Here is a 56,734-nt window from a genome sequence, read left to right as displayed (position 1 = left end):
GCATTGGATCGCCGCAATCCCGATGATCTGGATCAACCTCGCCGTTACCGCCAAGCGACTTCACGATCGCAACCGGAACGGCTGGTGGGCAGTCGCGGTTTTTGCCGTCAATCGACTTTCCTATATCTATTACGGTGTTTTTTTCGACCTCTCCTTCGGCGTCGATATTTCAATCGCCGTGGAATTGCTTTTTGCGCTGCTCGCGGTCGCCATATCGCTTCTGCAAACCTGGGTCATCATCGAACTGTTTTTCATCGCAGGCACCGATGGACCCAACCGGTTCGGGCCGGACCCGACCCGCGCCGCGCTCCAATACCCCGTCGATTCGCCCTCCGAGCCGGCCGGCATTCCCGATTTTCTGGTGAGCCGCGCCGGGCCTCTCCCGCGCAGTTGATCGCTTGCCGTCCATCCCGGCATCGGTGAATCCCCCCAAGACAGGATCGAACCCGAGGCCGCCGTTTCGCGACTAATCTCCGACCCGCGGCCCCCTCCCCGCGGCGCGGTTGCAATGGATTGGGTCTGGTTTCTGTTCGGATTTGACGGCCGCATCAACCGCGCCAAGATGTGGCTGGCGATACTCGTCATCGTTTGTTGGATGCTCTTCATCGCTTTGCTCGTGGTGATCATCGAGCAGTTCTTCGGTAACCCCGTCAAATCCGTTCATTTCAACATCAACGATATTTTCGGCATCGTCGATCCCGCGGTGCTGCGCGCCACGCTCGCGCGCCTGCGCGAGGGCAAGGAGGCATCTCCGGCCCATTTCGTTCTGCTTTTTTTCACGCCGTCGGCACGCTGATAGTCGTCTGGGTCTATCTTGCGACCTCGATCAAACGGCTGCACGACCGTGACAAGGCCGGCTGGTGGATGGTCCCCTATTTCGTGATTCCCGATCTCTATGCCCAGTTTCAGAACCGGCTGCCCGATTCCTACCTGATATTCCCCCTCGCCCTGGCCGTGTGCTTCATGATGATCTGGGGTTTCATCGACATGTATTGCCTGCGAGGAACGCGATGGACCAACCAGTTCGGACCTAACCCGCTTCCGAAAACCCAGAACAGGCCGCGCACCTCGGCTTCGCGTTGGGAGCAGACCAGCGCGTATGAATTTGTCCCGCGCAGCGCTAGCCCTTCGGGCGGAGCGCATGTTATGCGGAAGCATGACTGATGCCCTCTCGATCGCCCGCGATCTCGTCCGCTGCCCGTCGATAACTCCGGCCGATGCCGGAGCGCTCGGCGTTCTGGAAAAGCTGCTTAAAGCGGCCGGTTTTGAAACCCACCGGATCACCTTCAGCGAACCCGGCACCGCCGATATCGACAACCTCTATGCGCGCATCGGCAACGCCGCGCCGCACATTGCCTTCGCCGGCCATACCGATGTGGTGCCGCCCGGCGATGAGACGGCGTGGACGGTGGGCGCTTTTTCCGGCGAGGTGAAGGACGGCTTTCTCTACGGCCGCGGCACCGTCGACATGAAAGGCGGCATTGCCTGTAGCGTTGCCGCGGTGCTGCAATATCTTGGCGAACACGCCGGCAAGCCGCAAGGAGACGGCAAGGGCTCGATCTCGTTTCTGATCACGGGCGATGAAGAAGACGTTGCCGTCAACGGTACGGTCAAGCTGTTGCAATGGGCGGCCGCGCGCGGCGAAAAATTCGACCATTGTGTGCTGGGCGAACCCTCGAACGTCGAGACGCTCGGCGACTGCATCAAGATCGGCCGCCGCGGCTCGCAGTCCGGCACACTCTACGTCGAAGGCATCCAGGGCCACGTCGCCTACCCGCACCGTGCATTGAATCCGGTACCGGATATTTCGCGCCTGATCGTGGCGTTGAGCGACGAACCGCTCGATCAGGGCAGCCCGCAGTTCCAGGCCTCGAACCTCGAATTCACCTCCGTCGACGTCGGCAATGCCGCGAGCAATGTGATTGCCGGACAGGCCCGCGCCAGGTTCAACATCCGCTTCAACGACCTGCACACGCAAGCGACGTTGCGCGAACTCGTTGAGGCGCGGCTGGCCAAAGCAGCCGGCAATCGTATCAAGGCCCACATCGTCTGGGAGCCGTCGAACTCGAACGTGTTCGTGACCAAGCCCGGCGCCTTCACCGATCTTGCTGTTGCGGCAATCGAGGAAGTCACCGGCCGGAAGCCGGAATTAAGCACGAGCGGCGGCACCTCGGATGCCCGCTTCATCTCGAGCTACTGCCCGGTGATCGAATTCGGCCTGGTCGGCCAAACCATGCATCAGATCGACGAGCGGACGCCGGTGACTGATCTTGCAAAGCTCACCGAAATCTATCGCGGGATACTGGATCGTTATTTCGCCTAGTAGTCGACCCTTACCAGATAAAGCCCTTCCGGCGGCGCGACCGGGCCGCAAGCCGGCCGGCTGCGCGCCTCAAGCGCGGCGGCAAGATCGTCGGCAGACCAGCGGCCCTCGCCGACCCACACCAGAGAGCCAACCATCGAGCGCACCTGGCTGTGCAGGAACGAACGCGCCGAAGTCAGGATATCGACCTCCTCACCATCCCTGACCACATCGAGTTGGTCCAGCGTTCGCACCGGCGATTTCGCCTGGCACTCGGTATCGCGAAAGGTGGTGAAATCGTGCTTGCCGAGCAACCGTTGCGCCGCCGCATGCATCGCATCGCCGTCGAGCGGCCGCGGCAGCCGCCAGGCTTTGCCGATATCAATCGCCAGATTGGCACGGGTGTTCTTGATCCGGTAGCGGTAGTGGCGTTTTTTCGCCGAGAAGCGCGCCTCGAAATCGTCAGGCACGATGTCCGCCGATATAACGCCGATCGGATGCGGCCGCAGATGCGCGTTCAACCCGTCGCGAAACCGGCCCGGCACGAAATGCTTGGCGATATCGCAATGCGCGACTTGCCCCAGCGCATGCACTCCGGCGTCCGTTCGTCCGGCGCCGTGGACACGCACGTTTTCGCCGCAGATCGCCTTGACCGCAGCTTCCATCGCGCCCTGCACCGAGGAGCCGTTGTCCTGGATCTGCCAACCCGAGAACGGCGCGCCGTCATATTCGATGGTCAGCTTGTAGCGGGGCATCTTTCACTTATCTCGATTGTCATGGCCGGGCCTGACCCGGCGATCCATCACGCTTGAAGAAAGTTGTTTTCCTAGATCGATGCGCGGGTCAAGCCCGCGCATGACGGCTCGAGCGTGTGGCGATAAGGTTAGCCAAGACGCATCGGCGGCTTGACCGGCGTGCCGCGCAAGAATTCTTCCGCCTTCATCGGTTGCTTGCCGGCACGCTGCAATTCGAGGACCCGCAACGCGCCTTGCCTGCAGGCAATCGTCAGGCGGTCGTCCAGCACAGCGCCGGGTTCGCCGGATCCGGAAGCCATTTCACAAAGCAAAATCTTCATGCGTTGGGGCACGCCTTCGAGAGGTATCTCGCACCAGGCGCCGGGGAACGGCGACAATCCGTGAATATGGCGCAGCACCTCGTGGGCTGGTCTGTTCCAGTCAATGCGCGCTTCGGCCTTGGTGATCTTGGCGGCATAGGTGACGCCTTCGCTCGGCTGCGGCGTGTATTTCAGCGTACCGCGTTCCAGGGCACGCATCGCTTGCCGCATGAGCCTCGCCCCGGCCCCCCCCAGATAGCTACGCAACCTTACTTCAGTCGTCTCGTCTGTGATTTCGACAGACTCACCCAAGGCAATGTCGCCGGTGTCGAGGCCGGCATCCATCTTCATCACCATCACGCCGCTCTCGGCATCGCCCTCCATGATGGCGCGGTTGATAGGAGCTGCGCCTCGCCAGCGCGGCAGCAGCGAGGCGTGAAGGTTGAAGCAGCCTAGTCTAGGCGCATCGAGGATCGCCTGCGGCAGGATCATGCCATAGGCGACGACGACCGCAGCATCCGCATTGTGCGCACGAAATTGGTCAAGCACCTCCGGCGTTTTTAAGGTGCTGGGTGTCAGTACCGGGATGCCAAGGTGATGCGCTTCCTGCCCAACCTCTGTTGGCTGCAATTCCAGGCCCCGACGGCCCCCAGGCTTCGGCGCGCGGGTGTAGACGGCCACGATTTCATGCTCGCGATGGAGCACGCGCAGCGTCGGCACCGCAAACATCGGCGTCCCCATGAAGATCAGGCGGAGCGGCATCGGCCCTATTCCTCGGCGCGCTTGGCGGCCTTGGTAAACTTCTTCAGCACGCGGTCGCGCTTGAGCTTCGATAGATAATCCACAAACAGCACGCCGTTGAGATGGTCGATCTCATGCTGGATGCAGGTGGCATAAAGTCCTTCGGCGTCTTCCTCATGAACCTTGCCGTCGAGATCGGTAAAGCGCACGCGCACCTTCGCCGGCCGCTCGACCTCCTCGTAATATTCGGGGATCGAGAGGCAGCCTTCCTCGTAGACCGAAGTCTCCTCCGAAGACGAAATGATCTCCGGGTTGATGAAGACCCGAGGCTGCGGCGTCGCCTCGCCGCCCTCTTCGCTCTTCTTGGCGAGGTCCATCGTGATCAGCCGCAAGGGTTGCGCGACCTGGATCGCCGCCAAGCCGATGCCCGGCGCGTCGTACATGGTCTCGAACATGTCGTCGGCCAGTTGACGTATCTCGGCCGTGACTTTCTGAATCGGCTTGGAGACAAGCCGCAACTGCTTGTCGGGCAGGATGATGATTTCTCGGATTGCCATGATGTCTCTTAAAGGGCTGGCGCGCGATTTAAGCTGCCAACCCGCCACGGTCAATGCGAACCGGGCACTCGATTACCCCCTGCTTAACCAGGATTGTTAGGCAACCGTTAACCAAGAAAATTCACCCGGTATTAACCATAAATGTTCCTCTTTCGTTCGTGTTCAAGGCCGAATCGGCTACAAGTGCGGCATGAACGAGATCCTTTTCATGATCGGCACCATGCCGGTCCACACCGGCGAGGCGATGATCGGCTTCGGCGCGCTCGCACTCATCCTGCTCGTGGTCATCGCCGTCGTGATCGCGCGCTCCGGCCGCCGCGGGGCGGAGTTGGCGATGGCGCAGGCCTTGCGCGCCGACGAGCTTGAAGAGCGCCTGAGCGAAATGCTGCGCGCGCAAAGCGAGGCCACCGGCCGCGTTGACGCGATGGGACAGGCGTTGGCGGGGCGGCAGGCCGAAATGGCCCGCGCGGTCACCGAACGCCTCGATTCGGTTACCCATCGCGTCGGCCAATCCATGGAACAGACCACGCGCAACACCATGGATTCGCTCCGCGTGCTGCATGAGCGGCTCGGCATCATCGACAATGCACACAAAAATCTCACCGACTTGACGTCACAAGTCACGACGCTGCGCGATGTGCTCGCCAACAAGCAATCGCGCGGCGCGTTCGGCCAGGCGCGGATGGAGGCCATCGTCCAGGACGGCATGCCGAAAGGCGCTTATGAGTTTCAGCACACGCTTTCGAGCGGCAAGCGGCCGGATTGCGTGGTGTTCCTGCCCGACCAGCGGCCGCTTTGCATCGATGCCAAATTCCCGCTGGAGGCGATCACCGCGCTGCACGACGCGCGCAGCGACGAGGAAAAGAAAATCGCCACGCAGCGGCTGCGCGCCGACGTGATGAAGCATGTCAGCGACATCGCCGAGAAATACCTGATCGCCGGCGAGACCCAGGATACAGCGCTGATGTTCGTGCCGTCGGAATCGGTTTATGCCGAAATTCACGACGGCTTCGACGATGTGATCCAGAAGGCTTACCGCGCCCGCGTCGTGCTGGTGTCGCCGTCGCTGCTGATGCTTGCGATCCAGGTGATGCAGCAGATCCTCAAGGACGCGCGGATGCGCGATGCTGCCGACCAGATTCGCACCGAGGTGCTCAATCTCGGCGATGATCTCGGCCGGCTGCGCGAGCGCGTGCTTAAATTGCAAAAGCATTTCTCCGATGCGAACGAGGACGTCCGGCAAATCCTGATTTCCGCCGACAAGATCGAAAAGCGCGCGGGGCGCATCGAGGAACTTGACTTCAGCAAGGAGCCGCCGGCCGAGCCGCCGCGGCTTGTCAAGACGGCCACGCCGGAGCTGCTTCCGCTGCCGCGCAAGCTCCAGGCCGGGGAGTAGCGGTCAGCGCGCACAGCAAAGACAGAATCTGCTAACAGGGCGAGATGACCGCCCCGGAAGCCGCCTCACAAGCTCCCACACCATCTGCCGAAACACCCCGCACCTCCTGGCGCGAGGGCCTCGCCGTCTATCTCAAGCCGCGCGTGCTGATCGTGCTGTTGCTCGGCTTTTCGTCCGGCCTGCCGCTGGCGCTGTCGGGATCGACGCTTCTGATCTGGATGCGCGAATCCGGCGTCGACCTCGGCACCATCGGGCTTTTCGCACTGGTGGGCACGCCCTACACGCTGAAGTTCCTCTGGGCGCCGCTGGTCGATGCCCTGCACGTGCCGTTCTTCACGCAGGCTTTCGGCCGCCGCCGCGGCTGGCTGTTGTGCTCGCAATTGCTGCTGATCGCCTCGATCCTGGTGCTCGCGCTCGCCGACCCCGCACGATCGCCCGCCTTCGTCGCGTTTGGCGCGCTGCTGGTGGCAACGATGTCGTCGACGCAGGACATCGTGGTCGACGCGTTTCGCGTCGAAAGCCTGCCCGAAAGCGAGCAGGCCGCCGGCATGGCGGCCTATGTCGCGGCCTATCGCATCGGCATGCTGGTCTCGACCGCCGGCGCGCTGTTTCTCGTCAGCGGCTATGAAGGCACCGGCATCGCCCGCTCGTCCGCCTGGATGTGGGGCTATGTAACCATGGCAGCGCTGGTGCTGATCGGCACCGCGACCGCGCTCGCCGCCACAGAGCCAGAGCAATCGGTTCGCGCCGCAGCCGAGAGTGGCACCGAAACCGCTTTTGCGCGCGTTGTTCAGGCCGCGACCGGCGCGTTCTCCGAATTTCTCCTGCGCCCGGATGCGCTGGCGGCGCTCGCGTTCGTGGTTCTGTTCAAGTTCACCGACGCCTTTTCCGGCAGTATGACCGCGCCGTTCGTGATCGATCTCGGCTTCTCCCGCAACGACTATGCCGCTATCGTCAAGGGCGTTGGGCTGGCGGCAACCCTGATCGGCGGCTTCGCCGGCGGCTTCGTGGCGCGGCGCTATTCGCTCGCGTCGAGCTTGTGGATCGGCGGCGTACTTCAGGCGGTCGCCAATCTCTCGTTCGCCTGGCTCGCGTCGGTCGGCGTCAATCACTGGGCGCTGGTAGTGGCGATCACGGCGGAAAACTTCACCAGCGCCATCGGCACCGTGATCTTTGTCGCTTATCTGTCGGCGCTGTGCCGAAACCCGCTGCACACCGCGACACAATACGCCTTGCTCACCGCGCTTGCCGCGGTCGGCCGCACCTATCTTTCATCCGGCGCGGGCTATGTGGCGAAGGCTACGGGGTGGCCGTTATTTTTTGTGATCTGTGTAGCGGTCGCGCTGCCGAGCCTCTTGTTACTCGCGTGGTTGCAGCGGCGCGGACATTTTGCGGCGCTTGGGCCCGTCAAGGTCTAATGTTTGGTCACCACGCTCCATTTGGAGATCACGGCCTCGCTCATTTGCCCGGCAGTTTCAGCGCAGGCGACCTCATCCACCCGAAGCGAGATTTCCTTGCCGACAAAGCCCTTCAGCTGCGCGGCCTGGGCGTCGCTATTCGTCACGATCTGAAAGGTCTCAGGCCCGGTTTCGAGCCCGCAAAGGCCACCGGGCGGCGGCAGCCGGTGCGGCTGGCTGGTGAGCTGGTAGGTCGCCGAGCGCTTGCCCTTCTTGTCCCCATTGCCGCGCAGCGAGTTGAGCTCTCCGGACAGAACATCGCCGGCCTTGATCAGGGTGCCCGGCTTGTTGTCGGCTGCGGGCGCCGGCTCGTCCTGTTGCGCCCACGCCACCGGCACCGCCATGGCCGCCGCAATGATCGCACCCAAGGCAAATTGTCTGCCGAATCCCCGTTTCGTCATTTCAATCGGTTCCGTTTGTTTGGCTAAAACAGGGTCCGCTGCCGCATTGCCGCGGACAACGTGCCCTCGTCAAGATAATCGAGTTCGCCGCCGACCGGCACGCCATGGGCGAGCCGCGTGACCCTGACATTGGCGTCTTGCAGCAGGTCAGTGATGTAGTGCGCGGTGGTCTGTCCATCGACCGTCGCGTTCAGCGCCAGGATGATTTCATTCACTTGTGGCTCGTGAGCGCGTTTGACCAACGCATCGATCGTCAGATCCTGCGGGCCGACGCCATCGAGCGGCGACAGTGTCGCTCCGAGAACATGATAGAGGCCGTTGCTGGCATTTGCCCGCTCCAGCGCCCAGAGATCGGCGACGTCAGCCACCACCACGATGATCGACTGATCGCGCCTGGGATCGGTGCATACCGTGCAGGGATTCTGGGTATCGATATTGCCGCAGGTCTTGCAAACCTGGATCTTGTCGATCGCGACCTGAAGCGCTGATGTCAACGGCGTCATCAGCGCTTCGCGTTTCTTGATCAGATGCAGCGCCGCGCGCCGCGCCGAGCGCGGTCCCAACCCGGGTAACCGCGCCAACAACTGGATCAGACGTTCAATTTCAGGTCCGGCGACCGCAGTGGCCATAGCTCAGCCGATACTCACTAGCCGAGACCCAATCCCGGCGGCAAACCGAGACCGCCGGTCAGCGCCTGCATCTTTTCCTGCATCGCAATTTCCGCTTTGCGCCGCGCGTCGCCAAGTGCCGTCACCAGCAGGTCTTCGAGGATTTCGCGCTCCTCCGCCTTTATCAGCGACGGATCGATCTTGACGGCCTTGACCTCCATCTTCGCGGTCATCCGCACGCTGACCATACCGCCGCCGGAAATGCCCTCGACCTCGACGTTGCCGAGTTCCTCCTGCATCGCCTGCATCTTCGATTGCAGCTGCGCCGCCTGCTTCATCATGCCGAGAAAGTCAGCCATCGACGTTCCTTTTGAAATCGTTACGCGTCGTCGCCATCGCCGTTGTCGGCGAGGTCATCACCATCAGCATGGGATTCCGGCGGCTCGGCGGCAAGCCGGCGCACCTCGACCAGTTTCGCACCGGGAAATCGCGCCAACACTTCTTGCACCCTGGGATCGGATTCGGCAGCGCGTTCACGCTGATTTTTCGCCGCCGCGTTCTGCTCCCGGAGCGTCGGCTGGCCGGCTTCGTTTGACACGATCACGGTCCAGCGCCGTGCCGTCCACTGCTCCAGTTTGCGCGACAGATCGTTGATCAACGTCCGCGCGGCGCTGCGCTCCAGTGCCAATTCCAGCCGTCCGTCCTCGATGCGAACCAGCCGCACATCGGCTTCCAGCGCCGCTTTGGTCAGCAAATCGCGCTTTTCGCCGGCCAACACCACCAATTCGGGAAAGCTTGCGATCCGCAGCACGGGTGCTGCTTGAACGTCGGGCGAGGGCGCCACGATTTGCGACCGCATCGACGGCTCGGCGCTGGCGCGCGGGCTCGCGGCCGGTCGTGACGGCGATGACGGCATCGATGCGACGGGTGACGCCGTCGTTGGCCGCGGTGAAGCGTTTGTCGCAACCGTCACCGAGGCGCCGCCGTTCTGTTCGATCATCCGGATCGCCTCGTCCGGCGTCGGCATATCGGCGACATAGGCGATGCGCACCAGCACCATTTCGGCGGCCGCCGCAGGGCGTGTGGCGCCCTGTACTTCGCTTGTGCCCTTGAGCAGCATCTGCCACATCCGCGACAGCACTCGCATCGAAATTTTCGCCGCAAAGTCTCGCGCCCGCTTCCGTTCGGTTTCGCCGAAGGCGACGTTGTCGGCGGTCGCCGGTACGATCTTGACGCGGGTAACGAAGTTGACGAATTCGGCGAGGTCCGACAGCACCACGACCGGATCGGCGCCGGTGTCGTATTGCTCGCGAAATTCCTTGAAGGCACTCGCAATATCGCCGCGGACGAGATGTTCGAACAGGTCGATCACCCGGGTGCGATCGGCAAGCCCGAGCATCTGTCGCACGGCGTCGGCGCGGACCGGACCCGCGGCGTGCGCGATCGCCTGATCGAGCAGCGACAGCGAATCCCGCACCGAGCCCTCGGCGGCACGCGCGATGATGCCGAGCGCCTCGGCTTCCGCCTCGACGCCTTCTTTGGCCGCGATATTGGCCAGATGCGCCATCAGCACGTCCGCCTCAACCCGGCGCAAATCGAAGCGCTGGCAGCGCGACAGCACCGTGACCGGGACTTTTCGGATCTCGGTGGTGGCGAAAACGAATTTCGCGTGTTCCGGCGGCTCTTCCAGCGTTTTCAGAAACGCATTGAACGCCGCCGTCGAGAGCATATGGACTTCGTCGATGATGTAGACCTTGTAACGCGCGCTCGCCGGCGCATAGCGCACACTGTCGTTGATCTGGCGCACATCGTCGACGCCGGTGTGGGAAGCGGCGTCCATTTCCAGCACATCCATGTGCCGGCTTTCCATGATCGCCTGACAATGCACGCCGAGCTTCGGCATATGGATCGTCGGCCCCTTCACCGATCCATCCGGCAATTCGTAGTTCAGGGCGCGAGCTAAAATCCGCGCCGTGGTGGTCTTGCCGACCCCGCGGACCCCGGTCAGGATCCAGGCTTGCGGAATGCGTCCGGTTTCGAATGCGTTCGAGACGGTGCGCACCACCGCCTCCTGGCCGATCAAATCCTCGAAACCTGCGGGACGGTATTTCCGCGCCAGGACACGATAGGGTTTGCCGGCTTCCACCTGCCCGCCGAGGTCAAAGCCATCTTGGCCGGCAGTTTCTGAATCGTGAGAGGTCGGGGGCACGCCAGCATCGTTCATCTGTCGGTCCGCAATAGGTGATCTCGCGAAGCTGGCTTTGCGGAACAGGCACCAAGGCGAACAGGTTAGCGCACCTTGCGCCATTCGCCGGCAAAAGCAGGTAGGAGACTGACGAGCGACCCGATCCGGACCTCGTTAGGGCTGCTTCCTTCCGGACCTGACCCGGTTGGCGAGTGGCTCGTCCACCGCCAATCTCCCGGCCCATATTTGGGGCCAAACGGCCCGGAAAGCAAGCCGGTGCAGGGCTGTTTGCGGGACTTGTACAGAATCGGGGATAAGGCATTAGTTGCAGGGTGATAGTGGGGTGGACCACCAGCCGGACCAGACAAGGAAAACCCAAAGGAAAACCTATGGCGCCTGAGCAATCCGCCTGGTCGCTGCATGCGCGGCTCAAGGAAGATACCATCGACATCGGCGACCTGCCGCTGAGCCGCGTGCTGGTCATCAAGGATGCACATTACCCGTGGCTGTTGCTGGTGCCGCGTAGACCCGACGTTGTCGAAATCATCGATCTCAACGAGGTCGAACAGGCGCAGTTGATGACGGAGATATCCCGCGTTGCAGGTGCATTGAAAGAAATTACCAAATGCGAGAAACTTAATATCGCAGCGCTCGGCAATATGGTTCCGCAATTGCACGTGCACATCATCGCGCGACGTTCGAGCGACGCCGCCTGGCCGCGGCCGGTCTGGGGCGTGATGCCGCCGCTCGCGCACGATGCCGAGGAGGTCCAGCAATTTATCAGCGCGCTTCGACGAAAGATTTGGCTTGGTTGAACACATGAACGCATTCGATTCATTTCCATTGGGGCAGCCGGGTTTCGTCTCGGATATCCTCGATCGTGCCGCCCATTTGCGTGGCGACGAGGCGAAATTGCTGGCGCTGGAAAACCACCCGGACGCACGCGCCTATGTGGTCTACCGGGATTCGCTGGTGGTGAGGCGCGAAGCGACCGGACCCCGCGCGCTGTTGAGCATCGCGGAGGCTTTGAAGTTCGGCGCCAATCCTGGCACGATTTTTTTAGGGCTTCGCGATCAGGCGCCGATCTTCGGCATGGGCATCTCGCCGGCGGCGGTCGAGCAACTCTTGACGCGCGACGACGCCGCGGTGAACGAATTGCGCGGCATGGCGATGCACGGCGAGGTCCCCGCCAACGAGTTGTCGGCGATCGCCATGGCGAAGTCGATGGTGAACTGGCATCAGCGGCACGGCTACTGCGCCAATTGCGGTACCCGCACCGCGATGAAAGAGGGAGGCTGGAAGCGCGATTGCCCCAACTGCAAGGTCGAGCATTTTCCGCGCACCGACCCGGTCGTCATCATGCTGGTGGCTTTTGGCGACAAGGTTTTGCTCGGCCGTCAGAAGCACTTCCTGCCGGGCATGTATTCCTGCCTTGCCGGTTTCGTCGAAGCGGCCGAGACGATTGAGGATGCGGTTCGCCGCGAGATCTTCGAAGAATCCGGCATCCGCTGCACCGACGTCCAATATTATATGACGCAGCCCTGGCCTTACCCTTCGTCCTTGATGATCGGATGCACCGCGCGCGCCTTGAACGAGGATATTGTCGTCGATCACGCGGAACTCGAAGATGCGCGCTGGTTCGATCGCGCGGAGGCGACCTTGATGATCAGGCGGGAACATCCCGACGGGCTCGCCGGTCCGCACCCGTTTGCCATCGCGCACCATTTGCTCGGGCGCTGGGTCCGGGATGGGGCAGATCATCCGGTATAGTGGAGCGGATTTGACATTCGCCCCACCCAGCCGCTTGCTCGTCAGGCGAATGTCAAATCCTAAACTCCACTAAAAATCATATTTGCTAGTGGTCCTATGATTCTAATATTCGCAAAAGTGCCTCGCCGCTAGAGGTATGCGAATGTTAGAATCGGGCCACTTGCGGAACCCTCAATGGCTACTTTCGTTAGGCCTCCAATCGCCAATACCCCGGAATCAGCATGACCGACGCCACTTCAACCCCGCTTGTCGCGGGGAAGCACTCTCCGCGGATTCTCTGCATCGGCATGCCGGTGCGCGATCTGACGTTTCGCGTGCACGGACTGCCGGCGCGCGGCTCCAAGGAAAACGCCACCCATTTTGACGAAATTTGCGGCGGCAACGCGCTCAACGGCGCGATCGGGATCGCGCGGCTCGGCGGTCGCGCCTCGATCTGCGGGCCGATGGGGGACGAGAAGGAAACGACGTCCCGGTACATCTACGAGAAGATGGCGGAAGAAGGCATCGAGACCAAGCACCTCGTCCACATGCCGGGCCTGGTGACGCCGATCTCCAACATCATGATCGACCCGAGCGGCGAGCGCACTATCGTCACCTTCCGCGACCCGGAATTGTGGAATGTCCATTTGCCCGATCACGATCTGTTGCTGGAAGACTGCGATGCCATCCTGACCGAGAGCCGGTGCGCCACCTTCTGCACTGATCTCTGCGCCGAAGCGACACGGCGCGGCATTCCCGTGATCGTCGATGTCGATCGCGCCATGTCGCTGCGTGAAGGCCTGCTCACGGCATCATCGCATCTGATTTTCTCCAGCGAGCCGTTGCAGGAGACGGCAGACGTCACCGACGACGGCGAGGCGCTGAAGAAGATCGCCAAGCTGACCCCTTCCTTCCTCGCAGGCACCCGCGGGGCACAGGGGACGATCTGGCTCGACGAGCAACATAACTTGCAACAGACGCCGGCCTTCCCGGTGCACACTGTGGATACGCTGGGCGCGGGCGACGTTTTCCATGGCGCTTTTGCGCTGGCGATCACCGAAAACCAGGATTTGCGCGCCGCGCTCCGGTTCGCCTCCGCCGCCGCCGCGCTGAAATGCACCCGCTTCGGTGGGGCCTTCGCGGCGCCGCAACGTGCTGAAGTTGAAGCGCTTTTGAGCCAGAAGCGGTCGCCCTCCCGATGACCCTGCTGGAAAAACGGGCTTGAACTAGAAGATTTTTCTCTATATGAGGGCGTCAGCCCTTATAATTGGAAGAAAGTTCTTCTGACATGACCGACCTAGCCGTTCACGCCCCCACCGAAGCCAACCGCAGGCTCGATGCCATCGACCGCAAGATCCTCACCGTGCTGCAACAGGACGCTTCGCTCTCGGTTGCCGAGATCGGCGACCGCGTCGGACTTTCCTCGACGCCTTGCTGGAAGCGAATCCAGCGGCTGGAGGCCGATGGCGTAATTCTGCGCCGGGTGGCGCTGGTCGATCAGAACAAGATCGGGCTCGGCATCAGCGTGTTCGTGTCGGTCGAAAGCGCCGACCACTCCGAGGCCTGGTTGCAGAAATTCGCCGAAGCGGTTTCTGCAATGCCGGAGGTGATGGAATTTTACCGGATGGCAGGGGACGTCGATTACATGTTGCGGGTCGTCGCCGCCGACATGCAGAGCTACGACGTGTTTTACAAAAAGCTGATCAGCGCGGTGCCGCTGAAGAACGTGACGTCGCGCTTTGCCATGGAAAAAATCAAGTCGGTGACGGCACTTCCGGTACCGGCGAACTAGCCGGCGAGGCTCCCCGGCCGCGCCGCCAGGCCGATATTTAGCTTGCTTCCCCGGGCGGTCGACAACTTTCACGTTTCCTACGACGATAATACAACCCATTGTCTTATTTGAAGAATTTCTGGCGCCGATAAAATAAGTTTACCGGTAATTAGCTTTGCTCCGATAGTTTTTCGGAAATGGGGCACGAAAGCAGAAATAGCACCTGCCGGTGGCCTGCGTGGTTGAACGCTGCCATCCTGTTGCTTTCGAGCTGGATTTTTATCGCCGCGCTTTCCTTTCAAGCCCGTCCGGGTACCGAAGTGGTTGCGGTGGTGTTTCCGCCCTGGTGGAGCGCGCAACAGGCGCTCCAGGCCGCGGCCTCCGCCAACGCCGCATTTGTGAGAACCACCGCGATCCCGGCCGTTCTGGTCGTGCGGCCTGATGAGCAGGCCGGACTGACCCGGCTGCATGACGCCGGTGCCTGGATTGCCATCGACCCACAGGCCGTTGCGGCCTGCCTGGCCCTGAAGGGGTGAAGGATTTTAAAAATGAACATTGAAAGCCATGATTTGAAGACATTGCGCGAAACGACCAGCCGGGCCTTGCTCACGCTGCTCTGGCTGCATGTTCCGATTTGCCTCGCCATCGGCATGATGCGTGGCGGGGACTGGTTGTTTCCCGTTATCTTCACGACGGCCATGGCGGGTGCCGCAACGCTGTCGTGGCACACCACGGGCAATGAGCTCTCGACACGGCTAATATTTGCCGTGGCGCTGATGGCCGATGTTTCGGTCTTCACCTATCAGCTTGCCGGCCATGCCTGGCAAATCGACATGCACATGTATTTCTTCGCCGCCTTGGCTTGCCTTGTCGCCTATTGCGACTACCGGCCCATCGTTGCCGGCACGGTTGCGGTCGCATTGCATCACCTGACGCTGAATTTTCTGCTGCCGGCGGCAATCTATCCCGGCGGGGCCGATTTCGGGCGCGTGGTGCTTCACGCGGTTATTCTCATCATTGAGGCCGGCGTCTTGATCGCGCTCGCCCATAAACTCGCGAACCTGTTCGATACCGCGGCGAAGAAAACCGCGGAAGCCGAAGCGGCAAGTGCCGCCGAGGTCCACGCCAATGCCGAGCGCGTCGAGATCGAGACGCGCGCCAAGCAGGATCGGGACGGCGCCAGGCGCGAACTCGCGTCCGGCTTCGAGCGCACCATCGGGCACATTGTCGAGTCCGTCGCCGTGGCGGCACAGGACATCCAGCAGCTTTCAACCACCATCAGCGGCAACAGCCGTGCCACGGCCGAGCAAGCAACCGCTGCTGCTGCCGCATCGACGCGCGCCTCGACCAATGTCGAGACGGTCGCCGCGGCCACCGAAGAACTGACGGCGTCAATCGGCGAGATCGCCAAGCAAGTCACGCGTTCGGCCGAGATCGCCGGCAAGGCGGCCGAAGAGGCAAAACGCACCAACGCCGTGGTCGAGGGATTGGCAAGCGGCACCCAGAAGATCGGCGAGGTCGTGACGCTTATCCAAAACATCGCAAGCCAGACCAACCTGCTGGCCTTGAACGCCACCATCGAAGCGGCGCGCGCCGGCGAACACGGCAGGGGATTTGCCGTGGTCGCGAGCGAGGTGAAGGCATTGGCGAACCAGACCGCGAAGGCGACCGAAGAGATTTCCGCGCAGATCCAAAGCATCCAGAGCGCGACTGGCGATGCGGTCGACGCGATCCAGACCATCGTGGGCACCATTGCGCAGATCGATGAGATATCCAGCCAGATCGCGATTTCGGTCGATCAGCAAGGCGCGGCAACGCGCGAAATCGCCGGCAACGTGCTTCAGGCGGCCGACGGCACCAGGGAAGTCAGCGGCAACATCCACAGCGTCACCCATGCTTCCAATGAAGCTGGCGTCGCGACCGGCCGCCTTCTCAACGCCGCCAATGGCCTGTCGTCGCAGTCCGAACAGCTGAAGTCCGAGGTCGATCATTTCCTCGGCTCGCTAAGGGTTGCAAGGTAAAGCGACACGCTCTCGTTCCGCTCCGGCTGAGCGAGAGGCAAGACCTCAAATCTTCTGGTTATATTCGCCGACTTCCGGATGGATGCGCAGCACGGAATCCATCGCCTCGAACATATCTCGCATCCGCTGTTCCGAGACCGGGCTTTCGACGACCACCACAAGCTCCGGTTTGTTGGAGGAAGCCCGCACCAGGCCCCAGCTGCCGTCCTCGACGGTGACGCGCACACCATTGACGGTGACAAGGTCGCGAACCTTCTGGCCCGCGACTTTCCCGCCCCGCTGTTGCAGCCTTTCGAAATGCTTCACCACCTGATCGACGACGCCATACTTGGTCTCGTCAGCACAATGCGGCGACATGGTCGGCGATGACCAGGTCTTCGGCAGATCGTTCTTCAGATCGGCCATCGACTTGCCCGGCGCGCGATCAAGCATATCGCAGACCGCAATCGCCGAAACCAGCCCATCATCGTAACCGCGGCCGTACGGCTTGTTGAAGAAGAAGTGGCCTGACTTCTCGAAGCCCGCCAGTGCACCCAATTCATGGGTGCGGCGCTTCATGTAGGAATGGCCGGTCTTCCAATAGGTGGTTTTCGCGCCCTGTTTCTGCAGCACAGGATCCGTGACAAAAAGTCCGGTCGATTTCACATCGACGACGAACTGCGCGTCCTTGTGGATCGCCGACATGTCGCGCGCCAGCATGACGCCGACCTTGTCGGCAAAAATCTCTTCTCCCGTGTTGTCAACGACGCCACAACGATCGCCGTCGCCGTCAAAACCCAGACCGACGTCGGCCTTGTGCTCGAAAACCGCGTCGCGGATCGCGTGCAGCATCTCCATGTCTTCGGGATTGGGATTGTATTTCGGAAAGGTGTAGTCGAGTTCGGTATCGAGCGGAATCACTTCGCAACCGATCGCCGCCATCACCTGCGGCGCGAATGCGCCCGCGGTGCCGTTGCCGCAGGCGACCACGGCCTTCAGCTTGCGCTTGAGTTTGGGGCGCTTGGTCAGGTCGGCGATGTAGCGCGCCGGAAAGTTTTCGTGGAACTCGTAGGAGCCGCCGACTTTATTCTTGAACTCGGCGTTGAGCACGATCTGTTTGAGACGGCTCATCTCGTCGGGCCCGAAGGTGAGCGGACGGTTGGCGCCCATCTTGACGCCGGTCCAGCCATTGTCGTTATGCGAGGCCGTGACCATCGCCACACAAGGCACGTCGAGTTCGAATTGCGCAAAATAAGCCATCGGCGTCATTGCAAGCCCGATGTCATGAACCCGGCAGCCCGCGGCCTGCAACCCCGAGATCAGCGCGTATTTGATCGAAGCCGAATAGCCGCGGAAATCGTGACCGGTCACGACCTCCTGCTTGACACCGAGTTCGGCGATCAGCGCACCCAGCCCCATGCCGAGCGCCTGAATGCCCATCAGGTTGATTTCCTTGCCGAACAGCCAGCGGGCGTCGTACTCGCGAAAGCCGGTCGCCTTCACCATCGGCTCTGACTCGAAAGCGTAGGTGTTGGGAACCAATACGGGCTTGGGTTTTGGAAACATTGACCGACCTTGCAAACATTTAACGATATGGCCGAAGCCATAGCGAATGCGCGGGCCCAACGGAAGGCGGAAACCGCCGCCGCATTGGGTTAATTGCGGCAAATTCGAAAAAAGCTTAAGAGCCGAGGCCCACGAAAATGACGGTTACTGCTCAAGCACCATCTTGCCGTTGGCGTATTCGAACCGTCTTAACTTCGACAGGAACGACAGGCCGAGCAGGTTTTCCGACAGCGCCTCGTCCGGCAACACCATGGCATCGACGTCGCGTACGACGAGACCGCCGAGTTCGACCATGGCCAATCTCGCCGGCGCCGCCTTCACGGTACCGTTAGCCGTCGTCACCGTCGCCCGATAGTCGTTGCGCGACGGACGCAAGCCGAACCGTGCCGCCGAACTTTCATTCAGCGCAATGACGGAAGCGCCGGTGTCGACCATGAAGGCAATGCGCTGGCCGTCGATCCGCCCCTCTGTCGCGAAATGACCGCGGCCGTCACGGGGAATGATGATGATGCGAAGGCCGGCGTCGGACGTCGTGTCGGGCGTCACCGCCAAACGTACCGACGGGGTTGCGGAAGCAGGCGTGGGCGCCATCTTGTCGGCTATCTGCGCCATGAAGGTGCCAAGCCCGATCATGATCGCCGCAAAGATCATAATGTTACGCATCACGCCACTCTCGATCGCATGGTCGCCGCACCAGCCCACTCCATCACGGTCACGACGAAACTTCGACTGGCGGCCCGCCACGCGGACGGGAATTTTTACGAAAAGGATGAGCGAAGGGTTAACGAATCCGCGGCCGGCCGTTATGTCCGCTTCTTGAGTTCCCTTGTCACGTCCCTTTGGGTTTGACGCGGCGCGTTGGCGTCGCGCTCGCCGGATCTTCCGGCCAGGGATGGCGCGGATAGCGCCCGCGCAGATCGGAGCGCACGCCCGCATAGCTGCCGCGCCAGAAGCCCGGCAGATCGCGCGTCACCTGCACCGGACGATGCGCCGGCGACAGCAACTCCAGCACCAGCGGGATGGCGCCTCTGGCAATCGAGGGATGGCTGGTCAACCCGAACAATTCCTGCAGCCGCACCGCAATGGTCGGCCCCTGCTCGGCTTCGTAGTCGATCGCAAGCTGCGTGCCCGTCGGCGCCTCGAAATGCGTCGGCGCTTCCCGATCGAGCCGCGCGCGCAAGGCCCACGGCAACAGGGCTTGCAAGGCGTCCGACAGATCGCCCGCAGAGAAAGACTTTAGCGACGTCTTGTCGAGCAGCGCCGGCACTAGCCAGCTCTCGCGTCGGGCAATGAGCGCGTTATCCGACAAATCCGGCCACGGATTTTCGGAAGCTGCGCCCTCGGCGGCGCGCAAGAACATCACGCGGTCGCGCCATTGCTTGATCGGTTTCGACCACGGCAACTGATCGATTCCCGCCGCGGTCAAACCATCGGCGAAAACCTTCGCGGTCTGTTCCGAGGGCTCGATTGCCATCGGCGCCTCCGACAGCGTGATCGCATGCAAGGTCTTCTTGCGCCGCGCCCGCAACGCCATGGCGCCGCGATCGAAGGAAATCTCGTCGGTCATTTCGATTTGATCAGCGAATTGCGTCTCGATCTCGGCTTGCGTGATCGGCGCGGCCAACAGGATTCGCCCCTGCATGGCGGTGCCGGTAAGTTCGGCGACTGCGATATAAGGCGCTCGCGATAGCGCCGCGGTTGGCTCAAGGGCCGCGCCGCGCCCGTTGGCCAAAACAAAACTGCCATTGCCGCGGTTCTTGGCGACACGGTCGGGGAACGCGAGCGCCAGCATGATGCCGTTGGAGGGATCATCGTCGCGCGTGACGGTGGCTTTATTATCTGCCGCCACTTTAGACGCCCAGCGCTGCGCTTGGTCGCGCGCAGCCTCGGCGCGTTGCGATCGATCGCGGCGAAACCCGTCCAACCGGACATCGAGATCGACGTGGTCGCCGCCAAGCCCGCGCTCGGTCAGGACCGCCGCGATATCGGCGGCGGCGCGGCCAGCGCCGAGACGATGCGAGTCCACAATCATCCGCGCCAGTCGCGGCGGCAATGCGAGCGCTCGCAAGCTACGCCCTTCGTCGGTGATCTGCCCTCCCCCGTCGAGCGCGCCGAGTTCGCGCAACAGTTCTCGCGCCTCCTTCAAAGCGGGCGCGGGAGGGGCATCGAGAAAAGCAAGACTTGCGGAATCGCTGACGCCCCATTGCGCGAGATCCAGTACCAGTGACGACAGATCGGCGCTGAGAATTTCAGGCTGGGTATAGGCCGCGAGTGAAGCCGTCTGCGGCTCATCCCACAGCCGGTAACACACGCCGGGTTCGGTGCGGCCGGCGCGGCCGCGGCGCTGATCGACCGCCGCGCGCGAGGCCCGCACGGTTTCAAGCCGCGTCAGTCCGATATCGGGCTCGTAGCGCGGCACCCGCGCAAGACCGGAATCGACGACGATGCGCACGCCCTCGATCGTCAGCGAAGTCTCGGCGATCGAGGTTGCGAGCACGACCTTGCGATGCCCCTTTGGTGGCGGCGCGATCGCGCGGTCCTGCACCGAGGCATCGAGCGCGCCAAACAGCGGCACGATTTCAATCGAAGCGTCGTGGATTCTCTCGGCGAGAAAATTTTGCGTGCGACGGATTTCCGCCGCTCCCGGCAGGAAAGCCAGCACCGAACCGGGATCGGCGCGCAACGCAGTTGCAATCGCATCCGCCATCTGCCGCTCGACCGGCGCATCGGCCTTGCGGCCGAGATAGCGCGTCTCGACAGGGAAGGCGCGGCCTTCGCTCGCCACCACCGGCGCCTCGCCGAGCAATTTGGCGACCCGCGCACCGTCGAGCGTGGCCGACATCACCAGGATACGCAAATCCTCGCGCAGCCCGGTTTGTGCGTCGCGCGCCAGCGCAAGCCCCAAATCCGCATCGAGCGATCGTTCGTGGAATTCGTCGAACAGCACCGCGGCGACGCCGTTCAATTCCGGATCATCGAGAATCTGGCGGGAAAAAATCCCCTCGGTGACGACCTCGATCCGGGTGGCGCGCGAGATTTTGGAGCCAAAGCGGACGCGGTAACCGACGGTTTCGCCGACCCTTTCGGAAAGCGTATGCGCCATGCGCTCGGCGCTGGCGCGCGCCGCGATCCGTCGCGGCTCCAGCACGATGATCTTCTTAGCCCGAGCCCAGGGCGCATCCAGCAAAGCCAGCGGCACCCGCGTGGTCTTGCCGGCGCCGGGCGGCGCGACCAGCACAGCGGCGTTGTGGACATCGAGCGTTTTCGCCAGATCGTCCAGCACGGCGTCGATGGGAAGCGGCGTGTCGAAAATGCGGGGCAAATCTCTATTCCGTCATCGCGCGTAAATGCAGGCGATGACTGGATACCCCGCAGCCGCGGGGAATGACAACAGACTCAGACCTGCTCAGCCGGCCGGCCGACGCTTTCGTAAATAAAGCCGTGCGCCGCCATGTCCTCAGGCCGATAGACATTGCGCAGATCGACCACGACGGGATGGGCGAGTTCGCTCTTGAGACGCTCGAGATCGAGGCCGCGGTATTGCGTCCACTCGGTCACCACCACCAAAGCGTCGGCGCCGCGTGCGCAGAGATACGGATCGTCGCAATATTCGATGTCGGGCAATTCGCGGCGCGCGGCCTCCATGCCGACCGGATCGTGCGCGCGCACTTTGGCGCCCATGTCGAGCAACCCCGTCACCAGCGGAATCGACGGCGCCTCACGCATATCGTCGGTGTCGGGCTTGAAGGTGAGACCGAGCACGGCGATCGTCTTGCCGCGCAGGCTGCCGCCGACAGCGCTGGAAACCTTGCGCGCCATCGCGCGCTTGCGATTGTCATTGACCGCAAGCACCGCCTCGACGATGCGCAAGGGGACGTCGTGGTCGAGCGCGATTTTCACCAGCGCGCGGGTATCCTTCGGGAAGCACGAGCCGCCGAAGCCCGGGCCTGCGTGCAGGAACTTGGTGCCGATGCGGTTGTCGAGCCCGATGCCACGCGCCACCTCCTGCACATTGGCGCCGACTTTTTCGGAAAGATCCGCCATCTCGTTGATAAAGGTGATCTTGGTGGCGAGAAAGGCGTTGGCCGCGTATTTGATCAGTTCCGCCGTGCGCCGGGCGGTGAACATCAGCGGTCCCTGGTTGAGCGACAACGGCCGGTAGATATCGTTCATCACCTTGCGGGCGCGCTCGTCCGAGGTGCCGATCACGATGCGGTCCGGGAACTTGAAATCGCGGATCGCGGCACCCTCGCGCAGGAACTCCGGGTTGGAGGCGACCGCGACGTCGGCGGAAGGATTGGCCTCGTGGATCAGGCGTTCGACCTCGTCGCCGGTGCCAACCGGCACGGTCGACTTGGTGACCACGACGGTAAACCCCTTCAGCGAAAGGGCGATCTCACGCGCGGCCGCATGCACATAGCTGAGATCGGCATGACCGTCGCCGCGCCGCGATGGAGTGCCGACCGCGATGAAGACCGCATCGGCTTCGGCCACGGGCGTCGCCAGTTCGGTCGTGAAATTCAGCCGTCCGGCCTTCACGTTCGAGGCAACGAGCGCATCGAGCCCCGGCTCAAAGATGGGAATTTCGCCACGGTGAAGCGCGGCGATCTTGCTCTCATCCTTGTCGACGCAGGTGACTTGATGACCGAAATCCGCAAAGCAGGCGCCTGACACCAACCCCACATAGCCTGTGCCGATCATGGCGATATGCATTTGGAAACCTGTCGAAAATGGTTAACGGGACGATTCGTGAGAACGTCTTAGAGCATTTGACACAAACAGAAAACCGAGGGCCCCCATGACAATGGCATGTCATTTGCGTGAATAAAGGAGAATGAAACGGATACGGCCGATGATGCAACAAAGCCGTTCCGGAAAGGGATCGCCATGACACCAAACGGCACATCTGCCGTTGCCCAAACGGGCGGACCTGCCTTCTCCCGCCGGGTCGACTGGGTCGATTACGCCAAGGGCATCTGCATTATCATGGTGGTGATGATGCATTCGGTGCTGGGGGTGGAATTGGCCGCCGGCGAGACCGGTTCCATGCACCTTTTCGTCACCTTCGCCAAGCCGTTCCGGATGCCGGATTTCTTCCTGATTTCCGGACTGTTCCTGCCCCTTGTCATCGATCGCAGCTGGCGGACTTATCTCGACCGCAAGGTGGTGCATTTCGCCTATTTCTACGTGCTCTGGGTGACCATTCAATTCGGCTTCAAGGCGCCCGGCTTTGCCGCCGAGTCCAGCTGGGCCCATGCCGGATATCTTTATCTGGAGTCCTTCATCGAGCCGTTCGGCACGCTCTGGTTCATCTACCTGTTGCCTATCTTCTTCGTGGTCACGAAGGTGACGCGGCGCCTGCCACCGCTTCTGATCTGGAGCTTTGCGGCTGTGCTGGAGATGGCTCATTTTTCGACCGGCTGGACCGCGATCGACGAGTTCGGCGCGCGCTTTGTGTATTTCTACACCGGCTATCTGTTTACCGATGCGGTGTTCGCGCTGTCTAACCGTGCGCGGACGGTGCCGAGCCTAGCGCTTGCCACGCTGGCAATCTGGGCAATCGCCAACGCGGGCCTCGTGAAATCCGGTGTCAGCGAGTGGCCCGTGATTTCGCTGATCCTGGGATTGGCCGGCGCCTGCGCCGTCGTCACGGTCGCAACCTTGCTGGCGCGGGCAAAGTGGCTCGACTTCATCCGCTTCTGCGGTGAGCATTCGATCGTGATCTACCTCGCTTTCTTCCTGCCCATGGCGGCGACAAGGACGCTTCTACTGCGCACCGGCATGATCCACGATGTCGGCGTGGTGTCGCTGACGGTCACGCTGGTCGCCCTATTCGGCGCGCTCGCGATCTGGCAGGCCGCGATCAGGTTCGGGGCCAACTTCCTGTTCGAGCGGCCCGATGCGTTCTGGATCGCGCCGAAGAAAGCAGGCCCCGCGCTACAGGCAGCGGAATAGCGCGCAGAAAGCTTACGTTCCCGCGATCTTCACGCCACCCTGCATCTCGGCAAGCTTCTCACGAAAGCCTTCCGCATCGCCAAAATCCGCAAAACCCTGGTAGTGAGGGTGCGGGCCGAGTATCCGGCGGGCGTGCTTGATCGGGCACCAGTAGATTTCAGTACGCGCGGCAACCTCTCGCATGAACGCGATAGCGCCGTTGGCGTAGGAGCAATAGGCGCAATTGATCTTTTCGATGACGTTGAGATAGGCCAGATGATGGCGGTCGAACACGAGATAGTCGCGGCGACGCACTTTCGGAATTTTATAGACCGGAAAGCAGATCGCTTGATACGCCATGATCCAGACGTCGAGCAGCGCGATCGGGATGATGAGCGAATAGATCACCGGCGACGTCAGTATCATCAACGGGTTGGCGTCGATCAGATACCTTGCCGCCCGCGTCTTGAGTTCGCCATGAATCCGCAACACCTCCTTCTCGAACACGATCCGACGATTTTCGATCCGGAAGCGCAGTTCCTCTCGTCGTCTGGCCAGTTCCGACTCGATCTCGGCTTCGACTGACCGCAGCTTTTCCATCAAATCGTCGAGTGCCGCGGTCATGACCAGTCCTTTCAAGTCCACCCTGCCGGCACAGGGTCACGGAACGGACGTCGATGCAACCAATTCCCCAGCGATCACCGCCTTCGGGTCGCGGACTAATCTTACACCGTTAGAAAAAGTGCACCGGAGGTCACGCCGGCCTCCAGATCGGCATGGGCGCGCGCGGCTTCGCTCAAAGGATAGGATTGTCCGGCAACGCTGAGTACGCCGTCCTCGATTCCTGCCAGCACGGCCTTCGCAGCCGAATGATAGGTCTCGGTCTCATTCAGGTAAGCCATCACGCTCGGCCGCGCGAGCGAGAGGCTGCGGCGCGGCCCGAGATCTTCGAGATTGACGGGGGAAATAGGTCCGGCCGCCTGGCCGATGCTCGCCACCACGCCAAACGGCCGCACGCATCCAAGTGTCTTTACCAGCGTCGTGCCACCAACGCCGTCATAGGCGACGTCGACGCCGCGCTTCCCCGTCAGTTCTCCAACGATCCGCGCAAAATCGGCGTCGCGGCCGACGATCACATGCCGCGCGCCGGCCCGGCGCGCAATCTCGGCCTTGGCTTCCGACCCGACGGTGCCGATCACGGTCGCGCCGAGATGGCTCGCCCAGCGCGTCAACAATTGCCCAAGGCCGCCGGCGGCGCTGTGGACCAACAGCACCGTCCCGCGAGCGACCGGATAGGTTCGGTTGAGCAGCATGTGCGCAGTGATGCCCTTGACGAAAGACGACGCCACGACCGCGTCGGAAAGCCTGTCCGGCAGATTGACCGCCCGCCATGCCGGCAGATTGCGTTCCGACGCATAGGCCCCGACCGGAGCGCCGGCATAGGCGACGCGATCGCCGACCTTGAGCCCGTTCACGTCCGCGCCAACGGCGCTGATGACACCAACGGCCTCGACGCCAGGAATTTTCGCATCGGGCAACCCATACAGCCCGAGCCGCTGATAGATGTCGATGAAGTTGACGCCGACAGCGGTCTGGCGAAGCCGGATTTCGCCCGCGGCGGGCGGCAGCAGCTCGATTTGCGCCAACTCAAGCTGCTCTGCGCCTCCGGGCGCCTTCAATCTGACGATATCCGCCATAGCGATTGCTCCTTTTTTGCCTCGCAAGGAGTATGGCAACGGTTAGAGATATGCGAAATTGCCCAAATCGGAATCTATGTTGTGAGATTTTGCACAATGCTCGACTGGACCGACCTGCATCATTTCGTCGTGCTGGCGCGCGAGGGCACGCTTTCAGCCGCGGCCCGCGCCCTTGGCGTCGACCACGTCACGGTCGCCCGGCGGGTCGCCGCGCTGGAAGCCGCCACCGCGCTTAAACTGGTCGACCGGCGCGCGCGAAGCTATGCCCTGACCGAGGACGGCCGGCGAATCGCCGCGGCCGCATCGACGATGGAAGAAGCCGCCTTTGGCGTCGAGCGCGCCATGCAGGCCGCCAAGCCCGGCATCAGCGGCGAAGTTTCGATCAGCGCACCGCCATCGCTCGCCAATGCACTGGTGGCGCCAAGGCTGATCACGCTGCGGCGGCAGCATCCGGGCATCCTGATCAAGCTAATCGGGGAAAAGCGCAGCGCTTCGCTCAGCCGCCGCGAGGCCGATATTGCGCTCCGTCTGTCGCGGCCGTCCGAGCCGGGACTGATTGCACGCCGGATCGGCCATTTCGGCTTCAGTCTTTATGGCGCGCCGTCTTATCTCAAGGAAACGCCGCCGCACGCTTTTACCTTTATCGCCTACGACACCAGCATGGAGGAAGCGCCGCAACAGCAGTGGCTCAAGACGATCGCCGGAAATCGCGACATCGTGCTCCGCACCAGCGATCTGGAAAATCAGGCGGCGGCAGCGCGCGCCGGTTTGGGTCTGGCGGCGTTGCCGCATTTCCTCGGCGAGGGCGACCCGCGGCTCGAACGCTATGAGAGCGGCGAGAAGGAGGTCGGCCGTGATGTCTGGCTGCTGGTTCACCGCGACCTTCGCCGCGCGCCTGCGGTCCGAGCCGTCATGGAGTTCCTGGTGAGCTGCCTGAAATCGTCCTGATTAATCATCCGGACAAGCGAAAAATCCCGTGTGCGGCCGCACTGAACCGGGTGTCAACGGCAGCAAAAATCCCTACATTGCGGCCATGCCGAAATCCTCACCGCAAGCCGCCGCCCCCAAGCCTGTTGCCGCCAAAGCCCTCAAGAAGGGCGACCATGTATTCCTGGTCGACGGTTCCTCCTATATTTTTCGTGCGTATCACGCGCTGCCGCCGCTCAATCGCAAATCCGACGGCTTGCAAGTCAACGCCGTGCTCGGTTTCTGCAACATGCTCTGGAAGCTGTTGCGCGACATGCCCCCGGATAACCGGCCGACCCATCTCGCGATCATTTTCGACAAGTCCGAAGTCACGTTTCGCAACAAGCTTTATCCCGACTACAAAGCTCACCGCCCGCCGGCGCCCGACGATCTGATTCCGCAATTCGCACTTATCCGCGATGCGGTGCGCGCCTTCGATCTGCCCTGTCTCGAGCAGATCGGCTTCGAGGCCGACGATCTGATCGCCACTTATGCGCGGGAGGCCGGCGAACGCGGTGCCACGACCACCATCGTGTCCTCCGACAAGGATTTGATGCAGCTCGTCACCGACAGAGTGACGATGTTCGACACCATGAAGGACCGCCGCATCGGGATTGCCGAAGTGATCGAGAAGTTCGGCGTTCCGCCGGAAAAGGTGGTCGAGGTTCAGGCCCTGGCAGGAGACTCCACCGACAACGTGCCGGGCGTTCCCGGCATCGGCATCAAGACCGCGGCGCAGCTGATCGTCGAATATGGCGATCTCGAAACCCTGCTCAAACGGGCCGGCGAGATCAAGCAGCCGAAGCGACGCGAGGCCCTGATCGAGAATGCCGAAAAGGCACGCATCTCGCGGCAACTGGTATTGCTCGACGACAAGGTGAAGCTCGATGTGCCGCTCGACGACCTGGCGGTGCAGGAACCCGACGCGCGCAAGCTGATCGCGTTCTTGAAGGCGATGGAATTTTCCACCCTCACCCGCCGCGTCGGCGAATATTCGCAAGTGGATCCTGCGAACGTTACGGCAAATGCCGGCGTATTTTCGCCGCTTCCGCTTGCCGAGAAAGTCGATGAATCCGGCAACGTGCCCTCACGCCATCAAGGCGGCGATCTGTTTGCCGACCAGAAGCCGCCCTCGCCAAAAGGCCGAACTGCTGCGGGCAAGCCGGGCGCGAGAGATGACAAGGCATCGAGCCTCAAGGGCACGCCACAGGCGTTAGCGGCAGCGCGCGCCGAGGAAGCGCGCAACACGCCGGTCGACCGCAAACAATACCGGACCATTCGCAACGTCGCCGATTTGGAGAGCTGGATCGGACGCGCGCGCGATGCGGGCCAGTTCGCATTTGAGGCCAAGGCAAGCTCGGAAGACCCGATGCAGGCCGAGGTCTGCGGCATCGCGCTTGCGCTCGCGCCCAACGATGCCTGCTACGTTCCGCTCGGGCACAAACAGGCCGGCGATGGCAGCGGACTGTTTGCCGCCGGCCTTACGCCGGACCAGATCAAGACGACGGACGCGCTCGCAGCGCTGCAACCGCTGTTGGAATCGGCCGGCATCCTCAAGATCGGATTCAACATCAAGTTCGGCGCCGTGATGCTGGCGCAGGCCGGTATCACGCTTCGCAACATCGACGACGCGCAGCTCATGAGTTATGCGCTCGACGCCGGCCGAAATGCGCATGGGCTCGACTCGCTGTCAGAGACCTGGCTCGGCCACGCCATCATCAGCCATGGCGAATTGACCGGTAGCGGCAAAGGAAAACTCAGCTTCGATCAGGTCGCGATCGACAGGGCAACCGAATATTCGGCCGAAGATGCCGACGTGATTTTGCGGCTGTGGCGTCTGCTCAAGCCGCGTCTCGTCGCCGAGCGCATGACGACGGTCTATGAGCTGCTGGAGCGGCCGCTGGTGGCCGTGCTGGCACGGATGGAGCGGCGCGGCATCTCGATCGACAGGCAAGTGCTGTCGCGCCTGTCGGGCGACTTTGCGCAGACCGCGGCACGGGTCGAAGCCGAAATCCAGGAGATCGCCGGCGAGCCGGTCAATGTCGGCAGTCCGAAACAGATCGGCGATATTCTGTTCGGCAAGATGGGAATTCCTGGCGGCACTAAGACCAAGACCGGAGCGTGGTCGACCTCGGCGCAAATCCTCGACGAGTTGGCCGAACAAGGCCACGACTTCCCGAAAAAGATCCTCGAGTGGCGGCAGGTCTCGAAGCTGAAATCGACCTACACCGACGCGCTGCCGACCCATGTGCATCCCGAAACCCATCGCGTGCACACGACCTATGCGCTGGCCGCCACCACCACGGGGCGGCTGTCGTCGAACGAACCGAACCTGCAAAACATTCCCGTGCGCACAGAGGACGGCCGCAAAATCCGCCGCGCCTTCATCGCTTCCCCCGGCCACAAGCTGGTGTCGGCGGATTATTCGCAGATCGAGCTGCGGCTGCTCGCGGAGATCGCTGATATTCCAGTGCTTAAACAAGCATTCCGCGACGGACTCGACATTCACGCCATGACGGCGTCCGAAATGTTCGGCGTTCCGGTCAAGGACATGCCCGCCGAGGTGCGCCGCCGCGCCAAGGCGATCAACTTCGGCATCATCTACGGCATCTCGGCCTTTGGTCTGGCCAACCAGCTCGGCATCGCCCGCGAGGAGGCGTCCGCCTACATCAAGAAATACTTCGAGCGCTTTCCGGGCATTCGCGCTTACATGGATGCAACGCGTGATTTCTGCCGTACCCACGGTTATGTCGAAACGCTGTTCGGCCGGAAGTGCCATTACCCCGATATCAAGGCATCGAATGCCTCGGTGCGCTCCTTCAATGAACGTGCCGCAATCAATGCGCGGCTTCAGGGCACTGCCGCCGACATCATTCGCCGCGCCATGATCCGGATGGAAGGGGCGCTCGCCGAGAAAAAGCTGTCAGCGCAAATGCTGCTACAGGTTCACGACGAACTGATCTTCGAGGTGCCTGATAACGAGGTGGCGGCGACGCTGCCGGTGGTGCAGCACGTCATGCAGGACGCACCGTTCCCGGCGGTCGTGCTCTCGCTGCCGCTGCATGTCGATGCCCGCGCCGCTGACAATTGGGACGAGGCGCATTAAAGGCCACGCCCAAGAAAAGAAGCGCGATGGTCACCCACCGCGCTTCCGAATTCGTCTCGTCCGCGTCGCTTTTTACTCAGCCGCGAGCTTGACCTCAGGCGCGGCGGCACGAACGTCGGCATCGACCTTGGCTTCGAACTTGGCGAAGTTCTTCTGGAACATGCCTACCAGCGCGCGGGCGGTCTTGTCGAACTCGGCCCTGTCCTTCCAGGTGTTGACGGGGTCGAGAATGTCGCTCGGCACGCCAGGCAATGCGGTCGGCACCGCAAAGCCGAAGTATTTGTCGGTGCGGAATTCGACGTTGCGCAAGGAGCCGTCGAGCGCCGCCGTGAGCAGCGCGCGCGTCACCTTGATCGGCATCCGCGAGCCGGTACCGAATTTGCCGCCGGTCCAGCCAGTGTTGACCAGCCAGCAATCGACATTGTGCTTGGCGATCAGCTCGCGCAGCATGTTGCCGTAGACCGACGGATCGAGCGGCAGGAATGGCGAACCGAAACAGGTCGAGAACTCCGGCTGCGGCTCGTTACCCAAACCACGCTCCGTGCCCGCGACCTTGGCGGTATAGCCCGACAGGAAGTGATACATCGCCTGCGCCGGCGACAGCTTTGCGATCGGCGGCAGCACGCCGAAGGCATCGGCCGCCAGCATCACCACGTTTTTCGGATGACCGGCGCGGCCGGTTCTTGAAGCATTCGGGATGAAATCGAGCGGATACGCGGATCGCGTGTTTTCCGTCTTCGAGCCGTCGTCGAAATCGGGCACGCGGGTGAATTCATCGAGCACCACATTCTCGAGCACCGCGCCGAAGCGCTTGCTGGCGGCATAGATCTCGGGCTCGGCCTCTTCCGACAGCTTGATGCACTTGGCATAGCAGCCGCCTTCGAAATTGAAGATGCCGTCGGTGCCCCAGCCGTGCTCATCGTCGCCGATCAGCGTGCGCTTGGGATCGGCCGACAACGTGGTTTTGCCGGTGCCGGAAAGCCCGAAGAAAATCGCGCTGTCGCCTGCGGGGCCGACATTGGCCGAGCAGTGCATCGGCATCACGCCGCGCGCGGGCAGATAGTAATTGAGCGTCGTGAACACGCTCTTCTTCATCTCGCCGGCATAATAAGACCCGCCGATCAGAACGAGCTTGCGGGCGAAATCGATCGCGACCACGTTCTCCGAGCGCACGCCGTGACGTTTCGGATCGGCGCGGAAGCTCGGCAGGTCGATGATGGTGAGTTCGGGCGCGAAGCCGGCCAACTCCGACTGCTCGGGACGGATCAAGAGCGTGCGGATGAACAGCGAATGCCAGGCGAGTTCGGTGAACACGCGGGTCTTGATCCGGAAGGTGGGATCGGCGCCGCCGTAGAGGTCCTGCGCGAACAGTGTCATGCCTTCGGCAGCTTTAAGGAAGTCGGCATACAGCGTTTCGAACTGCTCGGCCGTGATCGACTGATTGCCGGCCCACCACATGTTCTTGTCGGTAGTGGCATCGCGAACCGTGAACTTGTCCTTCGGGCTGCGGCCGGTGAAATCACCGGTATCCGCGCACAACGCTCCATCGGCCGAGAGCATGGCTTCGCCTGCCGACAACGCGTGTTGATAAAGCTGCGCAGCGCCGAGGTTCCAATGCACCCCTTTTAGATTTTTTAAGCCGAACTTGTCGGCCCCAAAGGCGCCATTGCGCTGACCCGTCTCTTGCACGAAAAACTCCTCCTCGAACCCGCTTATCTCGATCGCGCGAATGCCTTGAACCGCGCGTCTGTCACGGTTTTAGGCTGTTGAATATAGCCACCCGGCCGAGGCCGTGCGAACGAAAATATCCGCGATCATTATTGATGAACGCACGCCTTGCCAAGCCGATCCCGCCGATTTGGTTTATTCCCAAAAGGCAGGTCCGCCCTCTTGGCCGCATGCTGCGACGCAAAGTCGCTACCCTTGGCTATCCCTAATCACCCTCGGCTACCCTTGGCTGCCGCATCGGCCCATCTTGGGCGCTCTCTTGAGGTGTTCTCTTAGGTGTTCTCTTAGGTGCCCTCTTGGGCCCTCGCCTGGTCGGCCAGGCGGACCAGTATTTTGCGCAAGTCGCCGGGCCCAGTGATCCGTTCCGGAAAGTCGAGCCGCAGCGTGTTGGCTCCGGCTTGCAGGTCGATCCCTTCGGGATCGATCCCGACACAGCGCCAGGCGCCCGGCAAGGCCCCCAGAAGGCGCGTGGCATAGAGGCCGAGCGCTTCCTGATGGTCGGTATTCATATGTTCAACGGCACTTTGCTCGGCTTCCAGAAGCGCGCTCGCGTCCGAAATATCCGTCAAAAACTGTGAAGGTTGCAGGTCCAGGATTCGTCCGAATCCGGCCACCAAATGGGTTCCGGCGAGACGGATTCGAAAGAACGAAAAATCCTTGAAGTCCACGAAAACTTCCGCCGTAGGCTGGGCGTTGAGATAACGCTGGCGCACGAGGTCGCGATCGGCCGTGATTTCCTCGGCGTGACCCGCCAGCATGATTCGCGATCCCTCGAGCGGATCGCCCTCGACGCGCTCATCCAGCATCAAGGAGACGCGAGCGTCCGCGAGCAGATTTTTGGTGTGAAGGGCGAGGCGGGAAATCAGCAGAATCGGCGAACCGTCGGGATGGCTTGCCACATTCACCAGCGAACAATAGGGATCGCCGCTTCCGGTCATCAAAGTCGCCAGTGCCCCCTGCCGGCTGCGGCGTAAAAGCGATTTAACCGTTTTGGCGGGATCGAAATCCGGGGTCAATTGCATCGATTATTTCCTCGCATCCTATTGCAATTGGAGCCTTTTTTCGGGTAAACCAACGCTCGTAAGGGACGAAGCGCCTTAGACTTAAGTGGCGCTTTCATGGAACTCGGTCACACTTCAGCCCAGCTTGCATTGCTCGTTGACCACGTTCGAAGCCCGATTATGCGGCGCACCAACCGATTAGCCGCCGTTTCAGCAACGTTAGTGCGAAAGCAGGCTCATGCCCACCATTGCCTTGGTCGATGATGACCGCAACATTCTCACCTCTGTTTCGATTGCGCTCGAAGCCGAAGGCTATCGAATCATGACCTACACGGATGGGGCGTCCGCGCTGGACGGCTTCAGGACCAGTCCGCCGGACCTTGCCATCCTCGACATCAAGATGCCGCGCATGGACGGCATGGAGACGCTGCGGCGGTTGCGGCAAAAATCCGACTTGCCCGTGATTTTCCTGACCTCCAAGGACGAGGAAATCGACGAATTGTTCGGCCTCAAAATGGGCGCCGACGATTTCATCCGCAAGCCGTTCTCGCAGCGCCTTCTGGTTGAGCGTGTCAAGGCCGTACTGCGCCGTGCGTCCCCGAAAGACCCGACCGCCGTGCCAAAGGAAACCGACGCCAAGGCACTGGACCGTGGCTTGCTGCGGATGGATCCGGAGCGTCATACCTGCACCTGGAAGAACGAGCCGGTCACCCTCACGGTGACCGAATTTCTCATCCTGCAGGCGCTTGCCACCCGCCCCGGCGTCGTCAAGAGCCGCAATGCGCTGATGGATGCGGCCTATGACGACCAAGTCTATGTCGACGACCGCACCATCGACAGCCACATCAAGCGGCTGCGCAAGAAGTTCAAGGTCACGGATGACGAATTCGAGATGATCGAAACCCTGTACGGGGTCGGATACCGCTTCAAGGAAGCTTGAGGGACAGGCGCGTCATCCGCGGTTTGCCGACTGACGCGGCCCATGACCTGAGCTAGTGTAACTTGAGATAGAACGCGATAGGCATCGCGGACAGCCCATTTGAAACAACCGCCGGTTTTGGCCCTTGCTTGATCGAACGCAGCCTGATGCCAGTCTGAGCGCCGACGAGGCTGCGCCTGTCGTCATGGATACCCTTGCCGCCGAAAATCCGCCGGCCGCCGAATGGCAGCCGCTCGGATGGTTGCGACGGGCCGGGCAATTCTTCTTTGCTCTCAGTTTTTCCAGCCTCACGCGGCGCATCGTTTCGCTCAACATCGCCGGCCTGCTCGCGCTGGTGGCGAGCATTCTCTATCTCTCGCAATTCCGCGCCGGCCTGATCGACGCCCGCGCGCAGAGCCTGCTGGTACAGGCCGAAATCATTGCGGGTGCGATCGCTGCCTCCGCGACCGTCGAAACCAACACCATCACCATCGATCCAGACCGGTTGCAGGACCTGAAGCCCGGCGAAACCTACGGCGCGCCGGACGAGTTTTCCGGGCTCGATTTTCCGATCAATCCGGAGCGCGTGGCGCCGGTGCTGCGCCGGCTGATCTCGCCCACTAAAACCCGCGCCCGGATTTACGACCGCGACGGTTCGCTCATTCTGGACAGCCGCAGCCTCTACGGCCGCGGTGACGTGCTCCGCTTCGAGTTGCCGCCGCCCTCGGTGGAAAAGCCCGGAATTGCCGAACGCACGATGATCGCGGTCCGGACCTGGCTCAATCGCGGCGACCTGCCGCTCTATACCGAACTCGGCCCCGAAAACGGCAACGGCTACCCCGAAGTGGCGCAATCGCTGACCGGCCAGAAGACGAGCATGGTGCGCGTCAATGACCGCGGCGAGGTGATCGTTTCGGTCGCAGTTCCCGTGCAACGCTTCCGCGCCATCCACGGCTCGTTGATGCTTTCGACCCAGGGTGACGATATCGATCAGATGGTTACCGCCGAACGGCTAGCCATTCTGAAGGTCGGCGGCGTCGCCTCCGCGGTCATGATCGTCTTGTCGCTGGCGCTGGCCTCTACGATCGCAGGGCCGGTGCGCCGGCTCGCCGACAGCGCCGAACGGGTTCGCCGCCGTATCCGCACCCGCGTCGAGATTCCCGACTTCACCGGCCGTCGCGACGAAATCGGCCATCTCTCGGGCGCGCTGCGCGACATGACAAGCGCGCTTTATAACCGCATCGAGGCGATCGAGATGTTCGCCGCCGACGTCGCCCATGAATTGAAGAATCCGCTGACGTCGCTGCGTTCGGCCGTTGAAACCCTCCCCCTTGCCCGCACCGACAACAGCCGTTCGCGGCTGCTCGCCGTGATCGAGCATGACGTCAAACGCCTCGACCGGCTGATCTCAGACATTTCCGATGCCAGCCGGCTCGATGCCGAGTTGCAACGTCAGGACATGGCGCCGGTCGATGTTCGCCGCCTCCTCACCGCCCTGGCGTCGGTCGCCAATGAGACCCGGCGCGGCAACAATATCGGCGTCGAGCTGCGCTTCGAAGGCCGGGGCACCGTCGACACCTTCTCGGTGCCGGGCCACGATTCACGGATCGGACAGGTGGTCTCCAATTTGCTGTCGAACGCCCAGTCGTTCTCTGAGGCCGGCAGCAAGGTGCGGATCACGTGCCGGCGCGTGCGCTCGAACGTGGAAATCGTCGTCGACGATGATGGACCTGGCATTCGCGAGGATGCGCTCTCCCGGATCTTCGAGCGTTTTTATACCGACCGGCCGCATCAGGGCTTCGGCCAGAATTCGGGACTCGGCCTGTCGATCTCCAAGCAGATCGTCGAGGCCCATGGCGGCAAGATCTGGGCTGAGAACCGCATCGGTCCGCTCAGCGAAGACGGCGAGGCAACGGTGGCCGGCGCCCGCTTTGTGGTCCGCCTTCCCGCCTTGGCATGACCGAAGCAACCGACAAAAGCATCCACGCCTCCGCAGTGCGGGTGGGAGACCACGCGGTTCTGATTCGCGGACCATCCGGCTCCGGCAAATCGCGCCTGGCCTTCGACCTCCTGCTGGCCGGCCGTGCGGGCCATATCGCCCCAACGAGGCTCGTCGGCGACGACCGCGTCCATGTCTGGCCTCATGAAAAGGCGCTCATGGTATGCCCGGCGCCAGCCCTGGCGGGCCTGCTCGAAGTCAGAGGTTTGGGAATCCGCCGCTGCGATTTCGTCCCGGAGGCTCCCGTGGGGCTGGTCGTGGACCTCGACGCGCCCGATGCCGACCGTCTGCCGCCGCCGGAAACCCTTGAAGTCCGGATCAAGGGTATTTTGGTACCAAGAATTCCTGTTCAACGGGGATTTTCCGGGCTTCCGCTGGTGATTGCCGGCCTTACAATGACCGCGAATTCATCTTCAGCGGATTGCTCGAAGGAATTTGGTAACCATATCACCCTCACAATCGCCACCGAATAGACCGGCGCCCGCCCCTCTCTCTTCACCAGTTTCACGGAGAATGCGGCGATCCCCTCTTGCGTAGGGGCTCTGGATGGTCAAAGTGGCGCGTTCGTGCGGTGCACCAAAGGCACCCGCGAGGAGTTCTCGATGATTGGTCTAGTACTTGTGACCCATGGGCGCCTTGCCGACGAATTCAAGGCGGCGCTGGAACATGTCATGGGTCCGCAAAAGCAAATCGAAGCCGTCACGATCGGGGCTGAGGATGATTCCGATCTGTGCCGCAGCGACATTATCGAAGCGGTGAACCGCGTCGACACTGGCGATGGGGTCGCGATCCTCACCGACATGTTCGGCGGCACGCCTTCGAATCTCGCCATTTCCTGCATGAGCCGTCCGAAGGTGGAGGTGCTCGCAGGCATCAACCTTCCCATGCTGGTCAAGCTTGCCAAGGTCCGCGAAGAGCGAACGCTTCCTGATGCCATTGCCATGGCCCAGGAAGCCGGCCGCAAATACGTGACCATCGCAAGCCGGGTGCTCGCCGGAAAATGAGCGACGACGGCGCGTCGCCCGAAACTCCTTCCGGACCGAACATCCCGGCAGGCGCACTTTCCCGCGAACTCCCGATCATCAACAAACGCGGACTCCACGCGCGGGCTTCCGCCAAGTTCGTGCAGATGGTCGAGCGCTTCGAAGCCGAAATATGGGTGACCAAGGGCAGCGAGACTGTCGGCGGCACATCGATCATGGGCCTGATGATGCTGTCGGCAGGACCCGGCACATCGATCGTCGTCTCTGCGGCCGGGCGACAGGCTCAGGCCGCGCTGGACGCAATCACCGAACTCGTGGCCGCCAAGTTCAACGAAGAGAACACGTAGACGCGTGTCCCGGGCGCGGTGCGGCGTGCAACGCTGCTCCGCAGAACCGGGACCGATGGACCCCGGATCAGCAGCGCACCGCCATAGCGCGTCGAAGACGCGCGTGAACGCGCTTATGGCGCTGCGCAGCATCCGGGGAACGAACTGGTATCGCCATCGCTTGGTGAAAGGCTACTTCGCCGGCGGCTCGATATAGATCTTCCAGGTCGTCGCCGGCCCCGGATGGCCCTTGAAAAAGCGCTGCGTGGTCACGGCTACCTGCTCGGCATCCTTGGCGTTCTCGGCCATCCAGGCCTCGCACTCCGGCAGCCGGTTATCCGTGGTGTCGCAAATCCCGATAAAGCCGAGCCGTTTGGCTTCCTCCAGCGAAGTCAGGCCCGACGACCATATTTCGCCCGGCGTCAGCGGCGCCGGATGATCGGGGCTATAGAACGTCATGGGCTCGCCGATCTCGGTGGTACCGGCAACCACAGACCAGCGCGAAAAGAAACGGTTGTGCCATATGCCTGTCAATTCGCGCGCCAACTGCGAGCGTGCGCCGTAGCTGAAGGCCGCATTCGCACTGTCCGTCATCCCGTACAGCGCAATGGTGGGCGCGGCGGCGAGTGTGGCGAGCGTCAGCACCAGCCAGATTGCGGTGATCCGGAACAGAGCGACGCCGGGCACGCGCAGGCGCGGAATCGCGACCAGCGCCAAGGGTGTCAGGAAGAACAGCGAGATCCCCCAATCGGTCTTCATGTAGACCGACAAGATCAATCCGCCGAGCGGCGGCCCGACCGCGACCACGATCAGGATGATCCAGACGTTGAGCGCTTGCGTCAGGTTCACGCCCGCATTGGCGCCGCGCGACCAGATGCGCGCCAGCGCGACCTTCGGCCCGCGCACCAGACCGGTCCCGACAAGGGCAACGCCGGCGAGCACCACGGGCAAGACCAGCAATCCCAGATTATGTTCGACGTAACCGAGAACCAGCATCGCGCTTTCGGCGCGCGTTCTGTTCCCGTAGACGTCGCCGGCATAGACCAGCGGCGCAAAGTCCACCTCTTTCAACCATAGAAGATGCGGAATCATCGCCACCACAGCGGCTGCGATCGCAACCCAGGGCGCCGGCGACCGCAGGAATTTCAGCCGATCGGGATGAATGAGCGCGGCGAGCCCGACCGCGCCGATCATGGTCAGCACCCAGTATTTGGTCATCAGCGCCAATGCGGCGGCAAGCCCAAGCCAGAGGCCCGAGAGTGCCGAGCGTTTTTCGAATGCGTTGAGATAGGCCAGCACCAGAAGCGGCAGCGCGACGAGTTGCAGCAGATCCGGATTGAACTTGAAGCCTTTGAAATTGAAGATCGGATAGATCGCTAGCATCACCACGACGAAAAACGCCCGGCGATAATCCACCACCCTGATCGCGATCAGCCATGAGATCACAAGCCCGATCGACAGCGTCGTCATCGCCAGCAGATAGGTAGCCCAATCGGCCACCGGGAACATGTCGAACCAGAGACCGGCGATCCAACCCGCCAGCGGCGGATGCTTGCCGTAGCCGAGCTGGAATTTCTGTCCCCAGGCGAACGCTTCGGCGACGTCCATATGGACGTCTTGCGCTGCCTTGAGATTGATCAGGATCACAGTCCAGAACAGCGTATGGAGCATGGCAAAGCCGAAGACAAACGCCGACGCGCCGTTGCGATTCGTTGCCGCGGCCATCACCCAGGCCGCGAGCCGTCGAAGGCTAAGCCGCCGGAGAGCCCCGCGGCGTGGCACGGTCGCAGACGAAAGCAGTGTCGGGGCCATACGCTTTAGTACCTCTTCTGATCTTCCGGTTTGGGTAGCGCGTTTTCAGCCGCCGTGAAATCAGCTTGACGTGAAGAAGCCTCGTTAAAATACCGCAATATGGTTGCCGCACTGGGACGCGAATGCTATCCCGCGCCCATGACCTCAGTCCCGATTTCGAACATCCGCAACTTTTCGATAGTTGCGCATATCGACCATGGCAAATCGACGCTGGCCGACCGCCTGATCCAGACCACCGGCGGGTTACAAGCGCGCGAGATGAAGGAACAAGTGCTCGATTCCATGGACATCGAGCGCGAGCGCGGGATCACGATCAAGGCGCAAACCGTGCGGCTGACCTATGCGGCCAAGGACGGCAAATCCTACATCCTCAATCTGATCGACACGCCCGGCCATGTCGATTTCGCCTACGAAGTGTCGCGCTCGCTCGCGGCCTGCGAAGGCTCGCTGCTGGTGGTGGATGCGAGCCAGGGCGTCGAAGCACAAACCCTCGCCAACGTCTATCATGCGCTGGACGCCGGCCACGAAATCGTGCCGGTGCTGAACAAGATCGACCTGCCGGCCGCGGAACCCGAACAGGTCAAAAAGCAGATCGAGGACGTCATCGGTATCGATGCGTCCGACGCGGTGATGATCTCGGCCAAGACCGGCCTCGGCATCGACGAGGTGCTGGAAGCCATCGTGCATCGGCTGCCGCCGCCGAAAGGCGATCGCGAGGCGCCGCTGAAGGCACTTCTGGTCGACAGTTGGTACGACGTCTATCTCGGCGTTGTCGTGCTGGTACGAATCGTCGATGGCGCGATGAAGAAGGGCCAGCGCATCCGGATGATGGGCACCGGCGCCGCCTACGATCTCGAGCGGGTTGGCTTCTTCACGCCGAAAATGCACCAGGTCGAGGAACTCGGTCCCGGCGAGATCGGCTTCATCACCGCCGCGATCAAGGAAGTCGCCGATACGCGCGTCGGCGACACCATCACCGACGACCGCAAGCCGGTCACCGACATGCTGCCGGGCTTCAAGCCGGCGATCCCGGTGGTTTTCTGCGGCCTGTTTCCGGTCGACGCCGACGATTTCGAAACCCTGCGCGCCGCGATGGGCAAACTGCGGCTCAACGACGCCAGCTTTTCGTTCGAGATGGAAACCTCCGCCGCGCTCGGCTTCGGTTTCCGCTGCGGCTTCCTTGGGCTGTTGCATCTGGAAATCATCCAGGAACGCCTGCAACGCGAGTTCGATCTCAACCTGATCGCGACCGCGCCGAGCGTGATCTACCGGATGCATTTGACCGACGGGCAGTCGATCGAAATCCACAACCCGATCGACATGCCCGACGTGGTGAAGATCGCCGAGATCCAGGAGCCGTGGATCGAGGCGACGATCCTCACCCCCGACGAATATCTCGGCAGCGTGCTGAAGCTTTGTCAGGACCGGCGCGGCTCGCAGAAGGAACTCACTTACGTCGGCAATCGCGCCATGGTGAAATACGAACTGCCGCTGAACGAGGTGGTGTTCGATTTCTACGATCGCTTGAAATCGGTCTCAAAGGGCTACGCCTCGTTCGACTATCACCTTACCGACTACAAGCCGGCCGATCTCGTCAAGATGCAGATCCTGGTCAACAACGAGCCGGTGGACGCGCTCTCGATGCTGGTGCACCGCACCCGCGCCGAAGGCCGCGGCCGCGCCATGGTCGAAAAGATGAAGGAACTGATTCCGCCGCACATGTTCCAGATTCCGATCCAGGCCGCGATCGGCGGCAAGGTGATCGCGCGCGAAACCGTGCGGGCGCTGCGCAAGGACGTTACCGCCAAATGCTATGGCGGCGACATCACGCGAAAGCGCAAGCTTCTGGAGAAGCAGAAGGAAGGCAAGAAGAAGATGCGGCAGTTCGGCAAGGTCGACATCCCGCAGGAAGCCTTCATCGCCGCGCTGAAGGTCGATAGCTGAGCCTTAAGCGCTGAAAGAGCCCCGCAGCGCTGCAAGAGCGCTGCGGCCCCCGCTGTTGCCACCCGACAATTCTGCATCGAGTTGCCTTGCGTCCATCTTGATCCCGGCCGCGAGTTGGATCAACATGGCGCTAATTGATCACTCGATAAAATACAGGGGAACGCCATGAACAAGCCCGTAGCCGGGAGTATCGCCTCGGGCCTCGTCGAACGCGCCAAGGCGCTTGCACCCCTGATAACGGCAGAGGCCGACGAAATCGAGCAGACCCGGCGCCTGACGCCAAAGGTGGTATCAGCTCTGATCGAAAACGGGCTTTATCGCTCGCTGTTGCCGAAAAACATCGGCGGATTCGAATCCCCACCCATGGTTTTCATGGAAATGCTGGAGGAAATCGCCAAGGCCGACGCCTCCACGGCCTGGTGCGTGGGTCAATGCTCGGTCGTCGCCATGACGGCGGCCTATCTCGATGCGGACGTGGCGCACCAGGTTTTCGACAAGCCCGACGACATCATGGCTTGGGGCGCGATCGCCCATGCGGTACAGGCGGTTCCCGGCGGCTATACGATCAGCGCGCGCTGGGATTTTGCCAGCGGCTCGCGTCAGGCCAACTGGCTCGGGGCGCATGTTCAGGTGCTTGAAGCCGACGGCAAGACGCGGATGAGGCCGAACGGGACGCCTGAAATCCTCACCATCGTCTTTCCCATGTCCAGCGCTACCATGCACGACATGTGGAACGTGATCGGGCTCTGTGGCACAGGCACCGATTCCTATTCGGTCGAAAATCTGTTCGTCCCCGAGAATTTCGCCGCGCTGCGCGACGACTTCTCGGAGCTGCGCGAGAAAGGTCCGCTTTACGGCATCACGACCTACAGCATGTTCGGACTAGGCTTTGGCGCGGTGGCGCTCGGGGTCGCCCGCGCCACGCTAGATGCGGCGATTGATCTCGCCCGCAAGAAGCACTCGGTCGGCATCGCCGCAATGAAGGATAACAGCGCGGTCCAAGGCCTGATCGGCCGCACCGAGGCCAAACTGCGCGCGGCGCGCGCCTATCATTTTTCCACCGCTTCGGAAGCCTGGCAGGAAATATTGAGCACTGGGCGGCTCTCGGAGCAGTGTAGAGCCGCCATTCGTCTCTCGGCGACCTATACCATTCACCAGGCGGCCGAGATCGTCGATACCGCCTATCACATGGCGGGCGCCACGGCCGTGTTCAAATCGAATCCTTTCGAACGACGGTTCCGCGACATGCACGCCATCGCGCAGCAAATCCAGGCCCGCGACAATCACTTTGAAGACGTCGGCAAGATGATCCTGACCAACAGCGTGATCCCGCGCGGACCGACCATGTAAGGCTGAGCTGTCACGCTCGACTAAGGTCGAAGCGAAAGGCGCGCGTCACAATGGCGTCATTCCAGGATTTAAGGCCGCCGGCAAGATCAACCGGGCTTCAAAGGCAATCAGATATTAAGCACTTTCTGGGAATTTCGGGCCAACTTTTGCAAGGCCTGAAATCCCATGTTCCAGCTTCGGTCGATTGCGGCACGCCTGATCCTTGCGATTTCGCTGACGGTTGCGGCGGCCTGCGGAATCCTTGGAACATTTTCGGTGATGCAGGAGCGCGCGCTGATGCGCCTTGCGCTCGATCAGCAACTCAAGCTGCAATATGACAGCGTGATTGCGACCCTCGACTATGAAGGGCGCGCGGGATTGGCGGTCAGCGCGGTGCTGGCCAACCTGCCTCCGGTTGCGGACGCCGTCGCCAAAGGCGATCGCGCCGCGATGGAGCAGTTGCTGAGCGCGCCGCTCGAGGCGATCAAGGCGCAAGGCATCCCGCTGATCAGCTTCCACGCGCCACCGGCCATCAACTTCTTCCGCGCGCACGATCCGAAGCATTTCGGCGAAGACATCTCGGCCCGGCGCAATACGGTGGTGGAGTCGAACAGGACTGGAAAACCCATCGTTGGCGTCGAAGCCGGCCGGGACTCCCTCAGCATTTTTGCCATGACACCGATCATGCGCGACGGAAAGAGCATTGCCGTCGCCGATATCGGCGTCTCCTTCAACAAGCAGTTCGTCGACAGCGTCAAGCAGCGCTTCGGTGTCGACCTCGCGGTGCATCGTTTCGACGGCAAGGCCTTTGCCAACATCGGCTCGACCTTCGTCGAGCAATCCTTGGCGACCCAGGAAGAGTTGAAGAGCGCCTTTGAAGGCAGCGCGCTTCGCCGCGACACCACACTGGGCGGCCATCCGGTTGCGCTCTATCTTGGACAAATCAAGAACTATGCTGGCCAGCCGGTGGCCGTGATCGAACTGGTCAAGGACACCACCGCCTATGAAGCGGCCTCCACCAGTTCGCAGCGCACGCTGATTTTCGGCACCATCGCCATTCTGATCGCCGCCGCTTTGCTGGCGCTTGTGATCGGCCGCGGGATGTCGCGTCCGTTGACAGCGATCACCGCCGTCATGAACCGCCTTTCCAGCGGCGATACCGACGTCGAGATTCCCGGCGCCAACCGCAAGGACGAACTCGGCACCATGGCCGGCGCCGTCGACGTATTCCGCCGCAACATGATCGAGTCGCGGCTATTGCGCGAGGAGCAGGAAGCGGCCAAGAAACAGAGCGAACTCGAAAAGAGCGCGCTGCAACGGAGCATGGCCGACCGTTTCGAAGCCGACGTCAAGAGCCTCGTCAGCGCGGTGGCGCGCGCGACCGAAGACATGCAGCGCGTCGCCTCGGAAATCACCGCAAGCATCAACGGCACGTCGGCGCAGGCCACTGCAGCCGCCGCGGCGTCCGAGGAAGCTTCCTCAAGCATCAACACGGTCGCGGCGGCCACCGAAGAGCTCGCCTCTTCCGTGGCAGAGATCAGCCGCCAGGTCACCCATTCCAGCGACGTCGCCGACGCCGCGGTCGGCAAGGCCGCGAAGACCAACCAGATGGTGGGAGCGCTGGCCGCTTCCGGAGAAAAGATCGGCGACGTGCTTCGCCTGATCAGCGCGATTGCCGGCCAGACTAATTTGCTGGCACTGAATGCAACCATCGAGGCGGCGCGCGCCGGTGAAGCCGGCAAGGGCTTTGCCGTGGTCGCCTCCGAGGTCAAGGAACTGGCAAGCCAGACCGCCAAGGCCACCGAAGAGATCGCCGGGCAGGTCGCGTCAATCCAGGCTTCCACCGCAGAGTGCGTGACCGCGATCGGCGGCATCGGCAACACCATCCGCGAGATCAGCGCGATTGCCACCACGATCGCCTCCGCCGTCGAAGAACAGGGAACGGCGACGCGCGAGATCGCCCAAAGCGTCCAGCAGGTCGCCGCCGGCACCAGCGAAGTCGCCGTCAACGTCGCGGGCGCCAGTCAAGCGGCCGAGCAATCGCGCGCGCTCGCCGCGACCGTGCTCTCGGCATCTGGCGAACTCAGCCAGCACGCCTCGGCGCTGTTCAAAAGCGTCGATAGTTTCCTCGCCGGCCTGCGTGAAGCCGCGTAAGATACGCTTTCAAGCGAAGGCTTGAGGGCGCTGCCGAAGGGCCGGGAACATCGACATGACCGGCACATCCAAGAGTCTTGGCAAACCGAAATCGGCCACGACCTCGGCAACCACCGTCGACGCGGTATTCAGGGCCTATCCGACACCGGCAAAGCCAAAATTACTGGCGCTGCCCCGGCTGATCCTTGCTACGGCCAAAGCCACTCCGGGCGTCGGCCGGATCGAGGAAGCCTTGAAGTGGGGCCAACCGAGTTACCTCACGCCGGAAACCAAAAGCGGCAGCACCGTCCGCATCGATCATGTCGCCGGCAAACAGCTTGCGATCTACTTCCATTGCCAGACCGATCTCGTCGCGACCTTCCGCGAACTCTATCCCGACAAATGGAGCTATGGCGGTAACCGTTGCATTCTCTTAAACGTCGAGGACGAGCTCGATGAAGCAGCGCTCCGCCACTGCATCGGACTCGCTTTGACTTATCATTTGAACAAGCGGAATGCGCGGGCAGCGACCCCATCACGCAGCAAGCGGGCCCGCACTTAAGTCGTCTTCCCCGATTGGTGAATTCCCTGCTGCCGATACGTCGGATAGAGTGCCGACCATGAGTCGGCATCCATTTTTTATCTCGATATTTCTGGCCCTCGTGTTCGCCACCGGCAGTTTTGTTGCGCTGGCCCAGGACAAAGGCAGTGTCGATCCAAAGCCGTTGCCGGCGCTCGCCAATCCGAACGATCCCAAAATCGGCGCCAAGGAGTTGTTCGGGCGCAAGGTCCTGCCGGCGGCCATGCCGACGAAGGTGATCGGCTTCTACTCCAAGGGCTGCATCGCCGGTGCGCAGCCTTTGCCGATCAACGGCCCGACATGGCAGGTGATGCGGCTGTCGCGCAATCGCAATTGGGCGCATCCGGAGATCGTTGCGTTGCTGGAGCGGTTGTCGGCGAAAGTACACAAGGACGCCGGCTGGCCGGGCATTCTGGTCGGTGACATGTCGCAGCCGCGCGGCGGCCCGATGTTTACCGGCCACGCCAGCCATCAGATCGGCCTCGATGCCGATGTCTGGCTGACGCCAATGCCGAACTACACCCTGTCACGCAACGAGCGCGAGGAAATGTCGGCCGTGATGATGGTGCGATCCGATCGGCTCGACATCGATCCAAACACATGGACGCTGCAACATCTGACGGTGATCCGCGACGCCGCGCAGGAGCCGAACGTGCAGCGCATCTTCGTCAACGCCGCTATCAAGAAGGCGCTTTGCCGCGAAGCCAAGGGCGATCGGAGCTGGCTCTCCAAGATCCGGCCGATGTATGGCCACGACTATCACTTTCACATTCGCATCAAATGCCCCGCAGGCAGTACCGCCTGCACCGGCCAGCCGGATAACACGGAGGGCGAGGCCTGCAGCGCGGCCGATCTTGCTTACTGGTTCACGGACGAAGTGCTCCACCCCAAGCCGTCGCCTGAACCGGCCGAACCGAGACCGGGGTTGACACTGGCGCAACTGCCGGCGGAGTGCCGTCAGGTCCTGGCCGCACCGAACGCCAAGCAATAGCGGGCATTAACATTCGGATTGCGAGCCTATCGCACCCCGGTTGTATGCGGTAAGATATATCGTCGCTGATGCCGTAAGCATGGCGGCTTAACCGGGACGACAATCCCATCTTCTGTTTCATTAGAAGACCGTCATGCCCGCGGCGGATCGAGCGCGGCCCGACAGCGTGGAGACCATCATGCGCATCAGTGCACGCAACCAGATCAAAGGCACCGTTCTTGAAGTCAAAAAAGGTGCGACCACCTCTCACGTTCGGGTCGATATCGGCAACGGGCAGGTTATCACCTCCTCGATCACCAATGAGGCGGTCGATGAGCTCGGCATCAAGGCCAAGGGTCATGTGACCGTGGTGGTAAAGGCTTCTGACGTCATGATTGCGGTGGATTGATGCGTAAATCCCTCTTCGTTGCCCTCACTTTGCTTGCCGCCGCTCCTGCGATGGCAGCGGAAGAGCCGAGCGGCTGCGACAAGTTCAAATGGAATATCGATCATGCACGCGCGCTTCTGATCGCGCCGGATCGCGCGAAGCTCGGTTCGGGCAGCGAACTGGCCGCGTTGCCGTCAACCGGCGTGACGATTGCCCTCGTCGCGCCAGCCGACGCCAAACTGCCGACGCCGCCGGAACGCGCGCCGAAGGACGGCACTTATGCCGGCTTCGCGAAATTTGCGGCTCTGCACAAGGCTGGAAGTTACACGGTCAGCCTTTCCAATGGCGCGTGGATCGACCTGGTGCAGGACGGTCATTTTCTAAAGCCGACGGCATTTAGCGGCGCGACGGATTGCGAAGGGATTCGCAAAACCGTGAAGTTCGACCTTTCGGCAACTCCCTTCGTGATTCAGATCAGCGGCGCCAGGGAGAATTCGCTCTCGATCGCGATCGAGCCGTCGGAATGAACGGCCCGCCGCCTCGGCCGAGGCGGCATTTGGGTACTTTGACCGGGACCATCCGCCTGTTATTGTTTTCTTTTAGCGAAGTTCCCGCCGGCCGTAAGCCGGTGGGAACAGCGGAACGGCGCTTTCGCTGGTCGCACCTTACGATGGACCAAGACCTGATGTCGCGCGCCGCATGTCGGCCAGCGTTCAGGCGCGGAGCGCTGCCATGAACCGGCATGTCAAAATTCTGTTCGCTCTCGCGATCGTGGGCGGACTTTCGTCCTCGTCAGCATCCGCCGAGGAAAAAGGCCTGACGGTATTTGCCGCGGCCTCAATGAAGAATGCGCTCGACGACATCGACGCCGCCTACACCGCCAAGACCGGCGTCAAGGTGGTTGCAAGCTATGCGGCAAGCTCCGTGCTGGCCAAACAGATCGAGCAGGGCGCGCCTGCCGATATTTTCCTGTCCGCCGATACTGATTGGATGGACTACGCCGCCAAACAAAAAGCCATCAACACGGAAACCCGAACCAACCTGCTCGGCAACAGCATCGTCCTGATCGCGCCGAAAGATTCTTCCATCGGCAGCGTGACGATCGGCCAGGGCTTCGACCTCGCCAAGCTCGCCGGCAATGGCCGGATTGCCACCGGCGACGTGAGTTCGGTCCCCGTCGGCAAATACGCCAAGGCCGCGTTGGAACAGCTCGGCGCGTGGGAGATGGCCGCGCCCAAATTCGCGATGGCCGAAAGCGTGCGCGCCGCGCTGACGCTGGTGGCGCGCGGCGAGGCGGTGCTCGGCATCGTCTACGCCACCGATGCCAAGGTCGAACCGGAAGTGAAAATCGTCGGCAACTTCCCGGCCGATTCTCATCCCGCCATCATCTATCCGGTCGCCGCGACCACCTCCGCCGGCACGGGCGCTGCCGCCTATCTTGCTTTTCTGCATTCGCAGGCCGCCAAGACCATTTTTGAAAAATACGGATTCAGCTTCCTGATCCGCCCCTCATCCTGATCGCATTTATCGGCGTGTTCGACATTTCACCCACGGAATGGACCGCGATCCTGCTTTCGCTGCGGGTCGCGACCGTCGCCACGCTGGTGGCGACGCCGATCGCCGTCGCGGTGGCGTGGTTGTTGGCGCGCCGGGAGTTTTGGGGCAAGGCGCTGCTTGACGCCGTCATTCACCTGCCGCTGGTGCTGCCGCCTGTGGTCACCGGCTATCTCCTGCTGCTCACTTTCGGCCGCCGCGGCGCGGTCGGGGCTTGGCTTGCCGAACATCTCGGTCTCGTTTTTGCGTTTCGCTGGACCGGGGCAGCGCTCGCCTGTGGAATCATGTCGTTCCCGCTTTTGGTTCGGCCGATCCGCCTCTCGATCGAGGCCGTGGACCGGCGGCTGGAACAGGCCGCCGCGACGCTCGGCGCCGCCCCGTGGCAGGTGTTCTTGACCGTGACGTTGCCGCTCGCTCTATCCGGTGTGCTCGCCGGAATGGTGCTTGGATTTGCCAAAGCGCTCGGCGAATTTGGCGCAACCATTACATTCGTTTCGAATATTCCCGGCGAAACCCAAACCATTTCGTCTGCGATCTATTCGCTGATTCAGACCCCGGATGGCGATACGGCGGCGCTGCGGCTGGTGGTGATCTCGGTCTTGATCTCGACGGCCGCGCTTGTTGCTTCGGAATGGTTTTCCCGGCGCGCCTTGCAGCGCCTGCACGGGAGCTAATCATGCTGCGTGTCGACGTCTCCAGGCGATTGGGTGAATTTACCGTCGAAGCCGCCTTTGCGAGCGAAGGCCGCGTCACCGGGCTATTCGGCGCCTCCGGTGCCGGAAAGACGTCGCTGATCAATATGATCGCGGGTCTGCTGCGGCCCGACCGTGGCATCATCGCCATCGATGGCGAGACACTCGATGATACGTCCGCGCGAACACACGTCCCGGTCCACCGCCGCCGCATCGGCTATGTCTTCCAGGATGCGCGGCTGTTTCCGCATCTCGACGTGCGCGAAAATCTTGACTATGGGCGGCGCATGAACCGCCTAACGGAGGATGCCGCGCAATGGCGGCGCGTCACCGAGCTTCTGGACATCGGCGAATTGCTGGATCGCCGCCCTGGAAAATTATCCGGCGGTGAGCGCCAGCGCGTGGCGCTCGGGCGGGCACTGTTGTCGCAGCCCCGACTGTTGCTCATGGATGAACCGCTGGGCTCGCTCGATGAAGAGCGCAAGGAAGAGATCCTGCCCTATCTCGTTCGCCTGCGCGACGAAGCCGGCATCCCCATGGTATATGTCAGCCACGACCCATCCGAGATGCGGAAGCTGGCGACGCAAATCGCGATCATCAAGCGTGGCCGCGTGACCGGGTTTGGCGGCACCGAGGTATTGCCTGCGGCGCACGCGCCTGCCTGACGCGATTGAAAGCGTACATTTCGCCGGAAGCGTTACCATTAATGATCTCCGTAAGGTAAACGCGCGACCTCCGTTGACGCCCGACCTCGCGGGCCTATTGGTGATGACATCGCAAACCCAAAGGCAGCCATCAAAATGTCTCGCGTTTATGCCGCATTGATTATTTCAGCACTTTCCGTCGCTGCCCTTCCGACCACAGCTTCGGCCCGATGTTATGGTTGCTACGCCCCGCCACAGCCCTGCGGCACCTGCTATCAGCCGCAAGTCATTCCGCCGCAATACCGCACTGTGATGGTGCCGCAGACCGCGATGGTCGCGCCGCAATACGCTGTCCGCGAGCGCGTCGAGATGGTTGCGCCTGCCCGCACCTATTACGCGCCGGTCGTGCCGCGCTGTGGTTCCTGCGGCTACTGATAACAGCAGATTTGAATCGATCGATGGCAGGGCCAGATGTGGCCAGCGCCATTTTCTTTTTTAGATCCCCGCCACCGACGACCAGAAGCTGGCCAATTTCTGCTTGAACACATCAAGTGGCCGCAAGGCCGGTGGCGGCTCTTCCGGATCTTCGGGCAGACGAAGACCGATGATATTCACCCTGCCGCCGCTGATGCTGCGCGCCACCAGCACGATGGTGTCGAGATCGAGCGTCGCGCCTTCTTTGGGCGCATGGTCGAGATGGATGTCGAAGTAGTCCGCGAGCGTCAGGCCGGCCTGATCGGCGTCGATCTTGACGCCATAGACTTCGGCCAGTTCGCCGAGCGTGTGCTCACCTGACACGGTGAAATCGCCAAGCAGATGCGGATCCGGCGCCGAACTTGGCGGCATATCGACAAAGAAACGGTCGAGCGCCTCGGCCTTCTCGGGCGGCGCAAGCAGGTAGACGTAATCGCCCGGACGAACCGGATCGGCCTCCGCCGGCGAGAGAATGTGTTGGTCGCGAATCACCAGCGTCGGCTTCGACCAGGACGGGGTCAGGCCACGGCGGAAGAACAGGCTTTTTGGCCGCACGGGATAGCCGACCAATTCCTGCTCGAGCTGTCCGGGAAGATCGAGTTCGACCCGCCGCGGGCCGCGATCGGCGCGCGGCAACGCCACATGCAGCCGCCGCGCCGCAGCCGCCAGCGTCCATCCCTGCAACAGAAGCGAAATAACGACGATGACAAAGGCGACGTCGAAATACAGATAGGCCTTCGATAGGCCGACCAGCATCGGAATCGACGCCAGGAAGATCGCAACCGCGCCACGCAAGCCGGTCCAGGCGATGAAAATTTTCTCCCGCCAGTTGAAGCGAAACGGCGCCAGGCAAATAAACACCGCAAGTGGGCGCGCCACCAGCATCAGGACCAGAGCGATAACCACCGCCGGTCCAATGCTCCCGACCAAACGCTGCGGCGAGGCGAGAAGCCCGAGCAGCACGAACATCACGATCTGCGCCAGCCACGTCGCCGCATCCAGGAATGTCACCACCGCATTATGCGCCCGCGTCGGCTGGTTACCGATGATGATGCCGGCAAGATAGACGGCGAGAAAACCCGAGGCGTGCGCGATCTGCGCGGCGCCAAATATCACCAACGCCGCCGTGAGCACGAACGGCGCGTGCAGGCCTTGCGGCAGCGCTACGCGGTTGAGCGAAAACACCACAAGCCTGCCGCCGACGACGCCGGCGACCGCGCCCAGCACCGCCTCACGGCCGAGTTCGATGGCCACATGGGTGAACGAACTTCCGCCGACCGAAATCAGCTCGACCAGCATCAATGTAAGAAACACCGCAAACGGATCGTTGGTGCCGGATTCGGCTTCCAGCGTCGCACCGACGCGCGGACGCAGCCGTAATCCTTGTGCATGCACGAGCAGAAACACCGCCGCCGCGTCGGTCGAGGCGACGACGGCGCCGACCAGCAAGGCCTCGGTCCAGTTCAGATCGAGGGTATATTTGGCAACCGGCGCGGTGATCAGCGCGGTCAGCAATACGCCGATGGTCGCGAGCACCATCGACGGCGCGATCACGGCGCTGATGTTCTGGAAACGCGTTCGCAGGCCGCCGTCGAACAGGATCAGCGCCAGCGCCACCGATCCCACCAGATAGGTGGTGCCCAAATCGTCGAACTGGAGCTTGCCGGGGCCGGACTCCCCAGCCATGACGCCGATTAGAAGAAAGACCAGCAGCAACGGCGCGCCGAAACGGAGCGCCAACAGGCTCGACAAGATGCCGGCCATCACGAGCACCGCACCGAGCAGAATGGCTATGCTGACCGAGTCGAGAGAGGCCATGGGTTTTACGTAAATCCTTGCAACAGCATCCTTATCGTCGCCACAGTTCGACGCCAACCCATTTCTGCCGTGGCGCGGTCGGCAGACCCATCACGCCTTTATGGCCGTGGTCGCGATAGCGCGAATGCCTCGGTTATGTGAGAATCTGGCCTGCATTCGAATCAAGTCCTCCATAGCGATTGCCCCGAACCGAGATTTTGACGATGGATATAAGCGACGTCATCGAATACCTGCGAATGGTGGCGCGCTCCGTTGGCGCCGAGATTTCCTCACCCTTTTTCTATCTGCAATTCGGCCTGATCCTCACCGCCGCCGGAATAGCCTTGGCCGCCAATGCCGCGCTTCAGGCGCGCATCAACACCGATTCGCTCGCCGATCGCTGGCCGCCCCCGCTGCGGCGCCTCGCCCATCTGCTGGTCGAAAGCTTCTCCACCATCGTATTTGCCGTTCTGGTCATTGCCGCGCGTATTGCGATGTACCATTCGACCTGGCCGAGCCGCAGCTACATGCTGGTGGTCGCGGCCAAGCTCGCGCTTGCCTGGCTGATGATCCGGCTTGTGACGTCGGTCATCCGCAACGCGTTCCTGGTCAAACTGATATCGGTGTCGGCGTGGGTGATCGCCGCGCTTAGCGTCATCAACCAACTCGATCCGGCGGTCGATGCGCTGGATTCGATTTCGATCGTCCTGGGCGGATTGCGGCTGACGCCGCTGGTCGTCATCAAGCTCGGCCTGCTTTTGATCGCCGCGCTCTGGCTCACCAATGTCGCCAGCAATTTTGCCGAAAACCGCATCAACCAATCGACCGACCTGACGCCGTCGATCCAGGTGCTGCTGGTGAAGATGATCCGGATGGGGCTACTGATCCTCGCGGTCGCGGTGGCGCTCAGTGCGGTCGGCATCAACCTGTCGGCGCTGGCGGTGTTTTCGGGCGCAGTCGGCGTTGGCATCGGCATCGGCCTGCAAAAGATCGTCGCCAACTTCATCAGCGGCATCATCCTTTTGGCGGACAAGTCGGTCAAACCCGGCGACCTAGTCACCATTGGCGAAAGTTCGGGCCGCATCAGCGCGATGAAGACGCGCTACATTTCGGTCGCCGCCGGCGACGGCCGCGAATTCCTGATCCCGAACGAGGACCTGGTGACGCAAAAGGTCACCAACTGGACCTATACCGACAAGAACACGCTGGTGAAGGTGAATTTCGGCACCAACTACGAATCCGATCCGCGGCGGGTTTGCCGGCTGGCGGCCGAAATCGCTGGCTCGGCGGCCCGCGCCATCAAATCCAGGACGCCGAACTGTATCCTGACCGAATTCGCCGAGACCGGCATGAGGTTCTCGCTGACCTTCTGGATCGCCGACCCCGACGGCATGGATAACGTCAAGAGCGACGTCATGCTGTCGCTGTGGGAGGCGTTCAAGCGCGAGGGCATCCGGGTGCCTTATCCGGTGCGAGAACTCCGTATTCGGGGCGGGGCGCTGCCGGTCGATACCACGGTGGAGGTCTCCAATTGACGGTGGTTTCGGGCCTCGCACGCCCTCCGGATCGCTTGCACGGGGCGCGCCAATCATTAAATTAGACCCTTCAATCCACCCTCCCAACGAGACACGATCCGCCAATGAGCTATGTTGAGGCCTCCGACACGTCCCTGCGAAAAACCGGGCAGATCAAGCTCCATGGCGCGAGCTCTTTTGCCGGCATGCGCAAGGCTGGCGCGCTGGTGGCAAAATGCCTCGACGAACTGACCGACATCGTCAAGGCCGGCATGCCGACCTCCGAGATCGATGATTTCGTCCGCGAATTCTCCTTCAGCCATGGCGCCTTTCCGGCGACGCTGATGTATCGGGGCTACCGTTATTCGACCTGCACCTCGATCAACCATGTGGTGTGCCACGGCATGCCCGGCGACCGGGCGCTGAAGGAAGGCGATATCGTCAATATCGACGTCACCTTCATCGTCGACGGCTGGTATGGCGATTCCAGCCGAATGTATGCGATTGCGCCGATCGCGCGAAAGGCCGAGCGGCTGATCGAGGTGACCTATGAGGCCATGATGCGCGGCATTGCCGCCGTGAAGCCCGGCGCCACCACCGGCGATATCGGCCACGCGATCCAGAGCTTCGTCGAACCGCAGGGCATGAGCGTGGTGCGCGATTTCTGCGGTCACGGTCTCGGCCGGCTGTTCCATGACGAGCCGAACATCATTCATGTCGGCCGTCCCGGCGAAGGCGTGCCGCTCAAACCCGGCATGTTCTTCACCATCGAGCCGATGATCAATCTGGGCAAGCCTCACGTGAAGATCCTGTCCGATGGCTGGACGGCGGTGACGCGGGACCGCTCGCTGTCAGCGCAGTTCGAGCACTCGGTCGGCGTGACCGCGACCGGCTTCGAAATCTTCACGCTGTCGGAACGCCATCAAGAGAAGCCGCCGGCACTGGCCTAGTCCTCGCGTTTGCGCCGGCGGAATTCCCGGACTTTAGCCTTGTTGCCGCAGGCCGACATCGAGCACCACCGACGGTCGCCTCTGCGCGAGGTATCGACAAAATAAAGCGTACAGGTTGGCGACTGGCATTGCCGAACGAGCCTTGCGGCTTCACTGCCGAAGAGTTGCACGGCTTCACGCGCCAGCGTGACGAGAAGAGCTTCAGCGCCTCCTTCCAGACGCGTGGTCCCGTCGGGTTGAAGCGACGGCACCGCGGACGCGCCGGCGGCGATGTTATTTAGCGTCTTGCACGCAGCTTCGGCCTCGGTCCCGCGGCGCCCTCCCGCCAGAATATAGATCGCCTCGCGCAGCGCTCGCGCCGCAGACAGGTCTTTGGCCGTCGTCTTCGATGTCCTGAAGGCCATCCCGGCCGAGACCAGCCAACGACCGAGGTCATCGGGCGAGTTCAGCAGTTCGCGCGGCGATGGACCGAGCCTGGCCTGCAAGGTAGCGGGCAAATCGATCGCATTGCAGCCGCCACGAAAGCGAAAGCCATCCCGGTCTTCGGGCAGGTCGTGGGCATCCATGTAACCTGATTGACAGGTTTCATGTTGTATGGCAAGGGCACTTGAAACCTCATATACAGGTTACAAAGAGATCGCAGATGACATCTCGCGCGTTGCTGAACCGTGTATTCATCTCAGGCCTGATAGCCGGCGGAATCGCTTCGGCGCAGGCCGAGGGGCTAGCCACGCTCGAGGGAAGCTGGATCATGGAGCAGGCCTACGAAATCCGCGCCGACGGCACGCGCACGACCAATTATGGCGAGCACCCAAAGGGCCTGCTCATCATTGATCACGCCGGCCGCTACAGCATGCAGATTTTCAAGGTCGGACGCCCACCCTTCGCGAGCAACGACAAGGCCCGGGGAACACCAGAGGAATACAGCGCGGCTTTGATCGGCATCAGCACGCATGTCGGCCGGGTCACGCTCGACCGGGCGCGACACCAGCTTGTCTTCGACGTTGAGGCCGCGTCCTTTCCGAATTGGGAGGGCAAGCGGCAGATACGCGATTTCAGCTATGACAACGGCCTGCTGAGTTATGCCGTCCCAGCCAGCGCGTCGGGCAGCGCAACCATCGCCTGCTCGATCTGGCGCCGCGCCGCCGATTAGGCATCGACGCGTTGCGTCAGAAGCGATTAATCCTCTCTCATTCCGTTGCGAGATAGATCAGCGCGGCCATCGGCAACAGGCCGCCGATCCACGCCGCCAACGTCCATCCACTGTGGGCATAGGCCCAGGCGCCGACGGCCGAACCCGCCGCTCCAGCAAGGAAGAACGTCGTCATATAGAGGCCGTTCAGCCGGCTACGATGTTCGGCGCCGAGCATGAACAGCGCACGGTAGCCGAGCACGACATTGCCCTGGACGCCGAAGTCGATCGCGATCGCGGCAACGGCGAAGGCGGCCAACGACAGCGACGAGCCATGGGCGGCGATCAGCGTCAGTGCGAAACCGCCCGACGTCAGCAGCATGGCAACCGCCGTTGCCGGCCGCGTCCAACCGCGATCGGCGAGGCGGCCCGCGATCGGAGCCGAGATCGCGCCGGCAGCGCCGACAAGCGCAAACAAAGCGATCCCGGTCTGCGACATGTGGAAGTCGGGGCCAGCCAATACCAAGGGCACCGTAGTCCAGAACAGGTTGAACGCCCCGAACAGACCGGCCTGATAGAGCGCGCGACGCCGCAACATCGGCGTGTCACGCGCCAGATGCAGCATCGATGCGAGCAAAGCGCCATAGCCGAGGCGCGCCTGAGGCTTCCGCACCGGCAAGGTCTGGCGAAGCAACAGCGCCAGCAACACCATGATCGCGGCCGACATGGCATAGACCGCGTGCCACGACGACACCGAAGCGATGAAGCTCGACAGCGGCCGCGCCAGCATGATGCCGAGCATCAAGCCGGTCATGATATTGCCGATCACGCGGCCCCGAATCCGCTCGGGCGCGAGATGACCGGCATAGGGCACGAGGATCTGCACGGCGACCGATCCGAGACCGACACACAACGCGGCCGCAAAGAACGGAACGGGATGCGTCGAGTAAGCTGCGGTCGCGAGCGCGACCGCGCCAAGCGCAAGGACGGATACCACCAGCCGGCGATTCTCGACGAGATCGCCGAGCGGCACGACAAAGAACAGCCCCACACCATAACCGAACTGCGTCATGGTCATGACCAGGCCCGCCGCCTGCGGCGACAGGCGCAGTTCAGTCGCGATCGGGCCAACCAGCGGCTGCGCGTAATAGATGTTGGCGACGATCAGGCCGCAGGACAGCGCGAGCAGGAAGGTGATCCAGTTCGAGATCGAGGGCCAATGGTCGGGAAGATCGGAGGCGATCGTTGTCACGTCTTTTTTCCTTATTTTGGGAATGCTCTATTTTGGGAGCATCCATTCTCTAAATTGCCAAAAAGGTCGGCGAGTGAAAGGTGAACTCATCAGGCGAGAAGTTTCATCGCGATATTGACGGCGGCGGCGGTGTCCTGTGGCGCCCGCCCGGATTTGCCGACCACGCGCAGGCCCTGGGTGAGGCAGACCATCACGCGTGCTGTCGCCTCCGGATCGATCCCCGTTGAAACCGATTTGTCCGCCTGCCCTTGCCGGATCAGGTCGGCGAGGAAGGATTCATTCTTGGCGATGCTGGCATTGACGCGTGCGGCGACTTCGCGGTCCAGAATCGCAAGTTCGACGGCGCTTCCGACCACGAGACAGCCGCGCCGGCCTTCGATGCCCTTTGAGACTTCGACGAAATGCGCGAGTACGTCGCGCAGCCGCTCGCGCGCCGGTTTGGCACTGCGCGCTGCGGCGGCAATCTGCTCCTTGCGCAGCACGATATGGCGGTCCAAGGCCGCCAGAAACACGGCGCGCTTGTCTTTGAAGGCCTTGTAGATGCTGCCGGAGGCCAGTCCCATGGCATCAATCAGGTCGCCGATCGATGTGGCGTTGTAACCCTGTTCGCAAAACACGCGGATCGCCTGGTCAAGCGCTTCGTCCATGTCAAACTCGCGCGGGCGCCCGCGGGGGCGCACGAGTTCTTCGGTTTCTCTAGCCGTCCTGCTCATGGTCGACATATAGGGATGGATCATTCTCTAAATCAAATCACGCTTGCGTGGGCAACGGCCTAGTCATTTGATGACGCATGATCTCAGCGCAAACGCCTTCGGCGTTTGTCGTGAGGGAAAACCGCTCCACACTTTTCCGGATTATGCTATGGACATGGCCATCGCCCGTACTTCCCGGTTGCAAAACTTGGCCACCACGGCACATTGCAGCCGATGAGCAGCGACACCGGCGATCCAATCAATCCGAAGGCCGCGCGCGAGGAGCCGCCGCATTACCACGGCCATCGGGAACGGCTGCGCGAGCGCTTTCGCCAGGCGGGCGCGCTCAGCGACTATGAGCTGCTCGAAATGGTGCTGTTCCGCGTTATTTCCCGTGGCGACGCGAAGCCGCTGGCCAAGACCCTGATCAG

54 protein-coding genes, 1 other RNA gene and 1 pseudogene (2 of these 56 running past the window's edge) are annotated in these 56,734 nt (G+C 62.1%); 35 read left to right on the top strand and 21 right to left on the bottom strand.

Annotation, left to right across the window (positions count from 1 at the left end):
* The 4 genes from ABSE61_RS15670 to dapE form a co-directional block, all read left to right on the top strand.
* Positions 1-394, top strand: partial view of a DUF805 domain-containing protein gene (locus ABSE61_RS15670; protein ID WP_423872034.1) — the 3' portion only. Its footprint begins 23 nt before the window's first position; the window shows 394 of its 417 coding nt (coding positions 24-417); its start codon lies beyond the left edge, outside the window; its stop codon occupies positions 392-394.
* A gap of 114 nt (positions 395-508) precedes the next feature.
* Positions 509-796: a hypothetical protein gene (locus ABSE61_RS15665; RefSeq protein ID WP_423872033.1), complete on the top strand. Its 288-nt coding sequence runs from the start codon at positions 509-511 to the stop codon at positions 794-796.
* Positions 748-1,164, top strand: coding sequence for a DUF805 domain-containing protein (locus ABSE61_RS15660; protein ID WP_423872048.1), 417 nt, complete (start codon positions 748-750; stop codon positions 1,162-1,164). The genes ABSE61_RS15665 and ABSE61_RS15660 overlap by 49 nt, the downstream gene beginning before the upstream one ends.
* On the top strand, positions 1,157-2,323 hold the full coding sequence (dapE, locus tag ABSE61_RS15655) for a succinyl-diaminopimelate desuccinylase (protein ID WP_423872032.1): 1,167 nt from the start codon (positions 1,157-1,159) through the stop codon (positions 2,321-2,323). The genes ABSE61_RS15660 and dapE overlap by 8 nt, the downstream gene beginning before the upstream one ends.
* On the opposite strand, the gene truA is transcribed toward dapE, so the two are convergent.
* From truA to def, 3 genes are all read right to left on the bottom strand, one after another.
* Entirely contained in the window at positions 2,320-3,057 is a 738-nt protein-coding gene (gene truA / locus ABSE61_RS15650; RefSeq protein ID WP_423872031.1) for a tRNA pseudouridine(38-40) synthase TruA, read from the bottom strand. The genes dapE and truA overlap by 4 nt on opposite strands.
* 128 nt (positions 3,058-3,185) lie before the next feature.
* The gene (fmt, locus tag ABSE61_RS15645) at positions 3,186-4,118 is read right to left on the bottom strand and encodes a methionyl-tRNA formyltransferase (protein WP_423872030.1); all 933 of its coding nucleotides are present in this window, start codon (positions 4,116-4,118) and stop codon (positions 3,186-3,188) included.
* Positions 4,119-4,123: 5 nt separating this feature from the next.
* Positions 4,124-4,654: a peptide deformylase gene (gene def, locus ABSE61_RS15640; RefSeq protein WP_423872029.1), complete on the bottom strand. Its 531-nt coding sequence runs from the start codon at positions 4,652-4,654 to the stop codon at positions 4,124-4,126.
* A gap of 190 nt (positions 4,655-4,844) precedes the next feature.
* Between def and ABSE61_RS15635 the strand changes: the two genes are divergently transcribed.
* Both ABSE61_RS15635 and ABSE61_RS15630 read left to right on the top strand, forming a co-directional pair.
* Positions 4,845-6,050 carry a DNA recombination protein RmuC gene (locus ABSE61_RS15635; protein ID WP_423872028.1) on the top strand — a complete coding sequence of 402 codons (1,206 nt, stop codon included), beginning with the start codon at positions 4,845-4,847 and terminating at the stop codon, positions 6,048-6,050.
* A gap of 44 nt (positions 6,051-6,094) precedes the next feature.
* Positions 6,095-7,468, top strand: a complete 1,374-nt coding sequence (locus ABSE61_RS15630; protein ID WP_423872027.1) for an AmpG family muropeptide MFS transporter — start codon at positions 6,095-6,097, stop codon at positions 7,466-7,468.
* Here ABSE61_RS15630 and ABSE61_RS15625 read toward each other — a convergent pair.
* The 5 genes from ABSE61_RS15625 to ffs form a co-directional block, all read right to left on the bottom strand.
* On the bottom strand, positions 7,465-7,908 hold the full coding sequence (locus ABSE61_RS15625) for a hypothetical protein (protein WP_423872026.1): 444 nt from the start codon (positions 7,906-7,908) through the stop codon (positions 7,465-7,467). The genes ABSE61_RS15630 and ABSE61_RS15625 overlap by 4 nt on opposite strands.
* A gap of 23 nt (positions 7,909-7,931) precedes the next feature.
* Positions 7,932-8,537, bottom strand: a complete 606-nt coding sequence (recR, locus tag ABSE61_RS15620; protein WP_423872025.1) for a recombination mediator RecR — start codon at positions 8,535-8,537, stop codon at positions 7,932-7,934.
* A 17-nt stretch (positions 8,538-8,554) separates the two neighbouring features.
* Entirely contained in the window at positions 8,555-8,875 is a 321-nt protein-coding gene (locus ABSE61_RS15615) for a YbaB/EbfC family nucleoid-associated protein (RefSeq protein WP_423872024.1), read from the bottom strand.
* Between the two features lie 20 nt (positions 8,876-8,895).
* Positions 8,896-10,740, bottom strand: coding sequence for a DNA polymerase III subunit gamma/tau (locus ABSE61_RS15610; protein WP_423872023.1), 1,845 nt, complete (start codon positions 10,738-10,740; stop codon positions 8,896-8,898).
* Between the two features lie 100 nt (positions 10,741-10,840).
* Positions 10,841-10,937, bottom strand: an RNA gene (ffs, locus tag ABSE61_RS15605) — signal recognition particle sRNA small type.
* Between the two features lie 153 nt (positions 10,938-11,090).
* Between ffs and ABSE61_RS15600 the strand changes: the two genes are divergently transcribed.
* From ABSE61_RS15600 to ABSE61_RS15575, 6 genes are all read left to right on the top strand, one after another.
* A complete protein-coding gene (locus ABSE61_RS15600; RefSeq protein ID WP_423872022.1) occupies positions 11,091-11,516 on the top strand; it encodes an HIT domain-containing protein in 426 nt (141 codons plus the stop codon).
* 4 nt (positions 11,517-11,520) lie between these two features.
* Entirely contained in the window at positions 11,521-12,471 is a 951-nt protein-coding gene (gene nudC, locus ABSE61_RS15595) for an NAD(+) diphosphatase (RefSeq protein WP_423872021.1), read from the top strand.
* 221 nt (positions 12,472-12,692) lie between these two features.
* Positions 12,693-13,652, top strand: coding sequence for a sugar kinase (locus tag ABSE61_RS15590; protein ID WP_423872020.1), 960 nt, complete (start codon positions 12,693-12,695; stop codon positions 13,650-13,652).
* An 86-nt stretch (positions 13,653-13,738) separates the two neighbouring features.
* A complete protein-coding gene (locus ABSE61_RS15585; RefSeq protein ID WP_423872019.1) occupies positions 13,739-14,242 on the top strand; it encodes an Lrp/AsnC family transcriptional regulator in 504 nt (167 codons plus the stop codon).
* A gap of 221 nt (positions 14,243-14,463) precedes the next feature.
* A complete protein-coding gene (locus ABSE61_RS15580; protein ID WP_423872018.1) occupies positions 14,464-14,757 on the top strand; it encodes a hypothetical protein in 294 nt (97 codons plus the stop codon).
* A 12-nt stretch (positions 14,758-14,769) separates the two neighbouring features.
* Positions 14,770-16,242, top strand: a complete 1,473-nt coding sequence (locus tag ABSE61_RS15575) for a methyl-accepting chemotaxis protein (RefSeq protein ID WP_423872017.1) — start codon at positions 14,770-14,772, stop codon at positions 16,240-16,242.
* 45 nt (positions 16,243-16,287) lie between these two features.
* On the opposite strand, the gene ABSE61_RS15570 is transcribed toward ABSE61_RS15575, so the two are convergent.
* The 4 genes from ABSE61_RS15570 to ABSE61_RS15555 all read right to left on the bottom strand — a co-directional run bounded on the left by ABSE61_RS15570 (position 16,288) and on the right by ABSE61_RS15555 (position 22,500).
* A complete protein-coding gene (locus ABSE61_RS15570; RefSeq protein ID WP_423872016.1) occupies positions 16,288-17,787 on the bottom strand; it encodes a phosphomannomutase/phosphoglucomutase in 1,500 nt (499 codons plus the stop codon).
* A gap of 144 nt (positions 17,788-17,931) precedes the next feature.
* Positions 17,932-18,450 (bottom strand): TIGR02281 family clan AA aspartic protease, encoded by a 519-nt coding sequence (locus tag ABSE61_RS15565; RefSeq protein ID WP_423872015.1) that lies wholly within the window; start codon positions 18,448-18,450, stop codon positions 17,932-17,934.
* Positions 18,451-18,616: 166 nt separating this feature from the next.
* Positions 18,617-21,109: an ATP-dependent helicase HrpB gene (gene hrpB / locus ABSE61_RS15560; RefSeq protein ID WP_423872014.1), complete on the bottom strand. Its 2,493-nt coding sequence runs from the start codon at positions 21,107-21,109 to the stop codon at positions 18,617-18,619.
* 74 nt (positions 21,110-21,183) lie between these two features.
* Positions 21,184-22,500, bottom strand: a complete 1,317-nt coding sequence (locus ABSE61_RS15555; RefSeq protein WP_423872013.1) for a UDP-glucose dehydrogenase family protein — start codon at positions 22,498-22,500, stop codon at positions 21,184-21,186.
* A 174-nt stretch (positions 22,501-22,674) separates the two neighbouring features.
* Between ABSE61_RS15555 and ABSE61_RS15550 the strand changes: the two genes are divergently transcribed.
* Positions 22,675-23,742, top strand: a complete 1,068-nt coding sequence (locus tag ABSE61_RS15550) for an acyltransferase family protein (RefSeq protein ID WP_423872012.1) — start codon at positions 22,675-22,677, stop codon at positions 23,740-23,742.
* A 12-nt stretch (positions 23,743-23,754) separates the two neighbouring features.
* Here the strand turns inward: ABSE61_RS15550 and ABSE61_RS15545 are convergent, their stop codons facing one another.
* Together ABSE61_RS15545 and ABSE61_RS15540 are read right to left on the bottom strand one after the other, a co-directional pair.
* The gene (locus tag ABSE61_RS15545; protein WP_423872011.1) at positions 23,755-24,345 is read right to left on the bottom strand and encodes a hypothetical protein; all 591 of its coding nucleotides are present in this window, start codon (positions 24,343-24,345) and stop codon (positions 23,755-23,757) included.
* A gap of 101 nt (positions 24,346-24,446) precedes the next feature.
* Positions 24,447-25,418 (bottom strand): quinone oxidoreductase family protein, encoded by a 972-nt coding sequence (locus ABSE61_RS15540; RefSeq protein ID WP_423872010.1) that lies wholly within the window; start codon positions 25,416-25,418, stop codon positions 24,447-24,449.
* Positions 25,419-25,514: 96 nt separating this feature from the next.
* On the opposite strand from ABSE61_RS15540, the gene ABSE61_RS15535 reads away from it, so the two are divergent.
* Positions 25,515-26,366 (top strand): LysR family transcriptional regulator, encoded by an 852-nt coding sequence (locus ABSE61_RS15535; RefSeq protein WP_423872009.1) that lies wholly within the window; start codon positions 25,515-25,517, stop codon positions 26,364-26,366.
* Positions 26,367-26,451: 85 nt separating this feature from the next.
* Positions 26,452-29,490, top strand: coding sequence for a DNA polymerase I (gene polA / locus ABSE61_RS15530; RefSeq protein WP_423872047.1), 3,039 nt, complete (start codon positions 26,452-26,454; stop codon positions 29,488-29,490).
* Positions 29,491-29,562: 72 nt separating this feature from the next.
* Here the strand turns inward: polA and ABSE61_RS15525 are convergent, their stop codons facing one another.
* Entirely contained in the window at positions 29,563-31,179 is a 1,617-nt protein-coding gene (locus tag ABSE61_RS15525) for a phosphoenolpyruvate carboxykinase (RefSeq protein WP_423872008.1), read from the bottom strand.
* A 323-nt stretch (positions 31,180-31,502) separates the two neighbouring features.
* Complete coding sequence (locus ABSE61_RS15520) at positions 31,503-32,240, bottom strand: HugZ family pyridoxamine 5'-phosphate oxidase (protein WP_423872007.1); 738 nt, start codon at positions 32,238-32,240, stop codon at positions 31,503-31,505.
* A 217-nt stretch (positions 32,241-32,457) separates the two neighbouring features.
* Between ABSE61_RS15520 and ABSE61_RS15515 the strand changes: the two genes are divergently transcribed.
* The 5 genes from ABSE61_RS15515 to ABSE61_RS15495 all read left to right on the top strand — a co-directional run bounded on the left by ABSE61_RS15515 (position 32,458) and on the right by ABSE61_RS15495 (position 36,467).
* The gene (locus ABSE61_RS15515) at positions 32,458-33,159 is read left to right on the top strand and encodes a response regulator transcription factor (RefSeq protein WP_423872006.1); all 702 of its coding nucleotides are present in this window, start codon (positions 32,458-32,460) and stop codon (positions 33,157-33,159) included.
* 184 nt (positions 33,160-33,343) lie between these two features.
* Positions 33,344-35,098: a stimulus-sensing domain-containing protein gene (locus ABSE61_RS15510; RefSeq protein WP_423872046.1), complete on the top strand. Its 1,755-nt coding sequence runs from the start codon at positions 33,344-33,346 to the stop codon at positions 35,096-35,098.
* Positions 35,095-35,610 carry an HPr kinase/phosphorylase gene (locus tag ABSE61_RS15505; protein ID WP_423872005.1) on the top strand — a complete coding sequence of 172 codons (516 nt, stop codon included), beginning with the start codon at positions 35,095-35,097 and terminating at the stop codon, positions 35,608-35,610. Before ABSE61_RS15510 ends, ABSE61_RS15505 begins: the two co-directional genes overlap by 4 nt.
* Positions 35,611-35,739: 129 nt before the next feature.
* The gene (locus ABSE61_RS15500) at positions 35,740-36,141 is read left to right on the top strand and encodes a PTS sugar transporter subunit IIA (protein WP_265080527.1); all 402 of its coding nucleotides are present in this window, start codon (positions 35,740-35,742) and stop codon (positions 36,139-36,141) included.
* Positions 36,138-36,467: an HPr family phosphocarrier protein gene (locus ABSE61_RS15495; RefSeq protein WP_423872004.1), complete on the top strand. Its 330-nt coding sequence runs from the start codon at positions 36,138-36,140 to the stop codon at positions 36,465-36,467. Before ABSE61_RS15500 ends, ABSE61_RS15495 begins: the two co-directional genes overlap by 4 nt.
* A gap of 171 nt (positions 36,468-36,638) precedes the next feature.
* Here the strand turns inward: ABSE61_RS15495 and ABSE61_RS15490 are convergent, their stop codons facing one another.
* Entirely contained in the window at positions 36,639-38,258 is a 1,620-nt protein-coding gene (locus ABSE61_RS15490) for a glycosyltransferase family 39 protein (RefSeq protein ID WP_423872003.1), read from the bottom strand.
* A gap of 138 nt (positions 38,259-38,396) precedes the next feature.
* On the opposite strand from ABSE61_RS15490, the gene lepA reads away from it, so the two are divergent.
* The 11 genes from lepA (at position 38,397) to ABSE61_RS15435 (ending at position 48,927) form a co-directional block, all read left to right on the top strand.
* On the top strand, positions 38,397-40,202 hold the full coding sequence (gene lepA / locus ABSE61_RS15485) for a translation elongation factor 4 (protein WP_423872002.1): 1,806 nt from the start codon (positions 38,397-38,399) through the stop codon (positions 40,200-40,202).
* A gap of 165 nt (positions 40,203-40,367) precedes the next feature.
* Positions 40,368-41,552 (top strand): acyl-CoA dehydrogenase family protein, encoded by a 1,185-nt coding sequence (locus tag ABSE61_RS15480; protein WP_423872001.1) that lies wholly within the window; start codon positions 40,368-40,370, stop codon positions 41,550-41,552.
* Positions 41,553-41,717: 165 nt separating this feature from the next.
* Complete coding sequence (locus ABSE61_RS15475) at positions 41,718-43,685, top strand: methyl-accepting chemotaxis protein (protein WP_423872000.1); 1,968 nt, start codon at positions 41,718-41,720, stop codon at positions 43,683-43,685.
* A 55-nt stretch (positions 43,686-43,740) separates the two neighbouring features.
* Positions 43,741-44,226, top strand: coding sequence for a DUF1801 domain-containing protein (locus ABSE61_RS15470; protein ID WP_423871999.1), 486 nt, complete (start codon positions 43,741-43,743; stop codon positions 44,224-44,226).
* Between the two features lie 58 nt (positions 44,227-44,284).
* Positions 44,285-45,235 (top strand): penicillin-insensitive murein endopeptidase, encoded by a 951-nt coding sequence (gene mepA, locus ABSE61_RS15465; protein WP_423871998.1) that lies wholly within the window; start codon positions 44,285-44,287, stop codon positions 45,233-45,235.
* Between the two features lie 178 nt (positions 45,236-45,413).
* Positions 45,414-45,623, top strand: coding sequence for a TOBE domain-containing protein (locus ABSE61_RS15460; RefSeq protein ID WP_423871997.1), 210 nt, complete (start codon positions 45,414-45,416; stop codon positions 45,621-45,623).
* Complete coding sequence (locus tag ABSE61_RS15455; protein ID WP_423871996.1) at positions 45,623-46,129, top strand: hypothetical protein; 507 nt, start codon at positions 45,623-45,625, stop codon at positions 46,127-46,129. The genes ABSE61_RS15460 and ABSE61_RS15455 overlap by 1 nt, the downstream gene beginning before the upstream one ends.
* 205 nt (positions 46,130-46,334) lie before the next feature.
* Positions 46,335-47,120: a molybdate ABC transporter substrate-binding protein gene (gene modA, locus ABSE61_RS15450; RefSeq protein WP_423871995.1), complete on the top strand. Its 786-nt coding sequence runs from the start codon at positions 46,335-46,337 to the stop codon at positions 47,118-47,120.
* A gap of 14 nt (positions 47,121-47,134) precedes the next feature.
* Positions 47,135-47,830, top strand: coding sequence for a molybdate ABC transporter permease subunit (gene modB, locus ABSE61_RS15445; protein WP_423871994.1), 696 nt, complete (start codon positions 47,135-47,137; stop codon positions 47,828-47,830).
* 2 nt (positions 47,831-47,832) lie between these two features.
* Positions 47,833-48,513: a molybdenum ABC transporter ATP-binding protein gene (gene modC / locus ABSE61_RS15440; RefSeq protein ID WP_423871993.1), complete on the top strand. Its 681-nt coding sequence runs from the start codon at positions 47,833-47,835 to the stop codon at positions 48,511-48,513.
* Positions 48,514-48,648: 135 nt separating this feature from the next.
* On the top strand, positions 48,649-48,927 hold the full coding sequence (locus ABSE61_RS15435) for a hypothetical protein (protein ID WP_423871992.1): 279 nt from the start codon (positions 48,649-48,651) through the stop codon (positions 48,925-48,927).
* A 60-nt stretch (positions 48,928-48,987) separates the two neighbouring features.
* Here the strand turns inward: ABSE61_RS15435 and ABSE61_RS15430 are convergent, their stop codons facing one another.
* Positions 48,988-50,784 (bottom strand): potassium/proton antiporter, encoded by a 1,797-nt coding sequence (locus tag ABSE61_RS15430; RefSeq protein ID WP_423871991.1) that lies wholly within the window; start codon positions 50,782-50,784, stop codon positions 48,988-48,990.
* Between the two features lie 203 nt (positions 50,785-50,987).
* On the opposite strand from ABSE61_RS15430, the gene ABSE61_RS15425 reads away from it, so the two are divergent.
* Positions 50,988-52,298, top strand: coding sequence for a mechanosensitive ion channel family protein (locus ABSE61_RS15425; RefSeq protein WP_423871990.1), 1,311 nt, complete (start codon positions 50,988-50,990; stop codon positions 52,296-52,298).
* A gap of 104 nt (positions 52,299-52,402) precedes the next feature.
* Positions 52,403-53,227 carry a type I methionyl aminopeptidase gene (map, locus tag ABSE61_RS15420; protein WP_423871989.1) on the top strand — a complete coding sequence of 275 codons (825 nt, stop codon included), beginning with the start codon at positions 52,403-52,405 and terminating at the stop codon, positions 53,225-53,227.
* Here the strand turns inward: map and ABSE61_RS15415 are convergent.
* Positions 53,224-53,793, bottom strand: a complete 570-nt coding sequence (locus tag ABSE61_RS15415; RefSeq protein WP_423871988.1) for a CGNR zinc finger domain-containing protein — start codon at positions 53,791-53,793, stop codon at positions 53,224-53,226. The two genes, map and ABSE61_RS15415, sit on opposite strands and share 4 nt — an antisense overlap.
* A gap of 185 nt (positions 53,794-53,978) precedes the next feature.
* Here ABSE61_RS15415 and ABSE61_RS15410 point away from each other — a divergent pair, with 185 nt between their 5' ends.
* Positions 53,979-54,380 (top strand): lipocalin-like domain-containing protein, encoded by a 402-nt coding sequence (locus tag ABSE61_RS15410; protein WP_423871987.1) that lies wholly within the window; start codon positions 53,979-53,981, stop codon positions 54,378-54,380.
* A gap of 37 nt (positions 54,381-54,417) precedes the next feature.
* Here the strand turns inward: ABSE61_RS15410 and ABSE61_RS15405 are convergent, their stop codons facing one another.
* Both ABSE61_RS15405 and ABSE61_RS15400 read right to left on the bottom strand, forming a co-directional pair.
* Positions 54,418-55,611 carry an MFS transporter gene (locus tag ABSE61_RS15405; RefSeq protein WP_423871986.1) on the bottom strand — a complete coding sequence of 398 codons (1,194 nt, stop codon included), beginning with the start codon at positions 55,609-55,611 and terminating at the stop codon, positions 54,418-54,420.
* Between the two features lie 89 nt (positions 55,612-55,700).
* Positions 55,701-56,258 (bottom strand): TetR/AcrR family transcriptional regulator, encoded by a 558-nt coding sequence (locus ABSE61_RS15400; protein WP_423871985.1) that lies wholly within the window; start codon positions 56,256-56,258, stop codon positions 55,701-55,703.
* Between the two features lie 279 nt (positions 56,259-56,537).
* On the opposite strand from ABSE61_RS15400, the pseudogene radC reads away from it, so the two are divergent.
* Positions 56,538-56,734, top strand: a pseudogene (radC, locus tag ABSE61_RS15395) (RadC family protein); it runs 493 nt beyond the window's last position.

The organism is Bradyrhizobium sp. (assembly GCF_049519115.1).
In the GTDB taxonomy this organism is placed as follows: Bacteria; Pseudomonadota; Alphaproteobacteria; order Rhizobiales; family Xanthobacteraceae; genus Bradyrhizobium.
The sequence above is the reverse complement of the archived record's forward strand: the minus strand, read 5'-3'. Positions and strand labels throughout refer to the sequence as shown.

Bases quoted from the DNA above. Each gene is read 5' to 3' on its own strand.
- ABSE61_RS15430 (WP_423871991.1), bottom strand. From the start codon at position 50,784: ATGGCCTCTCTCGACTCGGTCAGCATAGCCATTCTGCTCGGTGCGGTG.
- ABSE61_RS15425 (WP_423871990.1), top strand. From the start codon at position 50,988: ATGGATATAAGCGACGTCATCGAATACCTGCGAATGGTGGCGCGCTCC.
- ABSE61_RS15460 (WP_423871997.1), top strand. From the start codon at position 45,414: ATGCGCATCAGTGCACGCAACCAGATCAAAGGCACCGTTCTTGAAGTC.
- ABSE61_RS15505 (WP_423872005.1), top strand. From the start codon at position 35,095: ATGACCGAAGCAACCGACAAAAGCATCCACGCCTCCGCAGTGCGGGTG.
- fmt (WP_423872030.1), bottom strand. From the start codon at position 4,118: ATGCCGCTCCGCCTGATCTTCATGGGGACGCCGATGTTTGCGGTGCCG.
- ABSE61_RS15455 (WP_423871996.1), top strand. From the start codon at position 45,623: ATGCGTAAATCCCTCTTCGTTGCCCTCACTTTGCTTGCCGCCGCTCCT.
- truA (WP_423872031.1), bottom strand. From the start codon at position 3,057: ATGCCCCGCTACAAGCTGACCATCGAATATGACGGCGCGCCGTTCTCG.
- ABSE61_RS15495 (WP_423872004.1), top strand. From the start codon at position 36,138: ATGAGCGACGACGGCGCGTCGCCCGAAACTCCTTCCGGACCGAACATC.
- ABSE61_RS15470 (WP_423871999.1), top strand. From the start codon at position 43,741: ATGACCGGCACATCCAAGAGTCTTGGCAAACCGAAATCGGCCACGACC.
- ABSE61_RS15435 (WP_423871992.1), top strand. From the start codon at position 48,649: ATGTCTCGCGTTTATGCCGCATTGATTATTTCAGCACTTTCCGTCGCT.
- lepA (WP_423872002.1), top strand. From the start codon at position 38,397: ATGACCTCAGTCCCGATTTCGAACATCCGCAACTTTTCGATAGTTGCG.
- modA (WP_423871995.1), top strand. From the start codon at position 46,335: ATGAACCGGCATGTCAAAATTCTGTTCGCTCTCGCGATCGTGGGCGGA.
- ABSE61_RS15600 (WP_423872022.1), top strand. From the start codon at position 11,091: ATGGCGCCTGAGCAATCCGCCTGGTCGCTGCATGCGCGGCTCAAGGAA.
- ABSE61_RS15570 (WP_423872016.1), bottom strand. From the start codon at position 17,787: ATGTTTCCAAAACCCAAGCCCGTATTGGTTCCCAACACCTACGCTTTC.
- map (WP_423871989.1), top strand. From the start codon at position 52,403: ATGAGCTATGTTGAGGCCTCCGACACGTCCCTGCGAAAAACCGGGCAG.
- ABSE61_RS15545 (WP_423872011.1), bottom strand. From the start codon at position 24,345: ATGACCGCGGCACTCGACGATTTGATGGAAAAGCTGCGGTCAGTCGAA.
- ABSE61_RS15535 (WP_423872009.1), top strand. From the start codon at position 25,515: ATGCTCGACTGGACCGACCTGCATCATTTCGTCGTGCTGGCGCGCGAG.
- ABSE61_RS15575 (WP_423872017.1), top strand. From the start codon at position 14,770: ATGAACATTGAAAGCCATGATTTGAAGACATTGCGCGAAACGACCAGC.
- ABSE61_RS15510 (WP_423872046.1), top strand. From the start codon at position 33,344: ATGGATACCCTTGCCGCCGAAAATCCGCCGGCCGCCGAATGGCAGCCG.
- polA (WP_423872047.1), top strand. From the start codon at position 26,452: ATGCCGAAATCCTCACCGCAAGCCGCCGCCCCCAAGCCTGTTGCCGCC.
- modC (WP_423871993.1), top strand. From the start codon at position 47,833: ATGCTGCGTGTCGACGTCTCCAGGCGATTGGGTGAATTTACCGTCGAA.
- ABSE61_RS15635 (WP_423872028.1), top strand. From the start codon at position 4,845: ATGAACGAGATCCTTTTCATGATCGGCACCATGCCGGTCCACACCGGC.
- ABSE61_RS15665 (WP_423872033.1), top strand. From the start codon at position 509: ATGGATTGGGTCTGGTTTCTGTTCGGATTTGACGGCCGCATCAACCGC.
- ABSE61_RS15565 (WP_423872015.1), bottom strand. From the start codon at position 18,450: ATGCGTAACATTATGATCTTTGCGGCGATCATGATCGGGCTTGGCACC.
- ABSE61_RS15555 (WP_423872013.1), bottom strand. From the start codon at position 22,500: ATGCATATCGCCATGATCGGCACAGGCTATGTGGGGTTGGTGTCAGGC.
- mepA (WP_423871998.1), top strand. From the start codon at position 44,285: ATGAGTCGGCATCCATTTTTTATCTCGATATTTCTGGCCCTCGTGTTC.
- nudC (WP_423872021.1), top strand. From the start codon at position 11,521: ATGAACGCATTCGATTCATTTCCATTGGGGCAGCCGGGTTTCGTCTCG.
- def (WP_423872029.1), bottom strand. From the start codon at position 4,654: ATGGCAATCCGAGAAATCATCATCCTGCCCGACAAGCAGTTGCGGCTT.
- ABSE61_RS15415 (WP_423871988.1), bottom strand. From the start codon at position 53,793: ATGGATGCCCACGACCTGCCCGAAGACCGGGATGGCTTTCGCTTTCGT.
- ABSE61_RS15625 (WP_423872026.1), bottom strand. From the start codon at position 7,908: ATGACGAAACGGGGATTCGGCAGACAATTTGCCTTGGGTGCGATCATT.
- ABSE61_RS15615 (WP_423872024.1), bottom strand. From the start codon at position 8,875: ATGGCTGACTTTCTCGGCATGATGAAGCAGGCGGCGCAGCTGCAATCG.
- ABSE61_RS15400 (WP_423871985.1), bottom strand. From the start codon at position 56,258: ATGGACGAAGCGCTTGACCAGGCGATCCGCGTGTTTTGCGAACAGGGT.
- recR (WP_423872025.1), bottom strand. From the start codon at position 8,537: ATGGCCACTGCGGTCGCCGGACCTGAAATTGAACGTCTGATCCAGTTG.
- ABSE61_RS15475 (WP_423872000.1), top strand. From the start codon at position 41,718: ATGTTCCAGCTTCGGTCGATTGCGGCACGCCTGATCCTTGCGATTTCG.
- ABSE61_RS15550 (WP_423872012.1), top strand. From the start codon at position 22,675: ATGACACCAAACGGCACATCTGCCGTTGCCCAAACGGGCGGACCTGCC.
- ABSE61_RS15480 (WP_423872001.1), top strand. From the start codon at position 40,368: ATGAACAAGCCCGTAGCCGGGAGTATCGCCTCGGGCCTCGTCGAACGC.
- ABSE61_RS15590 (WP_423872020.1), top strand. From the start codon at position 12,693: ATGACCGACGCCACTTCAACCCCGCTTGTCGCGGGGAAGCACTCTCCG.
- ABSE61_RS15515 (WP_423872006.1), top strand. From the start codon at position 32,458: ATGCCCACCATTGCCTTGGTCGATGATGACCGCAACATTCTCACCTCT.
- ABSE61_RS15500 (WP_265080527.1), top strand. From the start codon at position 35,740: ATGATTGGTCTAGTACTTGTGACCCATGGGCGCCTTGCCGACGAATTC.
- ABSE61_RS15520 (WP_423872007.1), bottom strand. From the start codon at position 32,240: ATGCAATTGACCCCGGATTTCGATCCCGCCAAAACGGTTAAATCGCTT.
- dapE (WP_423872032.1), top strand. From the start codon at position 1,157: ATGACTGATGCCCTCTCGATCGCCCGCGATCTCGTCCGCTGCCCGTCG.
- ABSE61_RS15585 (WP_423872019.1), top strand. From the start codon at position 13,739: ATGACCGACCTAGCCGTTCACGCCCCCACCGAAGCCAACCGCAGGCTC.
- ABSE61_RS15410 (WP_423871987.1), top strand. From the start codon at position 53,979: ATGGAGCAGGCCTACGAAATCCGCGCCGACGGCACGCGCACGACCAAT.
- ABSE61_RS15610 (WP_423872023.1), bottom strand. From the start codon at position 10,740: ATGAACGATGCTGGCGTGCCCCCGACCTCTCACGATTCAGAAACTGCC.
- ABSE61_RS15630 (WP_423872027.1), top strand. From the start codon at position 6,095: ATGACCGCCCCGGAAGCCGCCTCACAAGCTCCCACACCATCTGCCGAA.
- ABSE61_RS15540 (WP_423872010.1), bottom strand. From the start codon at position 25,418: ATGGCGGATATCGTCAGATTGAAGGCGCCCGGAGGCGCAGAGCAGCTT.
- ABSE61_RS15490 (WP_423872003.1), bottom strand. From the start codon at position 38,258: ATGGCCCCGACACTGCTTTCGTCTGCGACCGTGCCACGCCGCGGGGCT.